Annotated in this window: 33 protein-coding genes and 1 riboswitch (1 of these 34 running past the window's edge); of the genes, 17 read left to right on the top strand and 16 right to left on the bottom strand. The window is 63.2% G+C overall.

Going from position 1 to position 40,445, the window contains the following annotated elements:
* Positions 1 to 12: 12 nt before the first annotated feature.
* The 4 genes from DOD19_RS21390 to DOD19_RS21375 all read left to right on the top strand — a co-directional run bounded on the left by DOD19_RS21390 (position 13) and on the right by DOD19_RS21375 (position 3,649).
* Complete coding sequence (locus DOD19_RS21390; RefSeq protein ID WP_239498076.1) at positions 13 to 1,437, top strand: FAD-dependent oxidoreductase; 1,425 nt, start codon at positions 13 to 15, stop codon at positions 1,435 to 1,437.
* Complete coding sequence (locus DOD19_RS21385) at positions 1,437 to 2,117, top strand: c-type cytochrome (protein WP_112187947.1); 681 nt, start codon at positions 1,437 to 1,439, stop codon at positions 2,115 to 2,117. Before DOD19_RS21390 ends, DOD19_RS21385 begins: the two co-directional genes overlap by 1 nt.
* A 66-nt stretch (positions 2,118 to 2,183) precedes the next feature.
* On the top strand, positions 2,184 to 2,873 hold the full coding sequence (locus DOD19_RS21380; RefSeq protein ID WP_112187945.1) for a hypothetical protein: 690 nt from the start codon (positions 2,184 to 2,186) through the stop codon (positions 2,871 to 2,873).
* Between the two features lie 74 nt (positions 2,874 to 2,947).
* The gene (locus DOD19_RS21375) at positions 2,948 to 3,649 is read left to right on the top strand and encodes a TetR/AcrR family transcriptional regulator (protein ID WP_112187943.1); all 702 of its coding nucleotides are present in this window, start codon (positions 2,948 to 2,950) and stop codon (positions 3,647 to 3,649) included.
* A gap of 110 nt (positions 3,650 to 3,759) precedes the next feature.
* Here the strand turns inward: DOD19_RS21375 and DOD19_RS21370 are convergent, their stop codons facing one another.
* Genes DOD19_RS21370 through DOD19_RS21360 form a run of 3 tightly spaced genes read right to left on the bottom strand, consistent with a single transcriptional unit; the run spans position 3,760 to position 8,599 of the window.
* On the bottom strand, positions 3,760 to 6,867 hold the full coding sequence (locus tag DOD19_RS21370; RefSeq protein WP_112187940.1) for an efflux RND transporter permease subunit: 3,108 nt from the start codon (positions 6,865 to 6,867) through the stop codon (positions 3,760 to 3,762).
* On the bottom strand, positions 6,864 to 8,006 hold the full coding sequence (locus tag DOD19_RS21365) for an efflux RND transporter periplasmic adaptor subunit (RefSeq protein ID WP_112187939.1): 1,143 nt from the start codon (positions 8,004 to 8,006) through the stop codon (positions 6,864 to 6,866). The genes DOD19_RS21370 and DOD19_RS21365 overlap by 4 nt, the downstream gene beginning before the upstream one ends.
* A 35-nt stretch (positions 8,007 to 8,041) precedes the next feature.
* On the bottom strand, positions 8,042 to 8,599 hold the full coding sequence (locus DOD19_RS21360; protein WP_112187937.1) for a TetR/AcrR family transcriptional regulator: 558 nt from the start codon (positions 8,597 to 8,599) through the stop codon (positions 8,042 to 8,044).
* Positions 8,600 to 8,678: 79 nt separating this feature from the next.
* Between DOD19_RS21360 and DOD19_RS21355 the strand changes: the two genes are divergently transcribed.
* Positions 8,679 to 10,091 carry a TolC family protein gene (locus tag DOD19_RS21355; RefSeq protein WP_112187935.1) on the top strand — a complete coding sequence of 471 codons (1,413 nt, stop codon included), beginning with the start codon at positions 8,679 to 8,681 and terminating at the stop codon, positions 10,089 to 10,091.
* A gap of 42 nt (positions 10,092 to 10,133) precedes the next feature.
* The gene (locus tag DOD19_RS21350) at positions 10,134 to 10,685 is read left to right on the top strand and encodes a hypothetical protein (RefSeq protein WP_024978796.1); all 552 of its coding nucleotides are present in this window, start codon (positions 10,134 to 10,136) and stop codon (positions 10,683 to 10,685) included.
* 36 nt (positions 10,686 to 10,721) lie between these two features.
* Here DOD19_RS21350 and DOD19_RS21345 read toward each other — a convergent pair whose 3' ends face one another.
* The 7 genes from DOD19_RS21345 to DOD19_RS21315 form a co-directional block, all read right to left on the bottom strand.
* Positions 10,722 to 10,994 carry a hypothetical protein gene (locus tag DOD19_RS21345; RefSeq protein ID WP_024978797.1) on the bottom strand — a complete coding sequence of 91 codons (273 nt, stop codon included), beginning with the start codon at positions 10,992 to 10,994 and terminating at the stop codon, positions 10,722 to 10,724.
* A gap of 41 nt (positions 10,995 to 11,035) precedes the next feature.
* Complete coding sequence (locus DOD19_RS21340; RefSeq protein ID WP_112187933.1) at positions 11,036 to 12,727, bottom strand: long-chain fatty acid--CoA ligase; 1,692 nt, start codon at positions 12,725 to 12,727, stop codon at positions 11,036 to 11,038.
* A gap of 47 nt (positions 12,728 to 12,774) precedes the next feature.
* A complete protein-coding gene (locus tag DOD19_RS21335) occupies positions 12,775 to 13,491 on the bottom strand; it encodes a hypothetical protein (RefSeq protein WP_024978799.1) in 717 nt (238 codons plus the stop codon).
* Positions 13,492 to 13,514: 23 nt separating this feature from the next.
* Entirely contained in the window at positions 13,515 to 15,197 is a 1,683-nt protein-coding gene (locus DOD19_RS21330) for a choline dehydrogenase (RefSeq protein WP_112187930.1), read from the bottom strand.
* Positions 15,198 to 15,227: 30 nt separating this feature from the next.
* Positions 15,228 to 16,649 (bottom strand): coniferyl aldehyde dehydrogenase, encoded by a 1,422-nt coding sequence (locus DOD19_RS21325; RefSeq protein WP_112187928.1) that lies wholly within the window; start codon positions 16,647 to 16,649, stop codon positions 15,228 to 15,230.
* A 103-nt stretch (positions 16,650 to 16,752) separates the two neighbouring features.
* Positions 16,753 to 17,709, bottom strand: coding sequence for an alpha/beta hydrolase (locus DOD19_RS21320; RefSeq protein ID WP_112187926.1), 957 nt, complete (start codon positions 17,707 to 17,709; stop codon positions 16,753 to 16,755).
* 2 nt (positions 17,710 to 17,711) lie between these two features.
* Positions 17,712 to 19,238 (bottom strand): NAD(P)/FAD-dependent oxidoreductase, encoded by a 1,527-nt coding sequence (locus DOD19_RS21315; protein ID WP_112187924.1) that lies wholly within the window; start codon positions 19,236 to 19,238, stop codon positions 17,712 to 17,714.
* A 552-nt stretch (positions 19,239 to 19,790) separates the two neighbouring features.
* Between DOD19_RS21315 and DOD19_RS21310 the strand changes: the two genes are divergently transcribed.
* Positions 19,791 to 20,000 (top strand): hypothetical protein, encoded by a 210-nt coding sequence (locus DOD19_RS21310; RefSeq protein ID WP_162634423.1) that lies wholly within the window; start codon positions 19,791 to 19,793, stop codon positions 19,998 to 20,000.
* Between the two features lie 69 nt (positions 20,001 to 20,069).
* On the opposite strand, the gene DOD19_RS21305 is transcribed toward DOD19_RS21310, so the two are convergent.
* A complete protein-coding gene (locus tag DOD19_RS21305; RefSeq protein ID WP_239498073.1) occupies positions 20,070 to 20,321 on the bottom strand; it encodes a hypothetical protein in 252 nt (83 codons plus the stop codon).
* A gap of 157 nt (positions 20,322 to 20,478) precedes the next feature.
* On the opposite strand from DOD19_RS21305, the gene DOD19_RS21300 reads away from it, so the two are divergent.
* Together DOD19_RS21300 and DOD19_RS21295 are read left to right on the top strand one after the other, a co-directional pair.
* A complete protein-coding gene (locus DOD19_RS21300; protein ID WP_112187921.1) occupies positions 20,479 to 21,186 on the top strand; it encodes a succinate dehydrogenase iron-sulfur subunit in 708 nt (235 codons plus the stop codon).
* 30 nt (positions 21,187 to 21,216) lie between these two features.
* Positions 21,217 to 21,564 (top strand): cupin domain-containing protein, encoded by a 348-nt coding sequence (locus DOD19_RS21295; RefSeq protein ID WP_112187919.1) that lies wholly within the window; start codon positions 21,217 to 21,219, stop codon positions 21,562 to 21,564.
* Positions 21,565 to 21,767: 203 nt separating this feature from the next.
* Here DOD19_RS21295 and DOD19_RS21290 read toward each other — a convergent pair whose 3' ends face one another.
* The 5 genes from DOD19_RS21290 to DOD19_RS21270 are packed head-to-tail and all read right to left on the bottom strand — an operon-like array spanning position 21,768 to position 26,464.
* Entirely contained in the window at positions 21,768 to 22,244 is a 477-nt protein-coding gene (locus DOD19_RS21290; RefSeq protein ID WP_112187918.1) for a hypothetical protein, read from the bottom strand.
* An 18-nt stretch (positions 22,245 to 22,262) separates the two neighbouring features.
* A complete protein-coding gene (locus tag DOD19_RS21285; protein ID WP_112187916.1) occupies positions 22,263 to 23,042 on the bottom strand; it encodes an FAD:protein FMN transferase in 780 nt (259 codons plus the stop codon).
* On the bottom strand, positions 23,042 to 23,602 hold the full coding sequence (locus tag DOD19_RS21280) for an FMN-binding protein (protein ID WP_112187914.1): 561 nt from the start codon (positions 23,600 to 23,602) through the stop codon (positions 23,042 to 23,044). Before DOD19_RS21280 ends, DOD19_RS21285 begins: the two co-directional genes overlap by 1 nt.
* A 35-nt stretch (positions 23,603 to 23,637) precedes the next feature.
* Positions 23,638 to 25,014 carry a porin gene (locus DOD19_RS21275; RefSeq protein ID WP_112187912.1) on the bottom strand — a complete coding sequence of 459 codons (1,377 nt, stop codon included), beginning with the start codon at positions 25,012 to 25,014 and terminating at the stop codon, positions 23,638 to 23,640.
* A 37-nt stretch (positions 25,015 to 25,051) separates the two neighbouring features.
* A complete protein-coding gene (locus DOD19_RS21270) occupies positions 25,052 to 26,464 on the bottom strand; it encodes a cytochrome-c peroxidase (RefSeq protein ID WP_204360092.1) in 1,413 nt (470 codons plus the stop codon).
* A gap of 648 nt (positions 26,465 to 27,112) precedes the next feature.
* Here DOD19_RS21270 and DOD19_RS21265 point away from each other — a divergent pair.
* From DOD19_RS21265 to DOD19_RS21220, 8 genes are all read left to right on the top strand, one after another.
* Positions 27,113 to 28,816: a site-specific integrase gene (locus DOD19_RS21265; protein ID WP_112187909.1), complete on the top strand. Its 1,704-nt coding sequence runs from the start codon at positions 27,113 to 27,115 to the stop codon at positions 28,814 to 28,816.
* Between the two features lie 912 nt (positions 28,817 to 29,728).
* Positions 29,729 to 29,908: riboswitch (cobalamin riboswitch) on the top strand.
* 95 nt (positions 29,909 to 30,003) lie between these two features.
* A complete protein-coding gene (locus DOD19_RS21250; protein ID WP_239498071.1) occupies positions 30,004 to 31,068 on the top strand; it encodes a HoxN/HupN/NixA family nickel/cobalt transporter in 1,065 nt (354 codons plus the stop codon).
* A complete protein-coding gene (locus DOD19_RS21245; RefSeq protein ID WP_024978861.1) occupies positions 31,065 to 31,394 on the top strand; it encodes a ferredoxin in 330 nt (109 codons plus the stop codon). The genes DOD19_RS21250 and DOD19_RS21245 overlap by 4 nt, the downstream gene beginning before the upstream one ends.
* Positions 31,391 to 35,500: a cobaltochelatase subunit CobN gene (locus DOD19_RS21240; RefSeq protein ID WP_112187905.1), complete on the top strand. Its 4,110-nt coding sequence runs from the start codon at positions 31,391 to 31,393 to the stop codon at positions 35,498 to 35,500. Before DOD19_RS21245 ends, DOD19_RS21240 begins: the two co-directional genes overlap by 4 nt.
* On the top strand, positions 35,497 to 37,440 hold the full coding sequence (locus DOD19_RS21235; protein ID WP_112187903.1) for a putative cobaltochelatase: 1,944 nt from the start codon (positions 35,497 to 35,499) through the stop codon (positions 37,438 to 37,440). The genes DOD19_RS21240 and DOD19_RS21235 overlap by 4 nt, the downstream gene beginning before the upstream one ends.
* Positions 37,437 to 38,198: a uroporphyrinogen-III C-methyltransferase gene (gene cobA / locus DOD19_RS21230; RefSeq protein WP_112187901.1), complete on the top strand. Its 762-nt coding sequence runs from the start codon at positions 37,437 to 37,439 to the stop codon at positions 38,196 to 38,198. Before DOD19_RS21235 ends, cobA begins: the two co-directional genes overlap by 4 nt.
* Positions 38,195 to 38,902, top strand: a complete 708-nt coding sequence (locus tag DOD19_RS21225; protein ID WP_024978865.1) for a cobalt-precorrin-7 (C(5))-methyltransferase — start codon at positions 38,195 to 38,197, stop codon at positions 38,900 to 38,902. The genes cobA and DOD19_RS21225 overlap by 4 nt, the downstream gene beginning before the upstream one ends.
* Positions 38,899 to 40,445, top strand: the 5' portion of a protein-coding gene (locus DOD19_RS21220; RefSeq protein ID WP_112187899.1) for a precorrin-8X methylmutase. 40 nt of this gene lie beyond the right edge of the window; only the first 1,547 of its 1,587 coding nucleotides appear in the window; its start codon is at positions 38,899 to 38,901; the stop codon falls past the right edge of the window. The genes DOD19_RS21225 and DOD19_RS21220 overlap by 4 nt, the downstream gene beginning before the upstream one ends.

The raw sequence follows: 40,445 nt of genomic DNA, 5'->3' as shown, positions 1-40,445 counted from the left end.
GGCTTTCTCGGCATGGCCGCATCGGTGACAGCAGCGGCGACGGCGGCGGCATTGCCGAAGGTGGCGAGCGCGGCAACGGCTGCGAGCGATGAGCGGGACGTACTTGAGGTGGCCATCATCGGTGCCGGGCTGGCAGGCCTGACCGCGGCACGTGACCTGAAGCGTGCGGGGTGCGAGTCCTTCGTGGTGCTGGAAGCGCGCGACCGCGTCGGCGGACGGACTCTCAACCACGACCTCGGCAAAGGCTACTTCTCGGAATCGGGTGGCCAATGGATCGGGCCGGGTCAAACTGCGGTTGCCGATCTGGTACGTGAGCTGGGTGTTGGCACGTTTCCCACCTACTGGCAGGGCAAGACCGTGATGCTGGCCGGTGGCGCGCGTACCGCAGTTGATACCGAGGGCGGGTTCGGCACGGATCCGAAGATTGCGCATGAACTCGAGGAGCTGGCCAAGAGCGTGCCGTGCGGCGCGCCGTGGAAATCGCCGCGCGCCGCCGAGTTCGACGCGATGTCGGTCGGCGATTGGCTGGTGAAAAAGAACATCGCAAACGCAGACCAGATCGGTTGGTCGACCGGCTTGGCGATCACGGGCGGCGCCTCGCCGGCGCGACTGTCGCTGCTGCACTGGTTGTCGATGGTCAATTCAGCCGAATGCAACTACGACCGGCTCGAAGCGGTCAAGGACGGCGCGCAGGGCACCCGTATCTCGGGCGGCTCGCAGATTCTGTCGATCAAGATGGCGGAAGCGTTGGGTAACAAGGTCCGACTGTCGAGCCCCGTGCTGCGCATTGAGAACTGGCAGAACGGACCGGTTGCCATTCATACCGCGAATGGTGTGGTCCGTGCGCGTAACGTGATCGTTGCGCTCGCGCCGATGCTGTGCAATCAGATCGCCTTCGACCCGCCGCTGCCGGAGAAACGCCGCGAAATGCAGCGCCGCTGGCCGGCGTTTGCGCCCGGACGCAAGACGACGCACGTCTACAAGAAAGCGTTCTGGCGCGACAAGGGCCTGAACGGCTGGATTTTTCAACCGGGGGGGCCGGTGCTTTGGGCGTACGACAACTCGCCGGAGGATGTCTCGTTCGGCGTCATCAACGCGTTCGTGCACATCAGCATGCTGCCGGCTGATCCGAAGGAGGCCGAGGCCCAACTCTCGCAGATCTATGCCGAGGCGTTTGGCGACGAAGCGCTGCACCCCATCGCATTCCATCAGCGTGATTGGCTCAAGGCAGACAAATGGACGCTGAGCTGCGTGTCGCCGATGCCGCCCGGTTTTCTCACCACGTACGGTGAAGCCCTGCATCCGTCTGTCGGCAAGCTGATCTGGTCGGGCACGGAAACCGCGGAAATCTGGGCGGGTTACATGGATGGTGCGGTGCGTTCCGGCCACAAGGCAGCGTTGCAGGCGCTGCAGGCCGTAGCCGGGGGGAAGGCTTGATGAATACCGCAACGAAACCACCCAGCCGCGGCAAGCGGATGCTCATCCTGTCAGGCTGGCTGCTGTTGGCAGCTGCCGTGGTCGGCGGCATCGTTTATGGGCCGGAAGTCTATGGCCTGCTGCGGATAAGCAATGAGGTCGACAAGATCTCGGACAACAACGCTCGTGTGAACGGCCCTTGGCCTCGCGCCAGCGATTCTTGCATTTACTGCCACGGCTTCGAAGGCAACGCCGTTACCCAAGCCTATCCGCGCCTGGCGGGGCAGAAGGAGGCATATCTCAGGAAGCAGCTCAAGGCATTCGCCAGTGGCGAGCGTAGCGACCCGACCATGACGCCATTTGCGCTCAGCCTGTCGGAGCACGAGTTCGAGTCGATGGTGACGCATTTCTCGCAGATGACGCCGCTGCCGAACACGAGCTTCCATGCCGATGCGGCCCGCGTGGCACGAGGCGAGGCGCTGGCCAAAGACAAGAACTGCGCCGCCTGCCATGGGCAGCAGCTCGAGGGGAAGGATGCGTATCCGCGATTGGCAGGGCAGGGCCACGACTATCTGGTCGACCAGCTCACGAACTTCAAGACTGGTAAGCGCCACGATCCCACCGGGGCGATGGCAGCGATGGCCGGTCCATTGTCGCAACAGGATATCGAGGACCTCGCGCAATTCATCGCCAGCCGATAAGAAAGAACTGATATTCGTGGATAAGCGCAATGGTGAAGACATTCATCAACACCACCGGAATTCATCATGGAACAAAAATACTATCTTTATTGCCTTGCTGATTTCACATTGATCACGGCTTCATTAATCTACGGGATCAAGCTTCTCAAGAAGCGCAACTTCCTCCTCGGGTTCGAGTGGCTGGTTGTGGCGTTCTCGGCGACGAACCTATTGACCAATGCATTAACCGGCGAACGGATGTTCTTGAACATCTCGCTTTTTTGCGATGCATTTTCCAGAACCGCCGGTGTACCGGTGATCGGGATCGCCGGCATGATGGCTGTGACGCATCGATACAAGCCATCGATGGGCGCTGATGTCATGTATGTGTTGGGCGCGCTGGCAGCAACTGTGGTGGTATGGACAGCAGATTTCATGGTGGGGCCAAAGCCTTACTTCTATCTGGTGATGTGGTCTTTGTTCTCGGTTTACGTCGTTTACGTGATCAAGAAATTGCTAAGCGCCGGAGAGAAGCGGATCGCTTTCGGCGTGATCCTGGCGTTGGTATCCGCACAGACGATTGCCAGCATCTATGATTTCTACCATATACCGGGTGACGATGATCACGCGGTTTTCTATACGATTGCGATGCTTGTCTGGGCTTATCAGTCCGTGGTGTTTTATTACGCCTATTGCGCTTTGGAGCGCGTGCAGGAAAAGGAACTGAGCCTGAATCGTGGTTATGCCCTTGGCGGTCTGGGGCGGACTTCGCACTGATCACGCCGTTCTTGTAGACATTTCTTTTAGAGGCTCCTGGAACGAGTCGGCCATACACTTTTGGAGTGGGTGCCTTGAAGCGTCAAAGCCGCGAGCCGTCCGCTAAACGCTGGGTTCGACGCAAGGAAACCCGGCCGCAAGAGCTGGTCTCTGCTGCGCTGGACCTGTTCGTTGTGCGCGGCTATGCGGCCACGCGGCTGGAAGATGTCGCCGCGGCCGCTGGGGTATCAAAGGGCACGGTCTACCTGTATTTCGCCAGCAAGGAAGAGCTGTTCAAGGCAGTGATCCAGGAAAACCTCTTGCCTGTGCTGGCTGAAGGCGAGGCCCTCATTGATACCTTCGAAGGGACCAGCGAGGCGCTGCTGCACGAGATTTTGATGCGCTGGTGGGAGCGAACTGGTGAATCCGCTGCCTCGGGGCTGACCAAACTGTTGATCGCCGAATCGGGCAATTTCCCCGATCTCATGCAGTACTACAGCGTGGAAGTCATAGAGCGCTATGACCGGCTGTTCGCATCCATCCTGGCACGCGGCGTGGCGCGGGGCGATTTTCGAGAAACCGACATCCAACAGACCACGCTGGCACTGGTCGCACCGATGCTGTTTCTGAAGATGTGGAAGCACTCCTTTGGCATCTGTGCAGCTAAAGCGCTGGAACCGAAGGTGTTCATCACGCATGTGGTATCGCTGCTGTTGCATGGGCTGCTACGCAATCCCTCTCCAGGTGCAGCACTTCCGGCGCCTCCGCCCCTGACTGCCCAGCCATCGGCCATCTAACCGCGAAGTTTCGACATGCCAAAAGCCAACGGGGTGCTCTGAAAGGCCACCCCCTTTGGCTTTAAGAGATCGACGCAGTGCAGGTCCTGCATATCAGGACTCGCATTGCATCAGGAGTGAGCGATCGATCCCGAGGCCGCACCGCTGCGACGTTGTTCAAGCCAGCGCGCCAGCCGCCCGCCGAACAGCAGTTCGTAAAGCACAGGCACCAGACCCAGCGTGATCAACGTGCCAAGCAGCAGCCCGCCGATGATGGTGAGCGCCATGCCCGCCCATAGGCTGCCGCCAAACAGCAACAGAGGGATCAAACCCGCCACGCACGTGAGCTTGGTCATCACGATGGGGCGCAGCCGCGCCACGGCAGCCGACACCACGGCTTCGCGCCTGGGCTTGCCAGCAGCCAGTTCGGCCTCGATGCGCTCAAGCAGTAGCACCGCGTTGTTCACGATGATGCCAGCCAGCGACAGGATGCCGAAGTTGGCCATAAAGCCCAGGGGCTCGCCGCCGAGCAGCAGTGCCGGCGCCACACCGATCATCGCAAACGGGATGATGCCCACGATCAGCGTCAGCTTGCGGAAGGAGTTGAACTGCCAGACGAACAGCAACAGCATGGCCACCACCGCGAGCGGCAGGTATGTCTCGAGGGATGCGTTGGAATCAGCGGCCTCCTCGATCTCGGCGCCCATCTCGATACGGTAGCCCGGGGGCAGCGTGATCTTTGCGATGTTCGGGGCAGCGCGGTCGACGGTCTGTTGCGCAGTGGCCTGCGTACTGCGGCCTTCCACGGTCAACGTACGCACCAGGTCGCGGCGACGGATGGCCGACGGCTCAGAAGACAGCGACACACTCGCCAGCGCAGACAGAGGCACAGGTGCCGCGCCGCTGGCCGGGTGGATCAGCGTGTTTGCCAAGTCTTCAGGGCGGGCGCGTTCAGCATCGCTGCCACGCACCACCAGCGGGACGAGCGTGTCGCCGTCGCGCAGGACGGAGACCTCCACGCCGGTATAGCGGGCACCGAGCGAGGTCGCGATGTCTTCGCTGCTGATGCCCAGGCGGCGTGCCTTGCGCTGGTCGATCTGTACGTCCACACGCGGCACGCGCGGGCCCCAATCATTGCGCACCTGCACCATCCCGGACAGCGGGCGCAGCACGCCTTCGATCTTGCTGCCAATGTCACGCAGTACGGTTTCGTCCGGGCCGCTGATCCGGTAGGCCACCATGCCTGAATCGTTCGTACTGCGTGAGAAGCGCTTGGCATCCACGCGCACATCGGGATAGCGCTGCGCCATCCATTGGCGTGTGCGCTCGATCATGGGTGCAACATCCTTCGCACTCTGCACGCTCACCGTGAAGTAGCCCACGTGCGAGGCCGGCAACGGCGGGTTGAGCACGAGCACGACGCGGGGGCCGCCATCTGCCACGTAACCGATGCTGGTCGTGACTTCGGGGTTCGCTTTCTTGTCGCTCAGCCAGTGGCTCAGGTCGCGCACCACGGCTTGCGTGCGTCGTGCATCGCTGCCTGGCTGCAGCTCAATTGCAACCTGGTACTGCGGGCGCTCCGACGGGGGCAAGAACCCGGTCGGCACGCGCGAGAGCAGAATCATCGAGCCGATGAACAGCACGGTCATCGCGGCCAGCATTTTGCCCTTGTGGTCCAGCACCTTGCGGATCACGCGCGCATAGCCCGCGTAGAAGCCGGTTTCTTTCGGTGGTTCGTTGGCGTTGTGGTGGCTGGGCTTCAGGAAGAAGTAGCACAGCAGCGGCGTCACCGTCAGACAGAGCAGCCACGAGCTCAGCAACGACAACGCCACCACGATCACCAGCGGCCGCAGGTATTCATTGACCGTGGTGCTGCCGAAGAAGAACGGTGAGAAGGCGAAGATGATGACCAGTGAAGAGGTCAGCAGCGGAATCCCTAGCGTTTGGCCAGCCCGGATGCAGGCCGTTTTGCGGTCTTCGCCCATGGCCAAGCGTCGCTCGACGTCTTCGGCAATCACGATGCCGTTGTCCACTAGCAGGCCCAACGCAATGATGATGGCCGCCATTGAGACGATATGCAGCTCGATGCTCAATGCGCGCATCACCAGCAGCGTGGCAAGAATCGTGAGCGGCACGATGCTGCCAACGATGATGCCGGCGCGCCAGCCCAGGAACAGCACCACCACTGTCATCACGATGACGATGGTTTCTTCCATCACGCGGTTCATGTTGCCCATCTCGCGCTCGACCACGTCGGCCTGGTAGGTCACGAAGTCCAACGAGAAACCGGCGGGCAACTGCTGCTCCAACTGAGCCACGCGCTCCTTGAGTTCTTGGCCCAGCATCTTGATGTTCTGGCCGGAGCGCATCGATACACCCAGCACCACGGCGTTATCGCCGCGGTAGATGGCTGCGGACTCCGGAGGATCAGCCGGCAGCACGCGTATCTGGGCGATGTCGCCCAGACGGACGGTAGCTGGCGCCGTGCCAGCACTGGCGGGCACGGCCAGCACGAAGTCGCGCAGCGCCTCCAGAGAGCGGATTTCACCTGAGGCGACGACAGCGCTGTTCAGGCCCGAGAGCACGACCTGCCCGCCCGAGAGCACGACGTTCTGCTGGTGCAGTTGCTGCAGTACGGCGTTGGCACCCAGACCCAGGCCGGCGAGACGTGTGCGGTCGAATTCGATATAGACGCGTTCGTCCTGCAACCCATGGAAGGTCACGCCCTGTACGCCCTTGATGGCATAGATGCCCTCGCGTAGGCGCTTGAGCGGCTCACGCATCTCGCTCATCGAGAAGCCCGGTGCTGTGACGGCGATCGAGGCGATGGCCACGCGGCCAAAGTCATCGTTGATTTGTGGCGGCAGCGTGCCGGCGGGAAATAGGGGGCGAGCCTCTTCGATCTTGGCGCGCATGCGTTGCCAGACCGGCATCAGATTGCGCACTTCATCGCGCAGGTTGACTTGCAGGATGACGGTGCCGGGGCGCACCGTGCTCGTCACGTGCTTGAGCTCTGGCAACTGGCGCAACCGCTCTTCCAAGGGGCGCGCGACCAACTGCTCCATGCGTTCTGCAGGCAGGCCAGGGTTGGCCACGATGACGATCGCGTCGCGGACGGTGGTGGAGGGCTCCTCTTGCGAGGGGAAGCTAAGGAAGGCAAAGACGCCCGATACCAGAATCAGCAGCGCAACGAAGAATGTCAGGCGGGTACTGTTGAGCGCGCTTTCGGTGAGTTTCATTGCGCGACCCCTTCCGTTGCGCCTTGAAGCAGGGTCTGCGTCGGATGTGCTTGGGCGAGCTGGCCTTCATGCAGGAAGGCGGTGCCCGCGACGATCACACGGTCGCCGGCCGTCAGGCCTTGCGAAACCGTGACGCGGCCCTCGCGCTGCACGGCGGTGCCCGCTTGGACTGAGCGGCGTTGCAGCTTGCCGGTCTGGTCCAGCACAAAGACGGCAGCCTGGCCGGGCTTGTCGCCCCACATGACGGCAGGCGCTGGCACGGTGATCGCGTTGGGCGCGGTGCGGTTGGCCAACTCGACCGACACGACGCCGCCGCTGCGCAGATGTTTCGAGGTAACCGCACTTTGCGGCACGCGGAAGATTGCCTGCACCAGCGAGCCGTTGTCGCTGCGGGCGGACAACCGTTCCAGTGCAAGCGGGAATGACTCGGAGTCGCTCTTGCCCTGGGCGCTGTCTCCGGAAGAAAGGGTAGCGGCGACGCTGTCGGGCAACATGGCAACCACCTCCAGCGCGTTGCCGGCCTGAATCTGCAGGATGGCCTGGCCCGGCGCAACATCAGAGAAAGGCTGCGTCAGACGTGCCACGATTTCGCCGTCAAACGGGGCAGTGATGTGGGTGAGCGCCAGGTCTCGGCGGGCCGTAGCAAGTGCGGCATCGGCTGCTGCCAGCTGACTTTGCGCAAGCTGGTGGGCGGCCCGTGCAGATTCCAGCGCCGTCTGCGAAATGATCTTGTCGCGTGCCAGCGCCTCTTGCTGCTGCAATTGGGCTCGGCGTTCTACCGCGGTTGCTGCTGCGGCGGCACGGTCGGCTTCTGCCTTGTTCAGGCGCCAGCGGGCTGGAGACTCGTCCAGCCGTGCAAGCACCTGGCCCGCACGCACCCGGTCACCCACCTCGACGGGAATGGCGACCACTCGCCCGGCGGCCTCGAAGCCCAGGTCACTGCGCTGGCGTGCCCGCAGCGTGCCGACGAAGCTGTCGGCGGATGCTCGGGCCTTGACCGCGCCGACGACTTCGACCTTGACCGGCTTGGGCGGTGCAGCCACCGGTGTGGCGGATGGGGTGCAGGCGCTCATGGCGAATGCTGACACCACGGCCGCAAGAGCCGTGAGCCCGGCGGTGGGCTGGAAATGGGTACGCATGGGACAACCTTTGAATCGAAGCGATGGGGCAGGGGTTAGGGCAGACCGCGCGCCAGTTCTTCCACCGTCTTGCGCATGGCGGCGCGCTGGTCGGGGGGGAACTCGTGCAGTTGAAGGAGTTCGAGCAGCAGCAGGCCGTCCAGCGCAACCGACAGCAGTTGCGCAAGACCGGCCTTTGGGCCGTGGTCCAGTGCGTCATAGCCGCGCGCGAACAACGCCTGGACTGGCGGCAGCAAGTGCGGGTGAGCGGAGGCCGCCGACAACATATTGGCCATGAGCTTTTTCCGGCTGGCAGGCATGTCGAAGGTGAAGCTGGCCAGCTCGGCCATCTTTGCCCGTAGCGAAATCGGCTTGGCATCGTCCGGCGCTGGTACGCCGACCTGTGCGTCCAGCTCGGCCACCATACGCTCGACCAGGGCGGTGAGCAGATCGTCACGTGTCTTGAAGTGATAGATCAGCCCGGCTTTGGTGATGCCGACGGCATCTGCCGTCGCCTGGATGGTGAGTTGGGTCACACCACGCTCGGCCATCAGGTCTGCTGCGGCATCGAGAATTTTGTCGCGAGAGTTGGAGGACTCATTGGGTGTTGCCATGGCATCTCCTCGTGTTTGAACTTTACTATACGTATAGTATAGTTAAAGAAATCAACTCGTCAATGCCCGGAGCTATTGCATGCACCCCCTGATTTCTTCCGCTGCCCCCGTATTTCGTCGCGCCACGCGCCAGACGCTGCTCGGCGCAGCGGTGCTCACTCTGATTGGATTGGCCGGCTGCGCCACGGCCCCGGTGGGCTCCGCGCCGGCGGCAACCGCCGTCAACGTGCCTAGCCAGTGGAGCGAAAGCGCAATCCCCATCCAAGGTGTCGTGGCTGCCGAGTGGTGGCGCGACTTTGGTAACAATGAACTGAATACGCTGATTGATACCGCCCTCAAATCAAACCGAGACCTGAAGATCGCCGCCGCGCGGCTGGCCCAGGCGCGCGCACTGACCGATGGGGCACAGGCTGAGCGCCGGCCGCAGCTGGGCGCTGTGGCAGGGGCACAACGCGGCCGGGAAACGGGTATCGATCCGCGTGCTGAGCGTAGTTTCGCCGGCCTGCGCGCGAGTTGGGAAATCGATGTCTTCGGCCGAGGGGCTTTGGCGATCGACGCCGCCGAGGCCGACGCACAAGCCGCCTCCCAGGCGTTACGAGCAACCCAGATCGCGCTGGCGGCCGATGTGGCAACCGCCTATTTCGAGTTGCAGACGCTTGCGCACCGCGTGGCGTTGAACCGTGAGGCGATTGCCGTTGCGCAGCGCCAGGTCGAAGTGGTTCGCCGCAAGTTCGACGCAGGGCAGGCGACGTCGGTCGATGTGGACCGCTGGCAGGCAGAGCTGGCGCAGGAGCAAGCCGCTACCGAGCAGTTGGATGGTTCGCGGCGGATACGTCATCGACAACTGGCCGTGTTGTTGGGCGTGAGTGAAGCGCCGGCGTTGAACTTGCAGGCGACCGCCACCGTGCCGCAGCCGCCGGCGACTTTGCTGCCTGGCGAACTGCTGGAGCGCCGCCCGGACGTCTTGCGTCAAGCTCGCGCGCTGGATGCTGCGCTGGCACGCGTGGGTGTAGCGCGTCGAGAGGTCTACCCCCGACTGCAGATTGAGTGGGCCAACACGCGTGAACGGACGGCGATCGTTGGCCAATCCGCGTCTCCGCAGGTGGTATTAGGTTACGGCGTTTCGCTGACGTTGCCGATCCTGGACGGCGGGCGTATCCGCGCCAACATCGCGGTCAACGAGGCTAAGGCCAATGAGGCAATGGCCGAGTATGAAAAGGCCATGCTGGCCGCACTGTCGGACGCCGAGGTGGCCTTGGCACAGTGGTCCACCTCGGAAGCCTCTTTGACCAAGTGGCAGCAGGCGCAGGCTGCGGGCGAAACTGCTGCACAGCGCGCGGAACGCCTGTTCGATGCCGGCCTGACAGATGCGAGCTCGGTATTGGATGCACGGCGCAGCTACTTGCGCGCGCAGGATGCCGTCAGCCAGGCGGAAGGCGCGCGTTGGACGGCTGCCGTGGGCCTGCGCCGCGTGTTTGCCGGCGCGGTTTGATAGGAATATGGGGCAGCTTTTTCGCCAATCAGGAGGCTGCGCATGAGCCAGGCACAAGCGTCCGAAGATCGGCAACTCCGTTTTGAGGCATGCCGCTTCGCGATCGATACGTTCGTGAAGATCCACCTGGAACATATCGAGGGCGCAAGACTGCTGCTCACAAGCCATCTGCGCATGATGTTCACGCTATCGCTCGGGGCACTGGCAGGATTGATCACGCTGTATGCGTCGATCCTGCGCTTTGGCGCCGTCGACCTTCACGCCGCTGGCAGCATGGTGCGCGTGGGCTTTGCGATGGCGGCGGTTACGTCCATGGTGGCATCGGCGCTGCTGTCCGCCGCATGCCTGCAGCGTGCTAGTGCCGATGCGGCTCAGCTCCTGCGCGATCCGTTTCCAGATACGGACAACGCGTTGACGAACATCTTCGATGCAGTCGATGCGAACGAGCGCCAGATCCTGCAGTCAGTGAATCGGGCATTGGAGACGCGTGTGGCACGGCACCCCGGGTTCGATGCCAACACGCGCACCCCGACCGTACTGCTGGTGGTCGGGGTTGTCATGGCGGGGCTGTCGTTCTTTGAGGCTACTGTCTGAGTGGCCGATCGATGTTTTCGGAGTGCTGCCCCGCGATCAGCGCGGGCGACGCGCGGCATCCGCCGTCGGCTTCCAGTGCAGGACACCGAACAGCAGCGTCAGCAGCACGCTATCGAACAGCGGTCCCTTGTGCAGGGCCACCTTTCGGAAGCAGATCAGCACTTCAAGCGCATGCACGGCGAGCAGCACCGCAGCCGCGACACGCACCCAGTGGACGGCGTCCGGCGCCAGCGGCAGCGCCGTCAGGTAACTGCCGGCTGCGACGCCATACACAAAGAGCAGCAGCAACTTGCTAGCGACGGTGAACACGGTGGAATCTCCAGAGGTGGATGCGGATTGTGCCCATCGGCTCAGCTTGCGGTACTTGCAGCCTTCGCGGCTTCCTGCTCCTGAAGCTCGCGCCACATGATCTTGCCGGTGCCCGATTTGGGCAGTGACGCGACAAATTCAACAATGCGTGGTGCCTTGTAGGCCGCCATGTTCTCGCGGGACCACGTGATGATGTCGTCTTCGGTCACGGCCGGCGCATGCCGTGCATTGCGCACGACGAACGCTTTCACCGTCTCGCCCCGATGCGCGTCGCGCGCGGCAATCACGCAGACTTCCTGGATGGCAGGGTGGTAATACAGCATGGTCTCCACCTCGGCCGGCCACACTTTGTAGCCCGACGCGTTAATCATCCGCTTCAGACGATCCGCCATGAAGAAATAGCCCTCCTCGTCCATTCTGGCGAGGTCGCCGGTACGCAGAAAGCGCTTGCCGTCGATTTCGATGAACGCTTCGCGCGTGGCTTCCGGATTGCGCCAATAGCCTTGCATCAGCTGCGGGCCGTGCGTCACGATTTCGCCGGTCTCGCCTTGCGGCAATGCTTCGAGTGTCTGCGGGTCGATGATCCGGGCATCGACATCGAACATGGGAATGCCGAGGCAATTCGGCTTCGGCCGGTGCGGCGGGTTGATGTGCGTCGGGGCGATCGTCTCCGACAAGCCGTAGCCTTCGATGTACTCGATGCCGGTCTTGTCGTGCAGTTTCTTGGCGACGGCGTCCGGCATCGCCGCGCCGCCACCGGCCACCACACGCAGGCTCGACAGGTCATAGTCATCGAGCTTCGGGTTCGAAAGAAAATCGATGGCCATTGTTGAAATGGACCACCAGTCCGTCACACGGTGATGCTCGATCGCGTGCGCGGCTGCATCACGATCCCAGCGTGGCAGTACGACCACGGTTGCGCCGCTGAAGAGCGGCGCGTTCAGCCCACTCTGCATGCCCGTCACATGAAACAGCGGCAGTACCGACAGCAGGATCGAGTTCTGCGTGCCGCTCGCCCAGTTGACCACGCCGAGCGCCGTGCACATCGCGCTGCGATGCGTGTGCATGCATCCCTTCGGCTTGCCCGTCGTGCCCGACGTATACGGCATCACGCAGAGGTCGTCCGGCCCTGCGGTCAGCGGCCCTGGCGCAACGCGCGCATCCAGCATGTCGCTCCAATGCGTGACGCCAATGCGGTCACCACCGTCGATATGGCGTGGCGCGCTGACGAACTCCGGCGGCGTGATGCTGGATGGCTGCTTCAGATAGTCGCTGTACGTCGCGACGATGGTGTGCGCAAGCTGCCCGTCAGCATCGTCGGCGAGCGGCGCGATGCGTTCGTATAAATCCTGCGCCACGAAGGCGGTGCGCGCACCGCTGTCCTCGACGTAGTGACGAAGCTCGTCCGTCATGTTCATCGGATTGATGGGTACGACGACGGCGTTGGCGCGCAGGATGCCGTAATAGGCGAGCATCCATTGCGGGCTGTTCTGCATGTACAGCAACACGCGGTCTCCGGCCTTCACGTTGCAGCGTTGCTGCAGATACCCGGCAATCCGTTCGGTCTCGTCCTTGAACTCCGCAAACGTGATCGGCGTGTCGTAGAAGACGATGAACGGCTTGTCCGGATAGCGGGCCGCCGAAACCTCCGCGTTGAAGTACAGATTGGTCGCGGGTAGCGTCAGATGACGGGGAAGGTGCGCCGGCCAGTGCGCGGAGGTTTCCGGGGGCATGTTTCGACTCCAAACATCACGTGGGTAATAGACAGGCAGACAGGGTGTTAAGCCCGGGCGGCATTCGGCACGGCAAGCGTCGGCGCGCGACGCATCAGTTGCCAGCCGAAAATCAGCATCCAGATCGGCAGGGCGAGGACGGCGATGGTCTCGCCCGCATCTGCGATCGAAGCAAGGCTGGGGAAGAAGCCGAACACGAAATAGCACCCGAAGCCCCAGCCGACGATATGGAGAAGGAACGATCCGCGCCAGCCCGCTTTTTTGAGCAGTCTTCCGGCAATCGGTGTCCAGAAGAACACGAGCGGGCCTTCCACCCACCAGAACCCGCTTTGCGTGGCATTGGCGATGGCGGTCCACACGGCTGCCGCTGCAACCTTCGCGCCGTCTTCCCCGCTGGCATATACATGGGCGAGCGGATGGATGGTCGACAACTGGAGCACCGCCCCAGCGATGCCGCAGACGATATAGACCGCGATGGCGATGGCGATCATTTCGCGGAGCGCGCCAAGCTCTTCACGAAACGTGTGCAGGAAGTAGCCGCCAATGGCCACGAACGGCAGATAGAAGCCCAGCACGTCGGCCAGCATCCACCAGCGGAACAGGTCACGCGCTTGCGCCGGCAAGGCCAGCATTGCGGGGCCGTGAGGCACCATTTCGATGTCGCCGCCCGTGACGACCACCGACAGGGCGATGGTGGCGCAAGCCGCGAGACCGCCAAGGATGGCGCTCCAGGCCGTGAACCTGGCTGCGTTATACGAGTTCATATGCATCAATCTCCAGGGATACCTCAGGTGTTTGCATGACGGACTTCTCGGTGATGGATCGCGGACTGCGCGGCGGAGGTTTGCGCCTCTTCGCGCATGCCGGGCGTGACACGGCTGACACCGCGGATCAGATCGACGGCCTTCTCACCGATCATGATGGTGGGTGCGTTGGTGTTGCCGCCGATCAGGGTCGGCATGATCGACGCGTCGACAACACGCAGCCCGTCCAGGCCGTGTACGCGCAGTTGTGGGTCGACCACGGCCATCTCGTCCTGGCCCATGCGGCAGGTGCCGACAGGGTGATAGACGGTATCGGTGCGCTGCCGCAGGACTGCGCGGATGTCGTCATCGGTCTTCACGTGTGGGGTGAAGAGGTCGCGCGTGGCCCACTTGGCCAGTGCGGGCGCCTGCATGAGCCGGCGCGTGATCTTGAAGCCGGCCACCATGTCTTCGACATCGCGCGGGTCATCGAAGAAGGCCGGGTCGATGAGCGGTGCGGCGAGCGGATCGTTACTACGCAGCGTGACCGCGCCCCGGCTGTGCGGACGCAGCAGGCAGACGTGGCACGAGAACCCATGGCCCAGGCGCATGCGGCGCGCGTGGTTGTCGACCATTGCCACCACGAAATGCAGCTGGATGTCGGGTGCATCGAGCTCGGGGCGTGTCTTCAGGAAGCCGCCACCTTCGGCGAAGTTCGTCGTCAGCATGCCGCGCCGCTCGCGGCGGAAACGCAGGATCTCGCCCAGCATGCGCACACCGCCGCGAAGTGAGACGCCAATTGTGTCGAGACTGCGTGCGCTGTAGCCGAAGACGAAGTCGGGATGGTCCTGCAGATTGCGCCCCACGCCCGGCAGATGCTGCACGGCCTGGATGCCCACGCGTGCAAGCTCCTGTGCTGGCCCCACGCCAGACAGCATCAGCAACTGCGGCGTCTGGAGCGCACCTGCAGCCAGCACCACTTCGCGCCGCGCGCGCAGTGTGCGTACCGTGCCGTTCTGCAGCACCTCCACGCCAACGGCGCGCTTGCCTTCGAACAGGATGCGGCGGACTTGCGCGTGGGTTTCGACCGTAAGATTGGCGCGTCGGCCGATATACGGGTGCAGATACGCACGCGCCGCGCTCCACCGTTCCCCCTGCTTCTGCGTGACCTGGTAGATGCCGATGCCTTCCTGTTGCGCGCCGTTGAAATCGTCCGTGAGCGGCAGGCCCGCCTGGCGGGCGGCTTCCAGATAGCGTGCCTGGAAGGGATTGTCGGTGCGCAGGTCGCTGACATTCAGCGGGCCGTTGCGGCCGTGCCATGTGTTGTCGAAGCGTTCGTTGTGCTCGCTGAGGCGGAAGTAGGGCAGCACGTCGTCATACGACCAGCCGCCGTTGCCCAGCGACGCCCAGTGATCGTAATCGCTGCGGTGGCCGCGGATGTAGACCATCGCGTTGATGGCAGAGGAACCGCCCAACATCTTGCCGCGAGGCTGGTAGCCGATGCGCCCACCAAGCCCGGCCTGCGGCACGGTATCGAATGCCCAGTTATTGAGACGGGTTGGCACCATGGCGACCGCGCCCGCCGGGACCTTGACCATCATGCCGTCGCCATGCCCCCCTGCCTCGAGCACGCAAACCGAGACGTTCGGGTCTTCGGACAACCGGCCCGCGACCACGCAGCCGCCCGAGCCGCCGCCGACGATGATGTAATCGAATTGTTGATTCATGATGTTTCTCTCGACAAGCAACCGACGGGATCAGGCAATGCGCGACAGCACGCGCAGCAGCCAGTTGAAGATGTGGCCGTAGGGCGGGTGGAACAGCGCGGTGCCATTCCAGCGGGCCTGATGAAAGACCGGCTTGCGCTTGCTGAAGGTGTCGAAGCCCCACTTGCCGTGGTAGGCCCCCATGCCGCTGGGGCCGACGCCGCCAAAGGGTTGGCTCTCTTGCGCCAGGTGCCACAGGCAGTCGTTGATCGTCACACCGCCCGATACGGTTTCGCGCAGTGCGCGATTGCAGCGCGATGCATCGTCACCAAACCAGTACAGCGCGAGCGGGCGGGCGTTGCGCTGGACGTACGCCAGTGCATCGTCGAGGTTTGCATATTCGACGATGGGCAACACTGGGCCGAAGATCTCTTCACGCATCAAACGCGTGGCGACGGGGGCGCCAATCACGAGCGTGGGCGGGAACTTGCGTGATGCCGCGTTGAACGCTTCGCCAGCCGGGTTGACCTCGATCACGCGTGCGCCTGCGGTGCGCGCCTCGCGGACCATCTCTGCCAAACGTGCACGATGGCGTTCGCTGATGACGGCGGTGTAGTCGGGGTTGGAAGCGAGCTTCGGATAGAGCTTCGTGATGGCCCGCTCCAGATGCGATGCGACGTTTTCCGCCGTACCTGCGGGCACGAGCAGATAGTCCGGCGCGACGCAGGTTTGCCCTGCGTTCAGCAGCTTGCCGAATGCGATGCGTTGCGCTGCAACCGCGACATTGCACGACATATCAAGAATGGCTGGTGATTTGCCGCCGAGCTCCAGGGTGACCGGTGTCAGGTTGGCCGCCGCCGCTTGCGCCACGTCACGCCCCACCTGGGTCGAACCCGTGAAGAACAAGTGATCGAACGGCAGGCTGGCAAAGGCCTTGCCCAGTTCAACATCGCCGATGGCGACATCGAGTTCATCCGGGTTGAATATTTCGCGCGCCATCGAAGCGAGCAACGCCGACAGCCGTGGCGTGAGCTCTGACGGCTTGATCAACACCCGGTTGCCGGCCGCAAGCGCGGCAAGCGCTGGCCCCAACGACAGTTGCAGCGGATAGTTCCACGGCGCAATGATGCCCACCACGCCCAGCGGCTGCGGCATGAGCCGGTTGTAGGCGGGGCGGAAGTGCAATGCAGTCGGCACGCGCTGCGTGCGCATCCACTGCTTCAGGTGGCGCCGCGCATGACGGATGCCCGTGCGCACGACAAACACCTCGGCAAGTCGGGTTTCGTGCGCCGAGCGGCCTTGAAAGTCGGCGTCGATGGCACGCACGATGTCAGACTCGTGCGAGTCGAGCCAGGCCGCGAGCCGATCGAGACGGGACAGGCGCGTGGCCAGTGTCGGGTCGGGGTCCAGCGCGAAAGCCTGGCGCTGGCGTTCAAAGCTGGCGACAAGCTCGGTTGGGGAGCCTTGCAGCATGGTGTCTCCTATGCGCTCTCGATTGAGAGATCGCAGCAACGGCTGTTTTTGTTTTGGTTGTGCGTGGATGCCGGCCAGGTGGTCCCGGCACGCCGGAACGTACTCAGGCGGAATGCCTGCTGGCGTTCATCTGTTCGGCTGCGGAAGCTGCCGTATTGCGTTTCGCATGTCCGGCAATCAGGTCGACCAATAACGGCGCGACGCCCTCCGAGATGTCGTGGCCCATGCCGCGAATGGTGACCATCTCTGCATCGGGGATGGCAGCAGCAGTTGCGGTGCCGCCACTGGCTGCCACCATCAGATCCCGATCGCCGTGCACCACCAGCGTCGGCACCCGGATGCGGCGGACTTCTGCTGTCCGGTCACCCGACTTGATGATCGCCCCGAGCTGGCGAGCCACGCCTTCGGCATCCATCGCCTGCTGGCCTCGGTCCCACGCGTCGGCGGCGTAGGCGCGTCGCGCAGCGTCGTCCACGGGGTACGTCTGCGTACCGATGTGCGCCATGATCGCGCTGTAACGCTGCACGGCTTCGTCACGCGTGCGTGCGGGCGGCTTGGTTAGCATCGACATGCTGGACATGGCCGGCTGGCCGACCTTTCGCGAGCCGGTGGTGGAGAAGATCGAGGTGAGCGACAGCGTGCGGTGCGGATGGCTACCGGCGATGATCTGCGCGATCATGCCGCCCATCGACATCCCCACGATATGCGCACGCGCCACACGCAGATGATCGAGCAGGCCAACCGTATCGGCGGCCATGTCTTCAAGGCTGTAGCCGGAAGGCATCGGCAATCGCAGGAATTGCCGCAGCAACCCGGGCGGCTTCTGCGCGATGCGGGAGGAGCGGCCGACGTCGCGGTTGTCCAAGACGATGACGCGAAAGCCACGTTGCACCAAGCCGTCGATCATGTTGGCGGGCCACGACGTCAGTTGCAGGCTCAGGCCCGCGACGAGCAGAAGAGGCTCAGCGCTTTCGAGCCCGTACGTGCGGTAGCACAGGCGGACACCGGTCGGCGCGTCGCAGAACAGATCGTGCGCTTCATCCATGGCGTGGATCGACATGATCAGGCTCCCACCGCTTGCCGGGCCTGCGAGCGCGCCGTGCTGCCCGCTTGGTTGGCGTGCTCAAAACGCAGGAACGGGTTTTCGACCGGGCTGTCTCCCAGGTTGGCGACGTCGACGTTGTAGTCCTCCGACATGATCCAGGGCGTTTCCAGGCCCTGGCAAGGCATGCTCTGGATGGCGCGCTTAACGTAGCCGGAGCCGAGGTTGAGCAGCGGAAGCTTGGGCATGTCAGCGTCGGGAGCCTTGGGCACGCAGATCGCGGAGCCGGTGCGATCCATGTGGTCGAGCATGCGGCAGAAGTGTTGCGCCAGCAGCCCCAGCTTGAGCGTCCACGACGAGTTCGTGTAGCCGATGGAGAAGACGTAGTTCGGCACGCCGCTGAGCATCATGCCTTTGAAGGTCACCGTGCTGTGCAGATCGACGGGCTCGCCATCGACAATCAGCTTGATGCCGCCGAACAGGCGAATGTTGAGCCCGGTGGCAGTTACGACGATATCCGCCGGCAGCTCTTGCCCCGACTCCAGCAGGATGCCGGTCTCCGTAAACGTCTTGATGTGATCCGTCACCACGGATGCCTGGCCTTTGCGTATGGCCTTGAACAGATCTCCATCGGGCACCGCGCACAAACGCTGATCCCAAGGGTCGTAGGGCGGGTTGAAGTGCACGTCGATCGGATAGCCCTTGGGCAACTGGCGCTTGTTGAGAAAGCGGATGAGACGCCGCGCAAATTTTGGCCGCTTCTTGCACAGGTACCAGATGCCGCGCGAAATGGCGATGTTCTTGCGGCGCACGAGTGCATAGGCCCACGCATGCGGTATCACTTTGCGCAGCGTGTTGGCGATGACGTCCTCCGAGGGCAGGCTCACGACATAGGTGGGCGTGCGCTGGAGCATCGTCACATGCTTGGCCTTGTCCGCCATGGCCGGCAACAGCGTGACGGCGGTGGCGCCGCTGCCGATCACCACGACACGCTTGTCTGTGTAGTCGAGGTCCTCCGGCCAATGCTGCGGATGCACGGTGCGGCCCTGGAAGCGTTCGATGCCTTCCAGCTTCGGGGTGAAGCCCTGATCGTGGTGGAAATAGCCGGCGGCGCTGAACAACCATTTGGCCAGGATCGTTTTGCGTTCGCCCGTATCCGTACGCTCGACCTCGACTGTCCATAGGGCTTGAGCGCTGGACCACGATGCTTGAATCACCTTGTGGTTCAGGCGGATGTGGCGATTGATCCCGTACTCAGCGGCGGTCTCACGCAGGTAGGAGAGGATATCCGCCGCCCCGGCAATCGACTTCTTGTACGGCCATGGCTTGAACTCGTAGCCGTAGGTGTGCATGTCCGAGTCGGAGCGGATGCCGGGATAGCGGAACAGGTCCCATGTGCCGCCGGTGACAGCGCGCGATTCCAGGATGACGTAGGACGTGCCCGCGCGCTCCGTCTCCAGGTAACGCGCGACACCGATGCCAGACAGGCCGGCGCCAACGATGAGGACGTCCGCATGCTCTGTGGGCGGAAGGTGATGTACGGTCACAGCGTGTCTCCGGATTGGGGCGAGGTGCCCAGGGCTGGGGAGCAATGTGGGTGGCAGCGCTGTGGTCAAACCCGAGGTTTTCGGGCTGCGCTCCGAACCCCGCGTCGCTGCCATACGCAGGCCCTCCCCAAAAAACGGCACCTGAAGTACGTATTATCGGCCTACAGTTAGCGTTCTATCGGCCAAATATTAGCGTTGATACGGCCTAGATTCAAGCTGGGGTGAGGTAGGGAAAACACCCAGGCGATCGGGCGCAAAGGATGTGCATGTCGTCTAGTCTGTGTGTGGCGGGACACGCGTCAGCGAACGGCGCCGCCTTGCCGCAGAATGCAAGCCGCCCGTAACGAGCGGCATGGCTGTAGGAGGTCGATCAGTGAACGTGGCCACGAGCTAGGTGATGGGCGCCCCGTAGTGGCGGCAGCGATCCGCAGACTCAACCGTAGCGTGTTGCTGCACTGAGTAACGTCCACCGTTGAGAGTCCAGGCGCGCTCGTCTCTCGCTATATCTCGGTGGACACGCAAAGCAACGCGCAAGCGCCGCTGCGGCCTGACTTGACCGACCTGGATTTCGCCTCGACCCGGTCTGCGCAGCGCACGTTGTGGCACCCGTGGATGGAACTGGCGGTCAGCTTGACGCAGGACCTTCAGGAACTGCATGAGTTGTTGCCGGTGTCACCGCGCACCATCGTGGCCTACGTTGACAGCCACATGGAGGCCATGGCTAAACTCCTGCGGATCGAGTGCGCCGAAGTAAAGATGTGAGAGCAAAACCTCGGTCAATGGATGGCTGTGTGACGCCGTTTGGTCACCGTGCGCCTAGACCTCGTGAAATCAAAAACCGGACGACAGGTACTGTTCTCGCACCGCCAGCCCGGCGTAAGGCAAGTTGCTCGCGGTGACGATCGCCACGTAGTCGGAAAATCGATACTGCAACCGTGCCGTCTGCAGTGGCGATCCGCTCAATACCTCTGGTGATGGATCACCCATTGTCGACGACGTTGGCATACCGAGCGCATATCTCGCGCCATCCCAGGCGGCCGTTGTGTCGCCGGCGCCCCGCCCAGAACTGATCCACGTCACCATGACCGACTTTGCTTTTTATATCACGTTGCGATATATCTAAAGGATGCATGCATAAGATGATGTCGCGAAGCGGTGCCCTCATGGCCGCTGTCAGAACCACGTGCGTAGCAGTGCCTATGCGCAGCGATGCTGGTGCAGGGAACGACGGGAAAACTCCATGGCCGAGTCCAGAACGTTCGACATCTTCCGCTACGATCCGGACCGTGACGCCGCGCCACACATGCAGACGTTCGAGATCGACATCACGTCAACTGACAGGATGCTACTCGACGTCTTGGTGCGGCTGAAGGCGCTCGATGAAACGTTGAGTTACAGGCGCTCTTGCCGGGAAGGCGTATGCGGTTCAGACGCGATGAACATCAACGGCAAGAACGGTCTTGCCTGTACGACGAACCTTCTCGATCTGCCACGCCATACGGTTTTGCGCCCGTTGCCCGGCTTGCCGGTCGTCCGCGACCTGATCGTCGACATGACGGCATTCTTCAAGCAATACCACTCGATCACGCCATACCTGATCAACGATACGCCACCACCTGAACGCGAGCGCCTCCAGTCGCCGGACGAACGCGATCAACTTGACGGGCTCTACGAATGCATCCTGTGCGCCTGTTGTTCGAGCGCCTGTCCATCGTTCTGGTGGAACCCCGACAAATATGTTGGCCCAGCGGGGCTTCTGCAGGCATACCGCTTCCTCGTGGACTCACGCGATGAGGGCACGAATGCACGGCTCGACAATCTCGAGGATCCGTATCGACTGTTCCGCTGCCGCTCGATATTGAACTGCACCGACGTTTGCCCGAAAGGACTGAACCCAGCGAAGGCGATCGGCGAGATCAAAACCATGCTAGTACGCCGGATCATTTAAACCGTTTTGGAGAAAGGAGCAAAAACCATTATGGCAACACCACGAGCGGCGCCAGGGGAACTGATCGACGTGCGACCGCTCGGTCCGGGCGTGAAGAGCGCCAAGTCGGTCACTCTCATGCGGTCCGACCATCTCGAGGTCATACGGCTCGTGCTTCCTGCCGGCAAGCGGATTCCCGAACACCGCGCGCCAGGTGAAATTACCGTGCAGTGCCTCGAAGGAAGCTTGACGTTCGGCACGGACGTCGCTGTACGCACGATGCACGCCGGGGACTTGCTCTTCATGGTGCCGGGCCAAGCGCACTGGCTCGAGGCGCTCGACGACGCGTCGGTACTGGTCACGCTCTATTTGCCGCAGGGTCACGACGAAGGGAGGTGAGGCAATATCGTCGGCTCATGGGGCGACGGCGTGCGAACGTCTATACAGATCATGAGCGCACCGAGCTCTTTCAGCTCTTGGCGTCAGCGCCCGGAATACGCCACGTCGAGATCACGGAGAAGTGGAGCTCGTTTCGGCGGTGCGTCAGCTCACTTGAGCGCGGACAACGGGGAATGCCGTTGCTCGGCCGAGCGATACGCCGCTCATATTTGAAAAGGGGGCGTCTTGCGCTTGCGCCGTCCGATTGAAATGTGGATCCACAGGGCGATGCACACCACCATGCCCGCTGACCAGTGCAACACTTCTGCACTTTGACGCACCAGTTCGCCATTGACGTAGTACAACGCATAACCTGTCAGTACCAACGCGATCGTCAGGATGACCAGCATTGCGCCAGCTGTGCGATTGCGCTGTCGCACCCACGCGTTGCGGATGTGCGGGCCCCACAGCATGCCGAACAGATACAAGCTCATCATGGCGGCAGCGCCATGCAGCTTCATGCTCCACGCCAGCGCTAGCGTGCCGGTGTCGCTGCCTTCGTCGAGGAAATGCAGTGCGAGCCAGGCCAAGCCGGTGATGAAGAGCACAGCAAACACGCCATACACCATCCACCGCCGTCGGCGGCTCAGGCGAAACGCGCTCTCGCGCACATGGTGGGGAAAACGCGGAGAAACAGACATGGTCTACGAGGCAGCGAATTAACCGGGCGAGTATACGGTGACCGCCGCACCGTACTGGGCAAGGAGCGGACTCGCGGCGTCGCCGGTGGCCAGCACGATTTTGGTCAGCGCATCGGCCAGCACGCAGGTGGGTGCCCGCACGGTTGCCCCCGCGAGAGCCGGAAGCGCGAGCCGGTCCGCGTTATGAATTCGGGATGGGCTATCGGGGCCTGCGCCAAGCCCGCCAGCACTGGAGGTGGCGAGCGCCGTATTGTCGAGGCGCACGGTTGCAGCGATCCGCGCCGCACTGCGTGGGTCACGTACCTGCACGGTGATCGGGCGGGCACCGTGGTGCCGCAGATCGCCACCTGCGTTGACGACTGCACTGTCTACCGCCAAGCCTCGCATCTTTTCAATTGCGCGATCGACGGCATATCCCTTGGCGATACCGCCCAGGTCCATCCGTGCGAACGTCTGCTTGCAAACGACATCGCCAGCAAAGGCGACAGGAAAACGCGTATCGGCCAGTTGCTCAGGTGTGCCAACCCGGCAATCGAATGCGCGCGCGGATGCGTCGTGCAAGGTGCAGGCCAAGCGCAGTACGGTCAACGTTCTTGGATCAACGCGCAGTCGTGTGCCCGGCACCGCGAGGTTGATCGCTTGCAGCTCGCTGTCTGCAGCATGAAAGCTCAGCAGCGCGTGAACGGCGGCAATCTCGTCGAACGCTGCCGCCACGGCGGCTTCGGCCTCCGGCCCTTCAGCCTGCACGTCGACCAGTGTGCCGAGCAACGGCCGCGCGCGCCTGCAAGTTGCGAGCATCAGCGTTGGACGAGCGCCAGTTGTGCCATCACCGCAATGCGCCGAATGCCGTCGGTCAGGTGCGTGCACGACAGCGTTGCGCCGCTGATGTTGTTGATGTCGTCGCCCACACGCAGCGGCGATTTGGCGGACTTGCCGAGAAACTGGGTTCGCCACGGCTTGTTGCGGACTTCGTACCCGTGGCTTTCGCGGTAGGTGAGGATTTCAACGCCGCTGATCTCGCCGGCTGTGTTCAGGGCCACGGCGTAATTGATGAGCTCGAATTTACCGATGACGGCGTCGGTCACGAAGTAGCCGAGCGTCTTATCTCCTTGTTTGGCTTGCCATGCGCGCCACGCACCCGGCTTGGCCGGGCCGCCCGCACGTTCGGCCAACTGCCTGAGTTGGTCGGCTGAGAGCGTGAGCGGTACCGGTTCAAAGCCCGTTGCGTCGGGAAACATTGCTTTCTGGGCCTCGGCAGCGGACAGGTAATCCGCCGCAAACGCCTTAGTGACAACGATGCCCGGCGCCCCCACGGCGGCGGCACAGACAAGAACAATGGGCACTGGCTGGTAACGCATGACTTGCACCTCCTTGGATTTGCCGCTCCCGCAGCTTAGAACGACACGCCCAGGCCCAGATCCACACGCGAGAAATCGCGGTTCTGCTTGAAGCGCTGGTAGTCCACTTTGAAGACAACGTTCGGGTTCAGATAGAAGTTCGCGCCGATGGTGTACACGGTGTCGGACAGCGAAGGCCAACCGGCAGGGAAGGTGAAGCCCGGTGCAAGACCTGCGTACTTTTCACCCATGTTGTAGCGCTCGTAGCGGACGAACGGAGCGAAACGATAGTCGCCCTTTTGCCACACGTTGTACGCCGCTTGCATGAACCAGCCGTAGAACGCCGAGGGCATCGGATTCGCTGCGCCCGGGTTGGCCTGATTGACTGTCTCGGTGTTGCTGAGCGTGCCGCGTGCGTACAGCGCTGACAGGTCCCACTTGCCGGGCGTCCAGCGAGCGTGCGCCTCATACAGGGTGGCGCGCTGCTCCGGTAGCGGTGCGTCGGTACTCGAGCGGCTGCTCTTGCCCGTAAAGATAGAGCCGCCGAGCGTAAGGCCGGAAATGCCCGTGTAGTTCAGCGCGACGTATTGCGACAGGTTCTTCGCACTGGCCAGCCCCAGCTCCTGGTGCGTCTGCTGCAGCGGACCGGCACCGTTGTTTTGCATCTCCAGGGCGGAGTTGAACAGCGGGTTTTCCGGGTTGAAATTCCACTTGGCGAGGTTCAGACCGGTGGTCAGGCCAACGTTCCAGTTCAGACCGAAATCGGTATCGCCATACAGCGAGAGACCGCCCTCGCGCCACGTGCTCGGAATGATCAGCGTCTCGACAAAGTTGCGATGAACGCCGTAGTAGTTGGTCGGCTCGTGGTTGCGGTTGATAAAGCCGGTCGGGATCAGGAACAGGCCCGCATTCAGGCCGATCTTGTCGGTCAGCTTGTGATCGATGTAGAACTGCTCGACCTCGAATTCTCCCGAGTCAGACGAGGAGGCGATGGCATGCTCGATCTCGAACTCGGAGTTGAAGCGCGTCTTGTCGTTGAACTTGTAACCAATGCCGAACACTGCGCGCGCGAGGTCCATCTTGGTGTCTTCGGAGCGGCGCGTCGGGCGGCTGTAGTTGACTTCGCCGTAGCCCCACAGCGTGAGGTTGTCGAGCGGCGACGGCCGGCTCGAGGCGAGCTGTGCCGTCTGCACAGTCTGCTGCACGTCTTGCAGGGCAGCGCTTTGCTGTGCCTGTGCCTTCGCCTGCGTCTGCTGCTGGGTTGCGAGCGTCGCGTTCTGCGCCTTCACCTCCTTCAGCTCCGCCTTGAGCGCTTCAATCTGCGCGGCCATGGCGTCGAGTTTCTGTTCGAGTTGCGCGGTGGTGGCGGCATTGGCTGCGCTGGCCCCCATCACCGCAATAGCGGCGGCTACCGACAAGGCGGTTCGTTTCATGCTGTGACGCTCCCTGGTCTTGGAATTTTGAATTGGCTTATTTGCGTGCTGCCGTCTTGCTCAGCGTGGCCCCGCTGGCAGAGACAGTCTGTATACGGGCGGCACCCACGCTGGCTGCGGTAGAACCGCATTGCGCCGGTACGCGATAGGCCGACGGGTTGGCCGGATCGAATCCATCGGTGAGCGTGCACAGGAAGTGCACGAGATCGCTCATTTCCTGGTTCGTCAGCGAAGGCGCGGTGCCTGGGTTGTATGGCACTTCGGCCACGTTCACGTTGGCATCGAAGCCAACCGGCAGATCGTTGTACGGCACATCGGGCGTGCCATCGGCCTTGACGTACCAGCGGCCCGGGTCGGTATCGCGCGTGATGTACCACGCCACCACCTGATCAAGCGTCTGGAACACGCCGTTGTGGAAATACGGTGACGTAAGCGCGATGTTGCGTAGCGTCGGCACTTTGAACTTGCCGCACGTCGAGCCACCCACGCGAAAGTCCGTACGCAGCGGTCCGCAAATGCCGAGGTCGTAGTAGCTGTAGTTTGGACTGCCTAGCGCCAGGCCGTTCTTCGGCACGTACGGCAGCGTGGTGCCTTCCTGATTGGCGGTGATGCTCCAGTTGCGTGGAATACCGACGTTGTCGTACGTGAAATCGGTAAACAACGCCGGCGTGCTGCCCTTGCCTGTCGAGATATGGCAAGCGTTGCAGTTACCCTTGGTCGGGTTGTTGAACAGCAGCAAACCGCGCGTCTCGGCATCCGTCAGCGTTGTCTTGCCGGCGAGGTAGGCGTCGAATTTGCTGTCGAAAGTGTGGAAGCTCGGGTCTTCGGATTGGAAGGCCGCCAGCGCGCGGCCGATGCTTTGCATGGCCGCCGCACTGTCCTGGATGCCGGTTTTGGTGAACACCGCCGTGAACTGGTCGAGATACGGGCGCGTCAGCAACGTCTTGAACACGTCATCTGCCGAGGCGTTGGCCATCTCGAATTCATTGGTAAACGGCTGCTGCGCCTGATCCGCCAAGGATGCCGAACGGCCATCGCGGAAAAAACCGCCGGAAGCCTTGCCAGCACTGTCGATTTTGAAGTTCGGCGTGAACGAAGCGTAATTTAGCGACGGCGTGTTTCGCAGGCCGGGCAAATCGGAATTCGGCCCCCCAATGGATACAGACAGATTGTTCGGATCCGTGAAAGCGCGCGATGGGTCGTGGCATGACGCGCAGGACTGCTTGCCCGAGGCGGAGAGCGTCTGGTCAAAGAAGATTTGCTTGCCGACCTGTGCCATAGCCGACAGCGTGTCAGTCGATATCGAAGCCGTCGACGTCGTATTGCCGCCGCCATCCCCGCCGCCGCATGCGCTCAGCAATGTCGCCGCAAGCAGCCAAGCCGCGCCCGATCCCACCCGCGCCACCTTGCTGGCGCCACGGGTTCCTCCTCCACGTTGTCTTTCTTTCATTTCCCTGGCGCGGTGGCTCTCGGGCCCGCTCAAGCGACTCGATTAATGGTAATAGGAACAATTCGCGTTCGCATTCTAAGCGAATCGTCAGGGGAAATCACGCGTTTTGTGACGGGCGGCGCCCGGCATTGATGAATGCCAAGGTCGGCGTTGCCAATCCGTTGTCGCCGACCGGTGTAAGGTCGTGGCATCGGGCCAATTCCCTCGGGCGCTGGGCTTGTGCCGGTTGGTAGTGCGAACGCTTAAGTGACTGGAATGTTGGGTTTACATTCGAAGGTGCGTGCGTCGCAACTCTGAGAGTTGCAAATTGAGTGACCAAAGTTCCAGATTCAATGAATCTCGACAGTGGACGACGGCGTCGACGGACGACACCACCCGCGACGACAGGGGAATAGTTTTGCGGAAGGAGCACGGTCGACCCATATCTCAGCCATGTGGACACCCCTTTCAGAAACCAACCTGCCGCCCAGTTTCGTACGGGAAGGGAAGCTAGAGCGACCGACCATCAAGATAAATCGCGAGCGTCGTTAGATTTTCTTGAGTCGGACAGCTCATGCACGTCAGGACGTATTGTGTCGCTCGGCTACCAAGCTATTGCGATAACTATTCTTATCGCAATAGATACATGGCAGCACTAAACTGCTTCCAATGAAAACGCGTCTGCTCCCTGTCGATACTTCGGTCGGCACTCCGCCTGACTTTCCCGATGCTCCCGAACTCGCGGCGCTGCGGGCTTGGCATGCCGGTTTGTCCACCCGCGAGGCCGTTGAGCGCTACCTGGGCGAGCGCCTTACGCCGGGGCAGTCCTCACGCGGCGTGCTCGGGCGCATCCGGCGCCAGCTCGCCGCGTTCGCACGCCAGCGGCAGCGCGACGATTTGGCCGCGCTGTTTGAGATGCCCGCGACCGAACGCGCCAAACAGGGCAGGGCAGCCGACCAGGCGATCGAGCTGCTCCGCACGCTCCCATTGCCACAACCAGCCATCAGCGATGCCGTGGCGCTGTGGCTGGATGCGCGCACCGTCGCCGCGCTGCGTGCCGCGGGTATCGACACCTTGGCCGATCTGACTGTCCGCGTGCCGCGCCGACGCCGCTGGTGGGCAGTCATTCCCGGATTGGGGCAGGCCAGTGCGCGGCGCATCGAGGCATTCTTTGCCGAACACCCCCGATTGACCGAGCGTGCCCGGGCGCTGATCGCTGAACAGGTCCGTGGCGTGGTAGTCCCGTGGGAGCAATTGCGCCTACCGAACGAGGTTGACGGCTCTCAAGGGCAATTCCGTGCGCCACGTGAGACCTGCGTGCTCACCGCTGACAACGACTACGAAGCCGTTCAGGCGTGGCTGTCCCTGCACGAATCGCCGGCCACCCAGCGGGCCTACCGCAAGGAAGCGGAGCGGCTGATCTTGTGGGCAATCGTCGAACGCGGTCGGCCGCTGTCGTCGCTGACCACCGAAGATGCCATTGCCTACCGGGGGTTTCTGCGCCGGCCGACGCCGTGGGAGCGCTGGGTCGGTCCGGCCCGCCCGCGCACGTCCGTCGAATGGCGGCCGTTCACGGATGGGCTGTCCACGCGTTCGATTGCGTATGCCTTGTCCGTGCTGGGAACCATGTTCCGTTGGTTGATCCAGCAGCGTTACGTGCTGGCCAACCCGTTTGCTGGCGTAAAAGTGCGCGGGGGCGGACGGACTGCGGCCCTGGACGCCTCGCACGTATTCACAGAGGGCGAATGGGCACTGGTGCGCACTATTGCTGATGGCCTGGAGTGGTCGTATGGCTGGGAAGCGCCGGCGGCGCAGCGATTGCGCTTTGTACTGGATTTTGGCTATGCGACAGGCCTGCGGGCGAGCGAACTCGTTTCTTCTAAGCTCGGTGACCTCGCAACGGACCGGCAGGGCGATCACTGGCTCAATCTGATAGGGAAGGGGAGTCGCGCTGGCAAGGTTGCGCTGCCGCCACTGGCGCGTGCGGCGCTGGATCATTATCTGCTGGAGCGCGGGCTGCCGGTCACCCAGGCGCGCTGGAATCCGAAGACGCCGCTAATTGGTGGGTTAGGGTTGGATCCCGAAGCGGGAATCACGGGAACGCGGCTGTGGAGCGTGGTTAGAAGGTTTTTTGAGACCGCAGCCGATACCATAGAGAACGATCATGCGGTGCTGGCGGAGAAGCTGCGCAAGGCCAGTCCGCATTGGATGCGCCATACACATGCCACCCACGCGCTCGCGCGCGGCGCGGAATTGACCACCGTACGCGACAATCTGCGCCACGCCTCTGTTTCGACCACCTCGATCTACTTGCACAGCGATGAGAGCAAGCGCGCGAGACAGCTTGGGGAGGCCTTTGACGCCCGAAAATGAACGGTTAGCCGCTGCGTGCTATGCCATGGAAGGTTCAGTTGTGATGCCTCGCTACACAGTTGCAGTCGCTCCCTTCCTCACAAGTCTTTCGGCTGTCCTGTACGTAACCATTTTCCGAGCAGTTCCTTCACGCAGCGCTGGCACAGGTCGAGACTAACCACGTTGCCGTCACCAGAGACAGAATTGAAGCCGCAGGAGTGGTCAAGCGATAGTCGCTCTTGCAACTCACCAGGCTCCTCAGGGGTCAGCCGACGCTGGCACCGATCACAGGTGCATGCGGTCAGCTCTTGGGCAGTATTTGGCCGACGAGTGAATAGGGCTACCTCACGAAAGTGAACAAAATTGCTTCCGTCCGCCAGGAGCACTGCAGCGTCTGCATGTCGCCGCTGCGTTATCTGCAAGCCTCTTTTATTTTACATAACACAAATTATGCGTAATTTAGGTGCTAGAGCCAGGTTGTGATGTCCGGTTATAGCCAAGTCCAAATGTCCGAGTGCTCGACCGACCCAAGAACCTCCAGGCGCTCACCGATGAGCACCTCAAGACTGGGATTGCTGCTGCCCGGCTTGGTGTAAGCGTTGCGTTTGTTGCGACGCTATCAGGTTCAAGGTGCAGCGGGTCTGCAGAACCGACATCCAGGCCGACCGGCCAACAACCAACTGCCGCCCGGTCTGGAGTTACGCATGCGCGGGCTGATTCGGGACAGCTATGCGGATTTCGGCCTGAAGCTGGCGGCCTAGAAGCTGCGTGAGCGCTGGCCAGCGAGACGGTGCGCCGGATCATGACTGACGTCGGTTTCTGGGTGCCAAGGAAGCGACGGCCGGCCAAGGTGCACCAGCCGCGGATGTACGGAAGATTCACGCGCATGACTACGCGCTGCGCGATGTTCACATGCCCAGCCTCATCGCGTATGATCCGGCGACGAATGATGGTGCCCTTGAAGGGTGAAACGGGAACACGGTGTGAAGCCGTGGCTGCCCCCGCAACTGTAAGTGACGAGCCCGTATCAAAGTGCCACCGGAGGGTTCCGGGAAGGCGATGCGCGGTGATGACGCACAAGCCAGGAGACCGGCCATCATCTCTTGTCGACGTGGGGTCAATCCGGGCGGGGTGTACTGGGGGATACGAAAAGCGGCCAAGCCGTTTTGTCCTGTCTCGCGGCGATGCATCTCGCAAAGAGGCCTTCCGTGGCATCGCCGCTCTCGCGCCGTTTAACCTCTCCGTCCCGTACGCCAGTCAGCCTGCTGGCAGTACTCATTGGACTGAACCTACTGGCCTGGGCATGGGCGCTCACCGCCTTTGCCGGACAACCCGGCTTGCTTGGTACCGCACTACTGGCCTACCTGTTCGGGCTGCGCCATGCAGTCGATGCCGATCACATCGCCGCGATCGACAACGTGGTGCGCAAGCTGGTGCAGCAGGGCCAACGCCCCTTCGCAGTGGGTTTCTTCTTCTCCACCGGACATTCGACGTTGATCGTGCTGGCGGTGTTCGTCGTCGTTACCGCGAGTTCCGCCATGGGTGCACGTCTTGGCGCACTCAGGGAAAGCGGCGGTGGCATTTCGACGGCCATCTCCGCCCTCTTCCTGCTTGTCATTGCGGCAACCAACCTCTTCATTCTTTGTGCGGTGTGGAAACAGTTCGTCCGTTTCAGGAAGGGAGAAGCGATCCGTGACGAAGACATCGACACGCTGACGTCCGGCAATGGCGTCATGGCGCGGCTGTTTCGCCCGATGTTCCGGCTGGTCACCAAGAGCTGGCATATGTTTCCGCTCGGTTTCCTGTTCGGCCTCGGATTCGACACGGCCACGGAGATCGGGCTGTTTTCAATCTCAGCGGCCCAGACGCCCAAGGGCGTCCCATTCCTGTCGGTCATGGTCTTCCCCGTTCTGTTCACCGCAGGCATGGCCCTGATCGACACGCTCGACAGCATCCTGATGGTCGGCGCCTATGGCTGGGCCTTTGTCAACCCGATGCGCAAGCTCTGGTACAACATCACGATCACGTTGACCTCGGTGCTGATGGCGTTCGTCATCGGCTCCATCGAGGCGCTCGGTCTGCTGGCCAACCGCCTGAGCCTGCACGACGGGCCGTGGGCATGGGTTTCCCTACTCAATGAAAGACTGGCGGAGTTCGGCTATCTGGCCATCGGTCTCTTCATCCTGAGCTGGGCCATTTCAGCAGGCATCTATCAGTGGAAAGGCTACGACCGTCTGCCCTCCCCTGCACTGATGAAAGGCGGCCCGCAATGAGAACGCACGATCGGCATGTATTGATGTGTACGGGCCCGCGCTGTACAGACAACGGTGCCTCAGCAGAAGACATGTTCAAGGTGCTTGGCCAAGCCATCGACGCGTGCGACGGTTTGCGCGTCAAGCGGACCCGCACCCATTGCTTCGCGGTTTGCAAGCAGGGACCGATCATGGCGGTGTATCCGGACGGCATCTGGTATCGCAATGTGGACGCCGCCGCCATCGGCCGTATTGTCAGTGAGCACCTTGCGGGCGACTGCCCGGTCGAGCCGCTCATCTTTCACCGTCTAGGTGTTGGCGATGTGGAACCGGAGGCCGAAGCATGACAGGCAACATCTCGCCCCGTGTCGTGTTGCTCAGTCACGCCGGCACTGACCTGACCGCGCTGGTCCGTGCGCGTGCCGCCCTCCCCGGTGATTTCGCTGCGGTCGAAGCGGTGAACCTGCAGACCATCGACAGCGCTGACCGCATGAACATGCTGCTTGCGACCACATTGCTTGAAGCGCGCGTGGTCGTTGTGCGATTGCTCGGCCGCGCGCATGACGTGCCGGGCTTCGATGCGCTGCTCAAAGCCGCATCGACGCACCACCAGGCGCTGATTGTCGTCAGCGGCACCGGCGAGCCAGACCCCGAGCTGGCAGCGCTGTGCAATGTCCCTCCAGCCTTGCAGCATGAGGTGACGGCCTACCTCCAGGCTGGCGGCGTGGGCAACATGGCGCAATTGCTGCGTTGCTTGTCCGACCGCCTGTTGATGACCGGCTTCGGTTACCAGCCGCCGGCGGCACTCCCCGAGCACGGTATCTACCACCCCGCGCTGCCGCTGCAGACCACGCTGGCCGATTGGGCCGCCGATACCGCGGCCTGCAACCCCCAGTGGCCGACGGTCGGCATTACGTTCTACCGGGCTCACTGGCTTAGCGGCAATACCCGCTTTATCGACATGCTCGTCGATATGCTGGCCGAACGTGGCCTCAACGCGCTGCCGGTCTACACCGCGTCGCTACGCGCGCTGGATGCTTCCGGCCAACCCGCCGCACTGGGGCTGTTTGTTGCCGATGCAGCCTGCCGCATCGACGCACTGATCAACACTACCTCGTTCGCGATGGGCGACGTCAGCGCGGATGGCCCGACCCTGCCTGGCTGGTCGGTGGCAGCACTCGGACAGTTTGGCGTCCCAGTGATCCAGGCCATTGCCAGCAGCATGACGCAGGCCCAGTGGGAAGCGTCCGAACGTGGCCTCAACCCCCTCGATACCGCGATGAACGTCGCACTGCCAGAGTTCGATGGCCGCATCGTGGGCGTACCGGTCTCATTCAAGGACAGTCAGGGCGACATGCGGGGCGAGACCCACTACGTGCCAGTGGCCGACCGGATGCGCCGGCTGGCCGGCGTAGTGGCACGCCAGGTCGCGCTACGCCGCACGCTGCCGGAACACAAGCGTGTCGCCTTCATCTTCACCAACAGCAGCAGCAAGGCGTCGCAGATCGGCAATGCGGTGGGCCTGGATGCGCCGGCCTCGCTGTTTGCCCTGCTGCACGCCATGCGGGCCCAGGGCTACAGCATTGAAGGCCTGCCTGAGTCGGGCGATGCGCTCATCCACGACCTCATCGACCGCGGCGCCTACGACGAGGCCTACCTGAGCGCCGATCAACTCCGGCACGCCATTGCCACCGTTCCCACAGCGCGTTACGCCGAATGGTTCGGCCAACTGCCGCACGTGCTACAGCAACGAATGCGCGAGCGCTGGGGTGAGCCGCCGGGTGGCGCCTACGTTCATGAGGGCAAACTCGTGTTTGCCGGCATCGAATACGGCAACGCCTTCGTCGCACTGCAACCGCCGCGCGGCTACGGCATGGATCCGGATGCGATCTATCACACGCCCGACCTGCCGCCCACACATCACTACTACGCCCTGTATTGCTGGTTGCGTGATGACTGGCAGGCAGACGCCATTGTTCACGTTGGCAAGCACGGTACGCTGGAGTGGCTACCAGGCAAGGGCGTGGGCATGTCGCAGGACTGCTTCCCGGATGCGCTGCTGGGCGACATGCCGATGCTCTACCCGTTCATCCTGAACGACCCGGGAGAAGGGTCGCAGGCCAAGCGCCGCGCGCATTCGGTGATCGTCGACCACCTCACTCCACCGATGACCACCGCCGACACGTATGGTCCGCTGGCGCAACTGACGCAACTGGTGGACGAGTACTACCAGGTCGAAATGCTGGACCCTGCCAAGCTGCCCCTGCTGCAGCAGCAGATCTGGGACCTGATCAAGGAAGCTCAGCTCGACACCGATCTGGCCGCAATGCGCGGCCACGAGAACGGTCACCATGACCATCCCGCGCACGCCAGTGCACAAGCGGCCACCGCCGGCAAGTACCGACCGATGCCAACCGCAGGCAAAAAGACAGCCGTGCCGAAGCACCGGCTGATGCCCACCGGTAAGAAACATCACCCCCATGGCGGCCACGGTCATCACCACCATCATCACGATGACGGCCACGGTCATGACCATGATGATCACCACCACGACCACAGCCACACGTGGGATGCAACGCTGAACAAAGACGGCGTACCGCTGACGCTGGCCCAGATGGAGGGCGTTGACGTCGCGCACCTGATCGAGGACATCGATGGCTACCTGTGCGAGCTGGGCGCGGCACAGATACGCGACGGCCTGCACGTGCTGGGCAAGGTTCCGGCCGGGGATGCACTGATCGACATGGTCTGTGCGCTGGTGCGCCTGCCCAACCTCTCGGTTCCAGGGCTGCCGGCCGGCGTGGCTGCCGCGCTCGACATCGATTGGGCAGCGTTGCAGCACGACAAGGGCCACCGGCTGGATAGCATTCCGCCCACGCTCGCCCGACTCGCCGCGCGTACGCTCGTCACCCGCGCCGATGCATTCGACGCGATCACCGCTCTCGGCCGGCAGTTGGTGGCCAGGCTGGCCGCGTGCCATTTCGATGCCAACGCGATCGACGCGACGCTGGCCGATGTGCTGCCGGGCACGATGGGCATCGAAGCCATCCGGCAGACCCTGGCCTATGTCTGCCGCGAACTGGTGCCCAATCTCGCACGCACCTCGGAAGAGATCGACAACCTGCTCAAGGGCCTTGCGGGGGGCTACGTACCCGCCGGGCCGAGTGGCGCACCGACTCGCGGCATGGCGCACGTGCTGCCAACCGGCCGCAACTTCTACTCGGTGGACCCGCGCAGCCTGCCGTCGCAGGCAGCATGGCGTGTCGGCTCGGAGTTGGCCAACGAAGTTCTGGCGCGTCATCGCAGGGAGACCGGCCGGTTGCCTGAGTCAGTCAGCATCAGCGTATGGGGCACCAGCGCCATGCGCACCCACGGTGATGACATCGCCCAAATCTTCGCCCTGCTGGGCGTGCGCCCCCGCTGGCAAGCAGAGAGCCGGCGCGTGACCGGTGTCGAGGCGATTCCGTTGTCCGAACTGGGCCGCCCGCGCATCGACGTGACGGTACGCATCAGCGGCTTCTTCCGTGACGCGTTCCCGCATCTGATCCACCTGGTGGACGAAGCCGTGCACATGGTCGCCAGGCTGGATGAGCCGGCTGAACAGAACTTCCTGCGCAAGCACTACCTGGCTGACCTCAAGCACGACTTGTTCCGCCAACTGCAGGGCGATAGTGCCGAGCAGCGCGCGCTCTATCGCGTCTTCGGTTCGAAGCCGGGAACGTACGGTGCGGGCATCCTGCCCTTGATCCAGGAACAGAACTGGCAGGAAGACGCCGATTTCGCCACGGCCTACATCAACTGGGGCGGCTATGCCTACGGTCGCGCAGACGATGGCACCGATGCGCGTGCCGATTTCCGGCACCGTCTGTCGGGTGTCGAGGTGGCCCTGCACAATCAGGACAACCGCGAGCACGACATTTTCGACAGCGACGATTATCTGCAGTACCACGGCGGCATGATCGCCACCATCCGCAGCCTGACCGGACGCCAGCCGCGCCACTACTTTGGAGACAGCCATCAGCCGGACAACCCCGCCGTACGCGGGCTGAAGGAAGAAGTCCTGCGCGTCTTCCGCGCGCGGGTGGCCAATCCGAAGTGGATCTCCAGCATCATGAAACACGGCTACAAGGGGGGCCTTGAGCTGGCGGCCACAGTCGACTACCTGTTCGGCTACGACGCCACCGCCCATGTCGTGGATGACTGGGTGTACGAGCAGGTGGCCGAAACCTATGCCTTTGCACCGCAAATGCAGCAGTTCTTTGCCCAAAGCAATCCCTGGGCACTCACCGCCATTACCGACCGGCTTCTTGAGGCCGCACAGCGCCAGTTGTGGGCCCAACCCAAACCGGAAACCCTTGCTGCGTTGCGAGCGCTGCATCTGCACGGTGAAGCCATGCTCGAAGCGCGCGGAGAGGTTCGCACACAAGGCCACGCAACAGCCCGCAAACCATGAGACACCACTACCCGTTCACCGCCATCGTCGGCCAGGCGCAGCTCAAGCGTGCGCTCCTGCTGTGCGCGGTCGACCCGACCTTGGGCGGCGTGCTGATCCGGGGCGACAAGGGCACCGCCAAGAGCACGGCCGCGCGCGGTCTGGCCGATGTCCTGCCGCCGATCCAGCGCGTGGCCGGCTGCACGTTCAACTGCGAGCCGGAAGCCCCGCTGGCCGAATGCAGCGTATGCCAGGACAGCACGCGCGACATCGCCAGTGCACCCGTGCCGTTCGTCAACCTGCCGCTCGGTGCAACGGAAGACCGTGTGCTCGGCAGCCTCGACTTCGAACGCGCCCTGAAAGACGGCAGGAAAGCCTTCCAGCCCGGCTTGCTTGCCGCTGCCCATCGCGGGCTGTTGTATGTGGATGAAGTCAACCTGCTGGCCGACCACCTGGTCGACATGCTCCTCGACGTTTCTGCCATGGGCCGCAACACGGTGGAGCGCGAGGGTCTGGCGATCAGCCATCCGGCGCGCATCACGCTGCTCGGCACCATGAATCTGGAGGAAGGGGACCTGCGCCCGCAATTACTGGATCGCTTTGGCCTGATGGTGGAGGTAAGCGCGCCGCGCGACCCAGCCGTACGCGCCGAGGTGGTGCGTCGACGGCTCGCGTTCGAGGCCGATCCGAAGTCATTCATCGCCGCGTGGCAACCGGAAACCGATACCTTGCGCGCGGCCATTCGCACCGCGCAACAGCAGGTGGCCAGCGTGCGGCTTCCCGACTCGCTGCTCGCCTTTATCAGCCAGGTGTGCTGCGAATTCGAGGTCGCGAGCCTGCGCGCGGATATCGTGATCCACAAGGCAGCGCGCGCGCTTGCCGTGCTGAACGGCCGCGACGTGGTCACTGCCGAAGACGTGCGCGAAGCCGCCGAGCTGGCGCTGCCGCACCGCCGCCGGCGCAAGCCCTTCGAGCAGAGCGGCCTGGACAGCGAGCGCCTGGATGCGTTGACCCAGCAACAGCAGCAGCTTGCCCAACCGCCCGCCCCGGCAGATGACACCCGCGCAACGGGTGACGGCGAAACAGCCGAGTCAGAACTTGCGGACAACCGCACCGATGACGTTGACAACGCACCGCAATCCAATAGCGCAGCCGAGCGGTTGTTTATGGCCGCCGCAGCGGATGCGATCGGGCGCATCGACGTGGTTGCAATGCAGGCGCATGAGGCCAGTGGCCGGCGCAGCCGTATCGTGGGTGCCCGCCGCGGCCAAGCCATCAGCGCCGTGCCAAGCCAAGCCCCGAACCAGCTTGCGGTAGACGCCACGCTGCGTCACGCGCTGATGCGCAACCCAACCGAGTTTGAGGTGACCCGCGCCGATCTGCATGACAAGGTGCACGTGGGTCAGCAGTCCAACCTGATCCTGCTGGTGGTGGATGCCTCCGGCTCAATGGCGGCACGCCGGCGCATGGAGACGGTCAAGTCCTGCGTGCTCGGCCTGCTGCAAGACGCTTACCAGCGCCGCGACCAGGTTGCCGTGATCTGCTTTCGCGGCGAGCGTGCCGAGCTGGTGCTGCCGCCCACCCGCCAGGTCGAGTTGGCCGAACTGGCTCTGCGCGAGCTGCCGACCGGCGGCAGGACGCCGCTGGCGCATGCGCTGCATCTGGCCGCGTCCACGCTGGCACAGCACGATGGCGCCACACCGCTCCTGGTGGTGCTCAGCGACGGACGCGCCAACATCGCTCTGAACGAGAGCGCCGATCCGTGGCAGGAATCGCTCGATGCGGCCCAGAGTCTGGCAGCGCGGGGCACACCAGCCCTGGTTCTGGACACTGAGCAGGATTTCGTGCGCCTGGGCCGCGCCCACGAGCTCGCGCAAGCGCTGCATGCAGATTGCCTACCCCTGGACCAGATCAGCGGTGAGCAACTGCGGCTGACCATCCGCGAAAGGCTGCCGCGATGAACCCGCGTGGCAAGGTGTACTTGATCGGCGCCGGTCCTGGCGATGTCGAGCTGCTGACGCTCAAGGCGGTGCGCCGCCTGGCGCTTGCCGACGTCGTGCTGATCGACGATCTGGCCAACCCGGAGGTGCTGCAATTCGCGCCAAAAACAGCCGAAGTGATCCACGTCGGCAAGCGCGGCGGCGGCGCCTCCACCCCGCAAGCCGACATTGAACGCCGCATGCTGGACGAAGCGCTGGCAGGGCGATGCGTTGCCCGCGTCAAAGGAGGCGACCCGTTCGTCTTCGGGCGCGGGGGCGAAGAGATGCAAGCCCTGCTTGCCGCCGGGATCGAAGTGGAGGCGGTCAACGGCATTACGGCCGGTCTCGCGGTGCCGTCCACACTCGGCATCCCGCTCACGCATCGTGATCATGTGCACGGTGCCATCTTCGTCTCCGGCCACAGCCTCCAGAATGACGAACCCGATTGGCCGTTGCTCGGCCGCAGCGGCATGACGCTGGTGATCTACATGGGCATCGCAAACCTCTCGCACATCAGCGCACAACTGCAACAAGCCATGCCGCCCGACACACCGGCCGCCGCGATCCAGCACGGCACCCGGCCAGAGCAGCGGCAGGTCTTGAGCACGCTGGCGCGCCTGGCCGACGATGTTGCGGCGGCCGGCCTGGGCAGCCCGGCGCTGCTTGTGATCGGCTCGACCGTCGGGCTGGCCAGGGACGTGCCACGCCTTGCGGCGACACAACATAAGGAAACGCAATGATCATCTGCATCGGTGCCGGCCCCGGCGATATCGGTTACCTGCCGCAACGCTCCGCCGAATTGATTCGCAACGCCGACGTCGTTGCCGGATTCAATGCCGTCGTCAACGTTGTGCAGGCGCTGATTCCTCAAAGCGCCGAAGTCGTGCTGATGGGCTACCGCGATCAGGTCGCCCAGCTCGACAAGGTGGCGCAGCTGCATCACGCCGGGAAGAAATGCGTGGTCGTGTTCATGGGCGACATCCACTTCAGCGGCTTCCAATATCTGGAGCGGGTCGAGCGGGCGTGCGGCCATCCGGTCGATACCATCCCCGGCATCTCGTCGGCGCAAATCCTGGCGTCGCGCGCCAAGGTGTGCTTTGACGAGACAACCTTCATCACCTTCCACCGCCGTGGTGATCTGACACCGTTCAAACGCCATCTGGTGCATGTGCTTGAAGACCAGCGCAACGCCATCGTGATCCCCTGCCCCTGGGACGAGGCACGTTCGTTCATGCCCTGGCACATCGCCGCGTACCTGCTCGAAAACGGCATCCCCGCGCAGCAGCCGGTGGAGGTATGGGAGCATCTCACGCAAGCCGAGGCCCAATGGCGCGGCACCTTGGCCGAGTGCGCGCATCAGCGCTTCTCCGACATGAGCATCATGCTGATCCGCACCATGAACCCCATCCCCAGTCAGATCGAGCCACCGCCGGAGGCGCAATGAGCGCGACCACTGACACCGCCACTGACTACGCCATCGTCCTGGCTGGACACGGCAGCCGCGACCCCGACGGCGTGGGCGAATTCGAGGCGCTGGTCGCGCTCCTGCGCGAGCGTGCCGGTGGCCGCATGGTTGCGCATGGCTTTCTGGAATTCGCTACGCCAACCATCGACCAAGCAGTCAACGGCGTCATCGCCAATGGCGCACGGCGCGTGGTGATGGTGCCCGGCGTGTTGCTTGCGGCCACGCACGCCAAGAACGACATGCCTAGCGAACTGCTCGCACTCAGGCAGGCGCACCCCGGTGTCGACTTCCATTTCGGGGCAGCGATGGACCTGCACCCCAAACTGCTGCAGCTCTGCCGGGAGCGCATCATCCAGGCCGAAGCGCTCTCGGGGCACACCGTGGCGCGCGCCGATACCTGTCTGGTTGTTGTCGGACGCGGCACCTCGGACCCCGATGCGAATTCGGAGATATCCAAGGTTGCGCGCATGCTCGAGGAAGGGCTCGGCTTCGGTACCTCGTTCGTCTGCTATTCAGGCACTGCCCGGCCGCTGGTGGCCGATGGCCTCAAAGCAGCCGCGCTGCTTGGGCACAAGCGCGTCGTGGTACTGCCCTACTTTCTGTTTGATGGCGTACTGGTCAAGCGCATCTACGCCGCGGCCGACGATCTGGCAACCCGCCACCCGGAACTCGAGGTGGTCAAGGCGGGCTATCTCGGTGCGCACCCGCATGTGGCCGATGTGTTTCTGGAGCGCGCAGCAGAGGGCATCGAAGGCCGGGCCACGATGAACTGCGCGCTCTGCAAATACCGTGTGCAGATCGTCGGCTTTGAAGAGCAGGTCGGCACGCCGCAGCAGGCTCACCACGGCCTAGTACGCGGACTGCTCGGGCGGGACGAAACAGCGGGCGCCCCCGCTCCCGCTGCGGAATGGCCGCCCTACGTGCCGCACCCGATCGAAGCCGAGAGCATGCGCATCATCGACCAGGGACGCGACTGGTCCGACGTGCCGGACGATCACCAGATCGTGCTCAAGCGCCTGGTGCATACCAGCGGCGATTTCGACATCGTCGATGACCTGTATTTCTCCCCCGGCGCAGTGACGACCGGCATCCGGGCGCTGCTGCGCTGCCGCCGCATCGTCGCCGACGTGACCATGGTGCAGACGGGGCTCAAACGTGCGGTGCTCGACCAACTTGGCATGCAGACATGGTGCGGCGTGCACGACGAGGAAACCCGGTTGCTGGCCGAGGCGCATGGCATTACGCGGTCCGCAGCGGGCATTCGGCGTGCCTGGCAGAAGTTCGGCAACGATGTCGTCGTGGCGATCGGCGATGCGCCCACGGCGATCATGGAACTGGTGCGGCTGGTGCGCGAGCACGGCTGGCGCCCGCAGCTTGTGGTCGGACTGCCGGTGGGCTTTGTCGGCACGCGCGAATGCAAGGACGAGTTACGCCGCCTGCTGCAGGTGCCGCGCATCACCAACCGTGGCACGCGCGGCGGATCGCCGTGGGCAGCGTCGGCCATCAACGCACTGATGATCGC

The organism is Ralstonia sp. GX3-BWBA (assembly GCF_003290055.1).
GTDB lineage: Bacteria > Pseudomonadota > Gammaproteobacteria > Burkholderiales > Burkholderiaceae > Ralstonia > Ralstonia holmesii.
The sequence above is the reverse complement of the archived record's forward strand: the minus strand, read 5'-3'. Positions and strand labels throughout refer to the sequence as shown.

What these genes read in the sequence shown, in the direction of transcription:
- DOD19_RS21390 (WP_239498076.1), top strand. Translation starts at nt 13, where the DNA reads ATGGCCGCATCGGTGACAGCAGCGGCGACGGCGGCGGCATTGCCGAAG.
- DOD19_RS21385 (WP_112187947.1), top strand. Translation starts at nt 1,437, where the DNA reads ATGAATACCGCAACGAAACCACCCAGCCGCGGCAAGCGGATGCTCATC.
- DOD19_RS21380 (WP_112187945.1), top strand. Translation starts at nt 2,184, where the DNA reads ATGGAACAAAAATACTATCTTTATTGCCTTGCTGATTTCACATTGATC.
- DOD19_RS21370 (WP_112187940.1), bottom strand. Translation starts at nt 6,867, where the DNA reads ATGAAACTCACCGAAAGCGCGCTCAACAGTACCCGCCTGACATTCTTC.
- DOD19_RS21365 (WP_112187939.1), bottom strand. Translation starts at nt 8,006, where the DNA reads ATGCGTACCCATTTCCAGCCCACCGCCGGGCTCACGGCTCTTGCGGCC.
- DOD19_RS21360 (WP_112187937.1), bottom strand. Translation starts at nt 8,599, where the DNA reads ATGGCAACACCCAATGAGTCCTCCAACTCTCGCGACAAAATTCTCGAT.
- DOD19_RS21355 (WP_112187935.1), top strand. Translation starts at nt 8,679, where the DNA reads ATGCACCCCCTGATTTCTTCCGCTGCCCCCGTATTTCGTCGCGCCACG.
- DOD19_RS21350 (WP_024978796.1), top strand. Translation starts at nt 10,134, where the DNA reads ATGAGCCAGGCACAAGCGTCCGAAGATCGGCAACTCCGTTTTGAGGCA.
- DOD19_RS21340 (WP_112187933.1), bottom strand. Translation starts at nt 12,727, where the DNA reads ATGCCCCCGGAAACCTCCGCGCACTGGCCGGCGCACCTTCCCCGTCAT.
- DOD19_RS21335 (WP_024978799.1), bottom strand. Translation starts at nt 13,491, where the DNA reads ATGAACTCGTATAACGCAGCCAGGTTCACGGCCTGGAGCGCCATCCTT.
- DOD19_RS21330 (WP_112187930.1), bottom strand. Translation starts at nt 15,197, where the DNA reads ATGAATCAACAATTCGATTACATCATCGTCGGCGGCGGCTCGGGCGGC.
- DOD19_RS21325 (WP_112187928.1), bottom strand. Translation starts at nt 16,649, where the DNA reads ATGCTGCAAGGCTCCCCAACCGAGCTTGTCGCCAGCTTTGAACGCCAG.
- DOD19_RS21320 (WP_112187926.1), bottom strand. Translation starts at nt 17,709, where the DNA reads ATGTCGATCCACGCCATGGATGAAGCGCACGATCTGTTCTGCGACGCG.
- DOD19_RS21305 (WP_239498073.1), bottom strand. Translation starts at nt 20,321, where the DNA reads ATGGTGACGTGGATCAGTTCTGGGCGGGGCGCCGGCGACACAACGGCC.
- DOD19_RS21300 (WP_112187921.1), top strand. Translation starts at nt 20,479, where the DNA reads ATGGCCGAGTCCAGAACGTTCGACATCTTCCGCTACGATCCGGACCGT.
- DOD19_RS21295 (WP_112187919.1), top strand. Translation starts at nt 21,217, where the DNA reads ATGGCAACACCACGAGCGGCGCCAGGGGAACTGATCGACGTGCGACCG.
- DOD19_RS21290 (WP_112187918.1), bottom strand. Translation starts at nt 22,244, where the DNA reads ATGTCTGTTTCTCCGCGTTTTCCCCACCATGTGCGCGAGAGCGCGTTT.
- DOD19_RS21285 (WP_112187916.1), bottom strand. Translation starts at nt 23,042, where the DNA reads ATGCTCGCAACTTGCAGGCGCGCGCGGCCGTTGCTCGGCACACTGGTC.
- DOD19_RS21280 (WP_112187914.1), bottom strand. Translation starts at nt 23,602, where the DNA reads ATGCGTTACCAGCCAGTGCCCATTGTTCTTGTCTGTGCCGCCGCCGTG.
- DOD19_RS21275 (WP_112187912.1), bottom strand. Translation starts at nt 25,014, where the DNA reads ATGAAACGAACCGCCTTGTCGGTAGCCGCCGCTATTGCGGTGATGGGG.
- DOD19_RS21270 (WP_204360092.1), bottom strand. Translation starts at nt 26,464, where the DNA reads ATGAAAGAAAGACAACGTGGAGGAGGAACCCGTGGCGCCAGCAAGGTG.
- DOD19_RS21265 (WP_112187909.1), top strand. Translation starts at nt 27,113, where the DNA reads ATGAAAACGCGTCTGCTCCCTGTCGATACTTCGGTCGGCACTCCGCCT.
- DOD19_RS21245 (WP_024978861.1), top strand. Translation starts at nt 31,065, where the DNA reads ATGAGAACGCACGATCGGCATGTATTGATGTGTACGGGCCCGCGCTGT.
- DOD19_RS21240 (WP_112187905.1), top strand. Translation starts at nt 31,391, where the DNA reads ATGACAGGCAACATCTCGCCCCGTGTCGTGTTGCTCAGTCACGCCGGC.
- DOD19_RS21235 (WP_112187903.1), top strand. Translation starts at nt 35,497, where the DNA reads ATGAGACACCACTACCCGTTCACCGCCATCGTCGGCCAGGCGCAGCTC.
- cobA (WP_112187901.1), top strand. Translation starts at nt 37,437, where the DNA reads ATGAACCCGCGTGGCAAGGTGTACTTGATCGGCGCCGGTCCTGGCGAT.
- DOD19_RS21225 (WP_024978865.1), top strand. Translation starts at nt 38,195, where the DNA reads ATGATCATCTGCATCGGTGCCGGCCCCGGCGATATCGGTTACCTGCCG.